Origin of the sequence: Faunimonas pinastri (assembly GCF_900110915.1) — a bacterium.
Classification (GTDB): domain Bacteria; phylum Pseudomonadota; class Alphaproteobacteria; order Rhizobiales; family Afifellaceae; genus Faunimonas; species Faunimonas pinastri.
This window is the reverse complement of sequence record NZ_FOFG01000014.1, coordinates 52,166-107,153: the sequence shown is the minus strand read 5'-3', so window position 1 is coordinate 107,153 and position 54,988 is coordinate 52,166. Positions and strand designations below refer to the sequence as shown.

Sequence of the window (54,988 nt, the reverse complement as noted above, 5' to 3'; positions counted from 1 at the left end):
TACAGCATGGGGGCCGGGCTCGTGAGTCTCGCTAGTCTTTTTCAGCCGCCTTTCACCCCGGTTCCGTCGCCCATTCTCGGTTCAAAGGGCAGCAGCAAGGGCGCAAGCAGCGGTTCGACGTCGGAAGCCTCCAACACGCTGCGCTCCAAGACGACCGCCAGCATGGTCGAGCTTCTGGGCGAAGGCGAAATCGTGGGTCTCGTGAACGGCGCCAAGTCGATCTTCTTCGATCAGACGCCAGTCGAGAACGAGGATGGCGACCTCAACTTCAAGGGTGTGACCTGGGAACAGCGTACCGGGCTGCCTGACCAGGAGTACGTCAATGGCACGACGCAGGTGGAGACGCCTGTGGACGTGGGCACGCGGGTCTATGAGGCCCAGGGCCCGATCCTGCGCACCATCAACGAGCAGAACGCCGACTCCGTCCGCGTCATTACCCAGATCCCGGCGCTGGTGAAGACTGACGACGACGGCAACATCACCACGACGAGTCTCGAGTATTACATCGACGTCCGCCCCATAAATGGCGATTGGTCCGAAGCCGCACACGTCCTCATCTACCATCAGAAATGCACGTCGCCCTTCTATCAGGCGCATGTGATCAACCTGCCTCGCGGCGGTTGTCCCTGGGACATCCGCGTGCGCCGTATCACGCCCGACGCGGATAAGGACACGCTCCAGAACGAGCTCTATTTCGACAGCTATGTCGTCCTGACAAAGGGTCGGTTCACCTACCCGAACACGGCCTTCGTCTACATCGATGTCGATTCCGAGCAGTTCGGCAGCAACCTTCCTGCGCGCTCCTTCCATGTGAAGGGGCTGAAGATCGCGGTGCCGTCGAACTACGATCCGGATACGCGAGCCTATACCGGCGTCTGGGATGGCACCTTCCGCAAGCGGTACACGAACAACCCCGCCTGGATCTTCTACGATCTCATCACCAACGATCGCTATGGCCTTGGCGAGTTCATCGACGCCGCCAAGATCGACAAGTGGGGTCTTTACCAGATCGCGCAGTATTGCGACGAGCAGGTGCCGTCGGGCTACAACAGCTCCAGCGGCGAGGCGATGTACGAGCCCCGCTTCGTCTACAATGGTGTGATCAACACGCGGGACGAGGCGTACACCGTCCTGCAGAATATCGTCTCCGCGTTCCGCGGCATGGCCTACTGGTCGCTCGGTCAGGTCTTCGCCGTTGCGGACATGCCTTCTGATCCGGTGCAGCTCGTCTCGCCGGCGAACGTCATCAACGGCCAGTTCGAGTATAGCGGCACCGCCATGAAGGCGCGGCACTCGGTTGCCGTTGTCGCCTGGAACGATCCTGAGGACTTCTACAGGCAGACACTCGAGCCCGTCATCAACGACGCGATGCTCCAGCGCTTCGGTTGGCGTGAGACGCAGGTCACTGCCTACGGCTGCACGTCCCGCGGACAGGCTCACCGCTTTGGTAAGTGGATCCTCGATGTCGAGCAGCACGAGACCGAGACGGTCGAATATACGGCCTCCTGGGATCATGCGCGACTGAAGCCCGGCAACATCATTGCGGTCGCCGATCCGCGCAAGGCGCAGGTTCGTGCCGGCGGCCGCATCGTGGGTACGGAGGGAACGGCTCGCAAGACCATTGTCCTGGATAGCGACAGCTTTACCCCGGCCTCCGGTCAGACCTACCAGCTCATGCTCACCCTGCCGAGCGGCGACGTCGAGGCGCGCAACATCACGGGCTTCGACGGCAACAAGGTGACCGTGAACCCGGCTTTCGCTGAGCTCCCGCGGCCGAATGCAATGTACGTGATCAGCGGCACCGATGTGCATCCGCGCGAATACCGTGTGCTGTCGGTCGCCGAAGACGAAAAGCACACGTTCAAGATCACCGCGCTCTTCCACGATCCGACGAAGTACGCGCGTGTGGAGTACGGCCTTAATCTGCCGGACGTCACCTACACACGGCCGAAGACGACGATCAAGCCGCCGACGAACCTGACCATCGTCGAGAACCAGTATTACAACAACGGCACGCCGCGCTCGCGCATCACGCTGTCCTGGACCCCGACGCCGGATTTCGCCTCGGTCAGCTACAATGTTCGCGCCACCACGCCTGGCGGAGCTGTCGATTACGGTTCGACGAAGGATACGTCGATCGACATCGATGACGTGGTCGATGGCGACTACGTCTTCTACGTCTCCGCGACCAGCGTTGCCGGCATCGTTTCCAAGGAGGCGTCGCTCAGCTACACCGCACACGGCTGGGCGGGAACCGACAACCCTTGGGTGACGAACCTGGCGATCAAGAACTCTGCCGGAGCAGGTGTCTTCTCCGGCCGCGACGTGACGTTCACCTGGACCAATAACTTCCCGAAGAACACGGGCGCCAACAACCCCTTCTTCAAGAACAACGTCGTGACGGTGAAGGACACGCTGACAGGCGATATCCTGCGCACCGAGACCATCACGACGGACAACTACACCTACAGCCTGGATTCCAATCTCAAGGACAACGAGGTCTATGCGCGGGGCGCCAGCCGCAAGCTGACGTTCTCCGTCACGATCTGGGACGTGATGGATCGCAGCTCCGAGACGGAGAGCATCGACGCTTACAACCCGCCGCCGAGCGCGATGGTGCCGACGGTCCAGGCTCGTAACGGGGCGGCGTTCATTAGCTGGAGCGCTCCGGCCTCGGAAACGGACTTCGCCGGCACGATGGTCTGGTGGTCGCTTCAGAAGGATATCGACCCGCTCAACACGGCGCCCTATTACGACGGCAGCAACACCGCGATCACGATCCCGACTTCCGACAACGTGCCCTACTGGGTGCGGATCGCCGGCTATGACGTCTTCAGCAAGAACGTCGCCGAGCTGACGGTCTCGGCTCCGCTGCAGGTCATTGTCTTGAACCTTTCGTCGGACGCTTCGCCTCCGACCGCGCCCACGAACCTCAAGGTCGTGGATACAGGTTACGGACTGCTGGACCTTACCTGGACGAACCCTCCCGATCCGGATCTGGAGAACGTCGAGCTCTGGTACAACACGACCAACGACATCGGCACTGCCATGTACTCCGGCGCCTTCTTCGGCGAGGAAGGTATCGTCAGCGGGCTCAAGTCCAAGACCAAATACTACGTCTGGGCCCGTGCAATCGACGTGACGGGCAACTACAGCGACTTCACCGCATCGGTGAATGGCACCACCGATAAGCTCGTTGCTGACGATTATGCCGATGGCTCAATCAAGGGCGTGAAGATCACCGACGAGTCGATCACTGCGCCGAAGCTGGCCGCCGTCTCCGTGACCGGTGACAAGATTAAGTCCGGCGCGATCACTTCCGACAAGATCGCTGCAGGCGCAGTCGTCGCAAACAGTATTTCGGCAAATGCAGTCACGTCCGACAAGATCAAGGCCGACACGATTACGGCAAACCATATCGTCTCCAATACTCTTCAGACCAAGAACATGCAGTACAACTCTGTCACCAGCGTTGCCGGCGTCAACGGCACCGGGCAGCAGACACTGCAGCATACCTTTGATGATAGCGGCCAGGGTGACGCTCTGCTTCAGGTAACGGCCGAGGTCTCCACCTTCAAGAACGGCACGAGCGGTGACAATTCCGCGCAGCTAACTGTGACCGTGAATGGCAACTGGTTCGCCAGTGGCTCCGTCGGCGGAAAAGCAGGAACCGGCTCGATCGAGGGCACGATTACTTACAGCGGCTACATTGTTCTGAATCGAAATATGTACAACCCACACCAGACCGTCACCGTTGTGGCAACTCTTTCTACGAGTGTTAACGACAACGTTCAGAATACAATCTCAATTGTTTTGATGGAGATGAAACGTTGAGCGAAGTAGAGGATTTCTCAGAAGATCAGTCGTCCTCGGAAGCCGTTTCGGATGATTACGCTAGCGCGCCTAGCAGCGAGCCTAATCCATTCGATATCGTTCCCTTCGTCATCTATTCTCTGACGACCGGGATCATTCGTTCCGCTGGTCGCATTCAGCGCGTTCATCTCCCGACACCGCCGGAGGGGTTTGGTCTGGTGAATTTACTGGTCACGCCCTTCGATGCCAGCATCATCGATCTGGCTTCATTGCAAGCCATTCCCTTTCCTCAGCCGACTTTGTCGAAAGCGACAGTCGCGGCTGACGGCGTGGATTATGCCCTTCTTCAGGGAGTTCTCCAGGGCGCTTCTATCGCCATCAACGATGCGGAATATCTGTCCGACGGCACTGATGTTGAGCTTGTGGCTGAAGAACCTTGCACATATGCGATCACGGTCGCCTATCCCGAGCTCAATAAGGTTTTCAGGTTCGAGGTGACTGCGGAATGAAGCTCGCCATGACGTTCGATCTGGCGGCCTATAAGGCCGAGAAGGTCACTGAGGTGAACACTCAGATCGGCAAGATTCGTTCGGTTTATCTGACCGTGATTCCGGGCCAGGAACTGACGTATCTCACCAAGTTGCAGGAAGCGACGACCGCGCTCGCCGATCCAAACGTCGAAGCTCACGCCGACAGCTACCCGCTAATTAGGGCAGAGGCTGAAGCCAAGAGACAGACGATCGCCGCTACGGCTCAGGTGACCAAGAATACGGCCGATCAGTGGACTCTGGTAAACTCCAAGCTGGAGAATCTGCGCTACACGCTCAAGGTCGCCATCGATGCTGCCAAGAAGAGAGCAGAGGTCGACGAGGCGGTACAGGTGGACTGGGCGGCAATTTCCGCCGGGCTCGGCGCGTGAACTATATTGCCGTGTGGTTCCACGGGCTCTATAATAAATCAGTATTTATTTATCTCTGATGCCCGAGTGACCGCGGCGTCCTTCTCTGACCTGGAGTGAGTGATGCCGAGTTCTCTCGAGACCAAAGATCCGACGCTTGCCGTCGTAATCGAGCGCCTGTCTCGCCTGTCCGACGATTTTGCCGAACACCGGCGCGAGACCAAGCAGGAGATGAGCCAGCACCGTAAGGAGTCCATGAAGGAGATCGAGGGGCTCCGCGAGGAGATTCAGTCGATTGGCAGTGGCATCGGTGCCGTCAACACCCTCGTCAACAAGGCGCGCGGCGGCTGGTTCGTGATCATCGCGGTCGGCGGTTTGCTCACCTGGGGTCTCGGGATCCTCGACAAGGTCTTCAAGGCATTTCCGTACACTCATTGATCAGTCAGGATTGATTTACCATGCAGACCGTTGACCAGATGATCGACGACATCATCAAGCGGGAAGGGGGCTACAACGAGGTCCGTGGTGACGCCGGCGGCGCCACCAACCTTGGTGTGTCGCTGCGCTATGCCAAGGGCAAGCCGGAGATGGACCTCGATCACGACGGCGACATCGACAAGCACGACATCATGCTGGTCACGCCGGAGATCGCCCACCGCCTCTACAAGCGCGATTTCTTTCAGGCTCCGGGCATCGACGGTTTTCCCGACGTGCTTCAGCCGCAGCTCTTCGACATCTCGGTGAATGCCGGCGGCGGCCGCTCGATCAAGTGCCTGCAGGAAGCGCTGAACGCCTGCGCCAAGGCCGGGCTCAAGGTCGATGGCTATTCCGGGCCGAAGACTGAAGCGGCCGCGGCGAATGCGGTTGCCCGTCTGGGCGCGAAGACCGTCGTCAACCAGATCGTCGCGGAGCGTATCGAATTCTATCAGAGCATCGTGGCGCACGACGCATCCCAGTCGAAGTTCCTGAAGGGCTGGACCAACCGCGCCAAGAGCTTCCTGCAGTGAGATCCCCGCAGGAGCTGGTCGAGACGCTCTACCTCGACAACTGGCCCAGGCGTCGCCGGCTCCTGTACCTGGCGCTCGCCTGGATCGCCGGCAACGCCGAGTATCTTCTGATCCTCGGTGCCGGCCCGCTCCAGGCGCAGGCGTTCATGACGCTGCTGGGCGCCGGCATCGCACTGCTCTTCGCCTACATCTTCGGCGCGGTTTGGGACGACAATAACAAGCGCGCCAGCCTGCCTCCCTCTCCTCCGAACGGACCTGGCCCATGCTGAGCGCGATCCTTGCGAAACTCCCCCTGAAAGCGTGCGCAATCGCGTTTGCAGCGCTGCTGGCGGTCGGGAGCATCGTCGGAGTCTATCTGTACGTCTCGCACCTGCAGAACGCCCTGGTGACGTCCCAGAGCGCTCTGGCGACGGAGAAGGACCAGCGCGCGATCGCTGAGAAGTCGCTCACCGATCTCAAGGCCGACAACGACGCCCAGGTGAAGAACCTGGAAGACCTCTCCAAGCACAACGAGGCGGCTGAAGCCGAATGGCAGTCCGTCGTCGTCGACACCCAGACCATCGACACGGGAACGGACACCCATGAAACGGCTGATCGCCTCAACGCTCTTTCTGCTCGGCTTAACCGGATGCTCGAAGATGCCAGCGCCGGAAACAACGGTGACGGTCAGGACTGAGCGCCTGAAGATCGTCCATCCGGCGCGCCCCGGCCCGGTGAAGCTCTACGACGAGAAGTGGCAGGGCTGCGAAAGCGGCAAGATGGTCTGCGTGACGCCGGACGACGCCCGGAAGTCCGTCGAGAACAAGATCGCCGTGGGCCGGTGGATGACCAAGATGAACGGTCTCGTCACCTACTACGAGAAGCAGACTGCAGACCCGGAGCCTCTGCCTGCAAAGAAGTAAATACGTAGTACGTATATAATATACTTAGAAGACGCGGCTTTGGGCATCTGCTCGCCAAGTCTTATAAGTCAACACTGACTTACCCTGAAGAGAAACACATGACAGTTATGGAAGAGACCCGCTGGGAGAACTTCGCCCGGATCTACAATGACGTGACGCGCTATCCCACCATCGGCGATGTTGCCGCGGCTCTCGACATCTCCCCGCGCACGGTCCGGAACCATGCTGTCATGGTCCGCCGGCTGCATGAAAGCGGCGAAGCGGTTCCTGCTCTCATCTCCCGCAAGGCAAAGGCCGCCACGGTCGCGCCGATCGGCGAGAAGTTCCGCACGATCGAGACACTCCCGGAGCCTTACGAGGAACCGGTTGAGGATCTCCTGAAGCGCGTAATCGACGGCAACGAACGCTTCGCCACCCACCATCACCAGAAGTCCTGCATCGACCTGAACGTGCAGTTCCCCGGGCCGTATGGCGTCGTGGGGCTTCCGGATCATCACCTCAACAACATCGGCACGCTGGTGCGTCGCGCCTTTGACGACGCCTATGTGATCAACCAGCACCCGCATCTCTTCGCTGTCGGTATCGGCGATTGGCTCGACAACTTCATCGTCGGCTTCCTGGAGCGCGAGCGTCGCAAGGACATCATGAGCCACTCCGACGCCTGGCGCCTGGCTGAGCACTACATCTCCGTCCTGGCTCCGAAGATGATCGCCGCGATCTCCGGCAATCACATGGATTGGACCACGAGCGCCGGCGGCGTCGACGTCCTCAAGAAGATGTTCGACGATTACGGTCTCGGCCCGATCTACGACACGGACCAGGTCCGCGTGCGCATGAACTCTCCGAACGGGGAATCCTTCACTCACATCGCTCGGCACAAGTATCGCGGCAACTCCCGCTTCAACTCCGTTCACGCGATCACCGTGTGGATCCTGGAGAACTGGCAGGGCGAGGATGTCGTCTGGGGCGGGCACATCCACGTCGCCGGACACACCTCGATCGAGAAGCAGTGGATGGGTCGCAGCCGCATCGTTCATGGCATCCAGCTCGGCGCCTACAAGACGATTGATGGCTATGCCAAGCGCGAAGCTTTCCGCGCCAACCAGCCGTTCCTGACGCCGATGACGATCCACGTTCCGGAGACCGGCGAGACCATGTTCTTCGAGGATATGTACCGGGGAATTCAGGTGCTGGACATGCTGCGTAAGCAGATGGGCTACGCCTAATCCGGTTTTCATCGCTCCTGCCGAGTGTTATCATAAGTCAATATTGACTTAACGACACTCAGCGAGGCCGATCGGTGTTTCGACTAAAGATCAAGACCCGCACGAATGCTGATTGGAGCCGGAGCTTCCGGCTCACGAATGCTGACGGCGATGCGACGCTGCTCGATGGTTCCACCATGGAGATGCAGCTTCGCAAGAACGCCTCCGATAAAGAGGTGGCACTCGATCTGACAAGCTCAAACGGGGGCATCACCATCGCCAAGGGCACGAACCAGTTCGTGCTCGCGATCGGCAAGGGGAAGCTGACGGCCGGAAAGTACGTGGGTGACCTCCTGCGCACCGTGAACGGATCCACGAGTGCCGTCGCCGAAGTCATCGTTGATGTTGCCCAGGGAGTTACGCGATGAGCGGCGTTGCTGTTCTTGAGTCCTTTTACGACGTCGAGCTCTCGGGCAACGGCGACACGATCCTGCAGAGTGAGGAACCGGGCTTCCAGATCATCATGGAAGACGGCGGGCCTCGCGGTGAGAAGGGTGACACCGGTAACACCGGCCCGGTTCCCTGGTCTGCAGCGAAGGCGTGGGCGGCGAGCACGAGCTACGTGATCGGCCCGCCCGCAAGCCTGGTTACGTTCGGCGGGTCGCTTTATGTGTGCGCGACTGCGCACAAGTCCGGTACTGCCTTTGACGCTTCCAAATGGACGCTGATGGCGTCTAAGGGGGACAAGGGCGACACGGGCGACATCACGCCTGAATTGCAGGGTCTGGCGGATAGTTCGACCAAAGCCGCTTCTGCCGCGCTTCTTTCCGAACAGCACGCCGCGGCGTCCGAAACAGCCGCGGCGAGTTCAAGCGACGCAGCCGCGAAATCCGCGTCCGCGGCGAATGACAACAAGGTTGCTTCGGCAGCGTCAGCCGACGCGGCTCGTGGCAGCAAAGAAGCTGCTGCCGACTCCGCCGCAGCGGCGGATGAACGTGCCGCTGCCGCAGCGACATCGGCTACCGACGCGCAGAAGAGCGCGGATGCCTCAGCGGAATCTGCAGATGCTGCGCACGGCAGTGAAGAGGCCGTGGCTGCGTCGGCGAAGGCGGCGCACGACAGCGAAGAGGCTGCAGCAGCATCTGCAGATTCCGCTCGCGGCAGCGCGGAGGCTTCGGCGTCGTCGGCGGGTGCGGCCAAGGATAGCGAGAACGCCTCGGCCGCGTCCGCGTCGGCCGCCCATGGCAGCGAAGACGCAGCCGCGAAGTCTGCGGTCGCGGCCAAGAACAGCGAAACTGCTGCTTCCACTTCGGCAACGGCAGCGCAGGGCAGTGCGGATGCTTCCGCGAACTCTGCGGCTAATTCCAAGGGGAGCGAAGACGCTTCAGCCGCCTCCGCTTCGGCTGCAGCCAGCAGCGAGAAGGGAGCCGCGTCTTCGGCCGCAGCGGCAAAGGGCAGTGAGAACGCTTCGGCCGCTTCCGCCGCAGCCGCTCAGACCAGTGAGGAAAATAGCGCGGCCCACGATGCGGCTGCCGAGAACGCGCGGGATGCTGCTAGGGCTTCGGCCGATGCCGCCGGTGTAAGTGCGGGAGCGGCCTCCGACTCCGCTGACGCGGCGCATGGCAGCGAGGAAGCCGCATCGGGATCCGCTGCGGCAGCGCATGACAGCGCCGACGCGGCATCGGGGTCTGCCACAGCCGCCAACGACAGCGCCCAGGCTGCAGCAGGATCGGCTGGCGCTGCCCATGACAGCGAGAAAGCTGCGGCCGCTAGTGCGACTGCGGCCTCCGGCTCTGCGTCTGCCGCTGCGACTTCCGCGGCGGAAGCTAAAGCCAGTGAGGAGAGCGGGGCTGGATATGCAGCCGCGGCCAAGAATTCGCAGGATGCCGCTAACGCTTCGGCCGAAGCCGCCGCACAGTCCGAGCAGAACGCGTCGGGATTTGCCGATCGCGCAGAGGCGGCCGCCAAGGAGGCTGAGACGATCGCCGACGGCGGCGTGCTCACCTTCGCAAATCGCGCCGGGCATGTCGTACCTGAGCAGGGTGATTACGACGAGTTCTATTATCCGCGCGATGATGTGGACCAGGCACTCGCCGGGAAGCTGAACAGCAACGCCTTTTCCGGAACTTCGGCTATCATCGGCGGCACGGGCACCGGCTATATTCGCCCTCGAGAGCTGGCTGCCGTGAAGAACGTCGCCAACGGCTATGCAGGTCTGGATGCCGATGGAAAGGTTCCGGCGGCGCAGCTTCCGGTGGCTCCTGTCACGAAAGTGGCGGGAAGAACCGGCGACATCATCCTGGTGGCCGAGGATATCGGGGATCTGCCCGACGTACTCGCCGCAAAGGCACCGCTTCAGGATCCGGATTTCAGTGGCGTAGCTAAAGGCGACACGCCCGTACCTGGCACCAGCTCCCGTCAGTTCGCCACAACCGAGTTTGTCGCGCTGGCGCTCGCTTCGGCCGTAGCCGGCATCATGGGTGGCATCGCGCCCGAGACGTTGGACACGATTAACGAGCTCGCAGCGAAGGTGCAGGATGAAGATTCCGCACTCGCCGCGCTGATCACCACTGTCGGGCAGAAGCTCGCAAAGGATCAGAACCTCGCTGATCTCACCGATGTTGCGACAGCTCTCACGAACCTGGGCGCGTCCAGCATCGGTAAAGCGTTGTTCGGGGCAGCCAGCCAGGCGGCGGCTCGCAGCGCGATCGGTGCGGCTGCCACAAGCGACATCCCGAGCACATCCGGGTTCATGAAGGGGTCGAACAACCTCAGCGAGCTGACCAGCGCCGCCTCAGCGCTAAGCAATCTCGGCATTTCGTCATTTATAAAAACGCTGCTGGATGACACGACGGCCGCCACAGCGAGGTCGACCTTGGGTGCGGCTGCAGACGCGGATATGCCGTCTGCGTCTCACAGCTCCAACCAGTATTATTTTACGATTGGAAGTCTGACCGCCTACTTCGTACATGTCGGCGGAACGACGGACAGCAACGGCAATGTCACCTTCACATTCCCGCGCACCTTCTCGCAGTGCATCCCCATCGTCGCGATGAACAACAGCTACATCTGGTCGTACAGCATCACCTCGTATAGCACGTCCAAGATGGTGGTGACCTTCTACAACTCCAATTCCTATACGCCCGTTCAGAATAGTTCAGTTGGCGTCAATTATCTTGTCATTGGGTATTGATCATGAAGATCTGGGCGATCAACGATGAAGATGGCGATCCGGCGTTCTACCCGGAGAGCTCGTTTCCGCTCGTCGCGGTGACCACGCCGGTTCTCGACGAGGATGGGAAACCCGTTCTGGATGAAAACGGCGAACCGAAGCAGGACACTTCACTTCACCGCAACCCCAAGATCCCGGCGGAAGCGTTCGAGGTAACCGAAGAGGACTGGGAGAATATCGTTTTTGACGCGAGCAACTACGAATGGGATGGTGGGGAAGCCGTGCCACGAGTTGTTGACCTGGTAGCGAACGCGCGAAACGCTAAGATAGCGCAGGTCATATCAATTCTGGATCAGTATCTTCGCGCAGGGGTGCAGGTTACTGGCGGTCTTCACGTTGCGCTTGACGATAGCAGCCGAGCCGATCTGACCGCCATGGGAACCACCGCGCTCGCCGCGTCGGGCGGCGGACTCCCGTGGCCTGACAGTTACGCCCAGGGGTGGATCTCCACGGAGAACATCCGCATCCCTTTGGAGACTCCGGAATCTGGCCTGCAGCTCGCCGCCTTTGTCGGCAATCAGTATGCGCTGCTTCGGCAGTATGCCCGCAATCTGAAGGACGAACTTGCGGCGGCAGAAACCCAGGAGAAGCTTGCCACGATCGACGTGACGACGGGATGGCCGTGATCGACAAGCGCCAAAAATGTCGATCGCAGGCTGATCGGCATCATCTTTGATAGATCAATACTGACTTATCATCTAAGCTACGGGTCATATTTCGGATCGGAGTATGACCCCAAATGGCCTCCAAGAATCGCGCCGCAAATCGTCAGGACCGGCGCCAGGGTAAGACGCGCAACAACGAGCCGCTGTTGCGCCTCGTCCAGGATGAGGCCCCCACTCGTCACGTTCGCCCGAGCAATCGCGAACTGAAGCCGCTCAACGCTTCCCAGGTCGCCTACGACACCGCGATCCAGACCGGCACCATTACCTTCGGCATCGGGCCTGCAGGAACCGGCAAGACCTGGTGGGCCGCCTCGCGTGCCGCGGAAGCTCTGAAGGCCCGCAAGATCGAGCGCATCATCGTCACTCGCCCGGCAGTCGAGGCCGGCGAGTCTCTTGGCTTTCTGCCCGGCGAACTGGACGAGAAATACGAGCCCTATTTCCGGCCCGTGCGCGACGCCCTGGAGGAAACTCTCGGTTCCGGAGCTCTGGAGTACCATCTGAAGGCCGGCACGATCGAGGCGTGGCCTCTGGCCTTCCTGCGCGGTGCCACGATCAAGAATGCCTGGCTGATTGCCGACGAAATGCAGAACGCATCCATCACCCAGATGAAGCTGCTGCTGACCCGTATTGGCGAGAACTCCAAGTTCATCATCAACGGCGATCCTTCCCAGTGCGATCTTCCGGATCGCAGCAAGTCCGGTCTGGAGGATGCGGTGCTCCGGCTCGGCCATGTCGGCAGCATCAAGACCGTGCGCTTTGGCGTGCAGGACATCGTTCGGCACGGCATCGTCCAGGACATCGTCAACGCCTATTCGGGAAACGCTGCTGACCCTGAGTCTGATCGCTATGTCTCTGACGACACAGACGGTCTGCACAGGGTCTTGAGATTTCATGGATGAGGAATGGGAGCAGCCGGAACTTAGTCGATCCGAACTGGATCTGATGGCGTTCCGGCTGATCAAGCCCGAGTGGATGGAGTTCGAGCGGTCCCTCTATGCATCGAAGTGGTTCGACTACCGCTACATGCATCCGCTCGAAGCCACCTTCGAGTATGTCAGGGAACTGGGGAGGGTCTATCGCGATGTCTTCGCGGAGACCCGTGACCGCGACGCCGCCGAGCACGTTCGCGTGGTCTCCGTGCGGGACTTCTTCGAGGGCGGCAAGGACAAGCGCAACAAGCTCATTGGCTGCTGGCGCGGTCGCTGGGCCGCTGACGCGATCGGAATGCCCTACGGCGTCTACCTGACGCTCGCCTACCGCTACACCCTTCGCTATTGGCGCCAGCGCTACCTGCCGCAGCCGCAGCAGCTCTATTCGGAGCGTGTCCTGGAGCAGGTCGTGGAGGAATGGGAGAAGCGACAGGCGTCGATCCTCTATCTCGGCCAGCACGAGGAATATCAGATCGACCTGTATCGCGAGACGCAGCCGCAGAACGATCACCACGAGTGGCTCTTCCGCCAGGCCGAACTGCGCGACAACCCGGCGCCCTTCTATGCTCGCTTCACTTACGGGGAACGCATCCTTCCGGAGAGCAAGCTCCGGGCTCGCGTCGACTCTGACATGTTCGAGCGGATCCAGTCATACGCCTGACGCAAGCCATTGATGTAGCGTCTATAATCAAAGTTAGCACGACACAGGACAGCAACATGAGAAACGAAACTCGTCGCCCGATCGAGATCGCTCGCAAGGGTGAGCGTCAGCCGTTCAAGCCGAAGCTCTGGTCGCACCAGCAGCAGCTCCGGGAGCTTCGCGGTCGCAAGATCGTCGTTCTCTTCCGCGACGGCACCCAGGTGACAGGCGAGCTCCTCGAAGCCGATCAGTACGCCTTGCTTCTTCGCATTCGGGAAGATAAGTCAGTATTGACTTTGACTCTCTTTAAGCACGACATCCAGGGCTACCGCCCGGCGGAGTAAACGATGGCACTCGCTCTCGTGAAAGATGAGGAGCTCGAGGAGAGCGTAGCCGACGACGAGACCTCTGCGTCCGTCACCGGCTACGACTTCGACGAGGACTTCCAGATCAAGATCGTGGCCCTGGCGCTGCGCGACGCGGGTTTTGCGCAGCGCACCGACGGCCTGATCCGTCCCGAATATTTTGAAAACGAGGCTGATGCGGCGATCACGAAGGTCGCCCTGGACTATTACGACACCTACAAGCGCACGCCGGATCGCAAGTCGATCGGCACGCTCCTGAAATCCGCCGTTCTCGATCGTCGCATTCGCAAGGACCTGGTCGACGACGTCAGGGAGCGCATCAAGACCGTTCTCGCAGCCGACATCAGCGATCGCGAGTTCGTGGCCGACAATGTCGCTCGCTTCGCTCGTCATCGGGCTTATGAGACGGCGATCCTCGAAGCTGCCGAGCTCCTGATCAAGGGCGACTACGACAAGATCGAGAAGATCGTCCAGAAGGCCCAGGATGTCGGGATTTCGGAGGAGGGCGAGGCATACGATTATTGGGCGGAGATTGAGAACCGCACCACTGAGCGCGTCGATCTCGCCGCCGGCCTGATCAAGCCCGATGGCATCTCCACCGGCATCGCCGACCTCGACAAGTACCTCTATCACCAGGGCTGGGGCCGCAAGGAGCTCTCGGTGCTCATGGGCGCCGCGAAAGCGGGCAAGTCCATGTCGCTGGGCGAGTTCGGCAAGAACGCATCGCTGCTCGGCTACAACGTCTATTACGCCAGTCTCGAAGTCAGCCGGAAGATCATCGCCGATCGCGTCGATGCGAACGTCGCCGACACCGCGATCCGCCTGCTCAAGGACTCACCGCATACCGTCAAAGGCAAGATCGACGCTGCGGGTAAGAAGGCCGGCAAGTTCTTCATCGAGGACTTCCCTTCCGGCACTCTCAAGGTTTCAGCGCTGCGCCGGCGGCTGGAGCAGTTCCGTCGCAAGGGCATCAGCTTCGATCTGATCATCGTGGATTACGCGGACATCATGGCCGCGGAGCGCTTCACGGGCGATCTGAAGGACGACATGCGCCAGATCTACATCGATCTCCGCGCAATTGCCTTTACCTACAACGCAGCCGTTCTGACCGCGACCCAGACCAATCGCGAAGGCGCCAAGGCAACGGTCGCGAAGATGACGGACGTGGCCGAGGACTTCAACAAGATCCGGACGGCCGACATCGTCATCTCCATCAACGCGGTGGAGGAGGAGCGCAAGTCCGGCGAGGCCAGGCTCTACTTCGCAGCGCACCGTAACGGCGAATCCAACTTCACCCTCCGCATCAAGCAGGACCGGGAGAAGATGAAGTTCCTCACCAAGGTTCTCGGAAAGGAATGACGATGCTCGACGCTCTCATGGCAACGTTGCTCGCCGCCATCATCGGCGGCAGCGCGATCGGCACTCTGCTCTGGGCCTATCTGCGCCGGCGCCGCGGTGACTATTTCCTCCGCAACCCGGACGACTGGGGCGTTAACTGATGTCGGAGCGGGGCGGCGACGCTCAGGAACTCTCCGACGAACTCGACCTGGAATATTGGTGCGAGCGAGAGGGGCTGGCGTACCGAAAGGGGCGCGGCTCCTCCGGTATGCAGCTCAACATGCGCGAGTGCCCGGAGTGCGGCGATCGTCGTTACCGGGTCTATCTCAACGCGGAGACCGGGCTCGGCAATTGCTTCGTCTGCAACGCCGGCTTCAACAAGCTCAAATTCGTGAACGCGAACCTGGGCCTGAGCTGGGCGGAGACCTTCAATCACGTCCGGGAGGTTCTGAAGGAGCAGGGCTGGAAGCCCAAACGAACGACGACCGCTGCGGTCGAGTTTGGCGAGGTGAAGCTGCCGGTTTCGTTCCCGCTACCCACGGGTGAGGGGCAGAACCTGCTTTATCTGGAGAAACGCGGCATCAGCGGCGATCTGGCGAAATTCTTCCATCTCCGCTTTTGCACGGACGGATGGTGGAACTTCCTGAAGGAGGATGGCTCCCAAGGCGGTCAGAAGTTCGTCAATCGCCTGATCATCCCGGTGTTCGATCTCGACGGCAAGCTGGTGACGTTTCAGGGCCGTGATGTGATCGGAGATCAGAGCGAGAAGTACCTGTTTCCCAAGGGGCTTCCTGGCACCGGGCGCTTCCTCTTCAACGGGCAGAATGCCTTGCGGGCAAAGCGCGTCGTGATGGGTGAGGGCGCCTTTGACGTCATGGCGATCAAGAAAGCCTTCGACGAGAAGATCGACCTTCGCGACGTCGTGCCGATCGGTTCCTTCGGCAAGCACCTATCCTTCGGTTCGGTCGACGGCAAGGATCAGCTCGGCTGCTTCCTGCAGCTCAAGCGTGCGGGTCTGGAAGAGGTCACGATCATGTGGGACGGCGAATGGCGTGCGCTCGTCTCCGCCCTGGACGCGGCCAAGCAGCTTCGCCGCATCGGACTGCGGGTGCGTATCGCGCTGCTGCCCTCGAACTGCGATCCGAACGAGGTCCTGCCCGAGGTGGTCCAGGACGCCTTCTACAAGGCGACAGTCTACAGCGCCACGCTCGACGTGAAGTGGCGTCTTCGCAATCACTACGCGGATCAAAAACAATCAGTCAGTTTTGACTGTTGATCCGTGTTCACGCTGCTATAAGAAAGTCAGCACACACTGACACACAAGAGACGCAAGCGATGTTTCCGGTAATCGTCAGCCGGGTGTCGTTGAGACACCGTCAGGGCACGAAGGACTATCACCTGCTCAGACTGACCGCGGCCGACGGCACCTCGGTGGTCGTGAACCGCTGGGGCAAGGCCGAGGCATGGGGCCAGACCAAGGTTGATCGTTACGCGAACAGCCTGGACGCCGAGCGCAACTACAACAGCAAGCTCCGGCAGAAGGAGAACGGCGGCTACGAGCGGGAGCTCACGAAGCTCAATACGACGGTTGTCGATCTCGATGCGCTCAAGGGGGCGCTCGGCGCTTGGTGGACCGTGATGGGCAAGACCCTGGTCGACATGCTCGGGGGCGGCATCAGCAAGGTCAGTGACGACGCATTCGCAGCAGAGCCCGAGCCCGAAGTCACGGTTGCCGATCGCGTGGCTGCGAACCCTGACTGGGGTCTGTTCTGATGGGTGGTATTGCGGGAATAGCGCCGTCGACACTGGAGCTGAGTGATTTCTGCTCGGTCATTCCGGGCGAGTTCATTCCGACAACAAGCGACGTGATCGCCTTCGGCCTGCGGATGGCCGAACTCGCCGCCGAAACCGAGATCGTGACCGCGCTGAAGGCGCCAGGTCAGCAGATCGCCAACCTGATCCAACGCCGCGTGGAGAAGCTTGAGGCCGCGGCCGCCAGTGCCGCGGAGCTCGATGCGATCGCCGACGCCCTTGAGGTCGTCACCTCTTCAGCCTGGGGAATGTTCTGATGGGAATTCAATACGCTCTCATGCGGCGCAAGTCGCTGTCGCCGGCGAACCTCTTTCACTTCGTCTGTCCGATCTTCAACGTGGAGACCCGGTTCGCCACCTGCGTCTCCTTGCGCGATCTGGTCTGGAAGGGCCGGCGCCCCGAGCAGCGAAAGGGCTGCCAGGCGTGCATGAGCGCCAGCAAATGCCCGATCAACAACATCATCCAGGACTTTGGCCGTCTGCCCGACGATCCGTATCATGCTGACGAGAAGCGCGTCGGCTCTCTGAAGGATCGTCACATCGAGCGGATCATGCCGGTCCTGGTCTCGCCCAAGCTCCTCGACGAATATGCCGTCACACCCAAGGAGCGCGAGCTGATCCTGGCAGCGAACGAAGCCGCCGGCGCCTGGGTGAGCGGCAAGCAGTCCAAGCGCTCGACCCGCAAAACGTCAGTCGAACTGGAGGATGTGCAGCGGGAGACGGCACCCGTTTCTCGTCGCAGTCGCAAGCCTCCGGCCGAGAGCGTCAAGGAACGCGCTCCGGAGCCCGCTGACGCCGTTCTTGCCGCCGAGAGCGGGGATATGTCCGCCGCCATCAACATGGCGATGACGACGTCCGCAGAGCCCGCTGCATCGGCGGCGACGTCGACCCCGAAGCCCAAGGCGCGCATGTCGCTCCTGGAGCGGGCCCGAGCGGCCGCCGGGAGAGCCGCATGAGGCCCGTGCTCGAACTTGAGCTTCGTCCGTTCCCAGGCTCCGAGCTTGGAGATGTCGCCGAGGAGATGCACCGGATCGCCAACCTCACCGGGCTGCATACCGTCGTCAGCTTCAACGGCGTCCGGCTGCGCGCAGTCCCCGGCAAGACGACACCGGAAATGACGGTCAAATCCTACATGGGAGAGAAGGATCACCACGCATGAATTCCTATGACGCCCTCGCGGTCCTCAATCAGATCGCTGACACCAACTCGCGGACGGAAAAGGAGGAGATCCTGGAACGTGTCATCGGTGATCCGATGATGAAGCAGGTTGTGAAGTATGCCTACGATCCCTTTGTCACCTTTGGCCTTACGCCGCCGAAGGTCGAGACCGAGGGTACGCTTCAATTCGATGCCGACAATCGCGTCGTCTGGGGCCTTCTCGACGCGCTGAAGGATCGCGCGATCACCGGCGGCTCGGCTCAGCAGCACGTTCTGGACACGCTTTTGGGCCTGGCGCCCGACGCGGCCGAGCTCCTCTGGCGCATCCTCTCCAAGGACCTGCGCTGCGGCATCACTGCCAAGACCGTGAACAAGGTTCTTCCCGGCACCATTCCCACCTTCGACGTGATGCTCGCGCACAAGTTCGAGGAGAAGCGCATCAAGGCATGGCCCGTTGCGGTCGAGCCCAAGTACGACGGCGTTCGCAATATCGCCCTGGCCCGCGACGGCGCGGCGCAGTTCTTCTCCAGGACTGGTAAGCCGTTTCCCGCGGTCGAGCACCTCGGCCCGCATGTGGTGGCGATGCTCGACAATGCTCGCGCGGCTCTCGGCACGATCGAGGACGAGGAGAAGCGGGCGCTCTACCGCGAGTGGCTCGGCGGTGACGAGGCACGCCTGGCGCTTGATAGCGAGGTGGTCTCCGGCTCCTTCAACAAGACCGTCGGCGACGTGCGCCGCAAGTCCGAATCGGCAACGGATGCGGAACTGATGGTGTTCGAGGCCCTGCCTTACGAGGCGTTCCTCAACAACGATCTGAACGAGATCCCCATCAACTACGCGGCGCGGCGCGCATTCCTCGACTGGGTGGTGAAGCAGGCTCCGAAGGGCGCCCCTATCCGGACGTCAAATCGCTATTTCGCCAATTCGCATTCCGAGATCATGCAGTTTTACGAGAACTTCCAGGCTGCAGGTCTCGAGGGTGCGATGGTGAAGCCGCTCGCCGGCGCCTATCACAAGAAGCGCTCGCACCAGTGGCTCAAGATCAAGGGCGAGGAAACGGAGGACCTTCGGATCGTCGGTGCTTTCGAGGGCTCGGGCAAGTACGAGGGCCAGCTCGGCGGCATCATCGTCGATCGGGAAGGGGTTCAGGTCCGTGTCGGCGGCGGCTTCTCCGATCAGCAGCGCATCGAGTTCTGGGACGCCTATAATCGCGGCGTGGAGAATGAGCTGATCGGGCGCCTGATCGAGGTCGAGTACCATGAAGTGACGCCCGACGGGTCGCTCCGTCATCCGCGGTTCGTTCGCTTCCGCGATGACAAGGACGATAGGCTGAAAGAGGCGGCATAAATCGCGATTTCGTGAATTCGCGGAGTGTTCAGTATTTACTTATCATCTGGCGCTTCGTAGAATAGGCACGACTTCAAAAGTCGTGTTTCCTCTTGTGTGGTGTGAGGAGCGGTCCCGAAAGGCGCCGCTCCTTTTTTTTTTAAGTCTTTCGGCTGTGTTGATCCGGCATTTCAAGGGCAACTACGATCGCGGCTTCAGGTAGAGCCCCCTGTCTCCAAAAAATGGGAGCTAGTATCCTTTCTGGAGGTCGCCATGTTTCGTGTTGTCGTCGCTCTCATAACAATCACTCTAAGCTCCACATCGCTCACCTATGCGACTGAATCACTCAACGAACCGGAGCCCAAGCGGTCAGAACCTCTGATCTTGGTTATCTCTGGTTTCGAGGTGTGTAGTCAGCAGTGCGAGATCGAGTACAGAGCGTGTACCGGCTTTCAAGAGCAGACAATATGCCGGCAGAAATGGAGTAACTGCTACGACGTATGCAAAGCTAACTATCATTGACGTCCTTGTCTCAACATGAGGCTATACTTCCATGGGCGCAACACTTTCACGTTCGGCTTTACTGCGGTTTTGCATAAGCGTCATACTTATCGTCAGCGTCACGAACGCTGTCCACTCACAAGCCTCTCCGAGATCTAAGATAATCGACTGCTGGCACGTTGGAGCGGTCAACACGCAGTTGATGCAAGCTTGTAGCGGGCTCTTTGTCGATACTCCGACTTTCGAGTCTTGCATCAACAACGGTCCCTGTTTCGGCTCTCCCACTGGGTCGGTGGTCCAGCCGATTGTAGGTTCATCAGGTGAGCCGTTCTGCGGTGCAATGGGCCTGTCTCCTTGCCCGATGCCGCGCGCGTGTGGCTTACCGGGCACGATCGCGTGCCCTCCACCGCCCGGATTCCCGTTTCCACCATTCCCGGTCGCACCAGCTTGCGGGACTCCACCTTTTCCTACCTGCCTGTCAGCATTGCCTTGTGGGCTTCCTGGAGCGCTAATCTGCGCACCGCCTCCGCCTTCCGATCCTGGCCCGATTTTCATCAACCCGAATGGCTTCGGCAGCATAACTCCCGCGGGATTATCCGTCTCTGTGCCGACCGAAGGCATGAATGGCGAGGGGCTGATCACCAACTCGGGGACGGCTCAGTCCGAGACGATGCTGGCAGCGCCTCCGATACCCAGCTTGGATGGTCTGCGGGAATGTCAGGAAGGTTCAAATACCGAGGATGAGTTTCAGTCCTGTGTTGTCGAGCGCGCGCTTCCGCGCTCATACCGAACCACGGAAAAGTGCCTTGAGGATAACGACGAGGATCGCGTCAGAGCTCTAGCTTGTTCCACCGGTGGGAAGCGATTCACCGAAATATACGACAAGGTGACCAATCTCAAAAAGTGCGTGGACAAGGCGCATAGCAACACCGACCGGGCAGTTTGCGTGGCTGACCCATTTATGAACGAGGATCAGCGGTACTACCTCGCATGTCTCACCCAAAACAAAGATAGTCTCTCGGCTGCTATGGTCTGCGCGATTGCCCGTAATGCTACTCCGGAGCAACAGATCGCTCTAGGTTGCGCGATCGACACCAAGATGGAGCCCCATGCGTATGTCGTCTGCACAGGCGGTAAGCTTCTTGAGCGCGAGCTTGGAAAGTGTCTCGAACATGGTATTGGCACAGACGACGGGTGCTTTGGTCCAAATAATGACTTTGTCAAACTACTGCACCAACGGGATGACATGATTAAACACGCTCTCGGGGAGAATAGCGTAGCTTATCAGGCTCTGAAGACGATAGAGGATCCTTTCGGGCTTCGAGGGAAAACCGTAGAGGCTCTCAACAATGGTCTTCACGATCTTCAACACGGTCCAGGTCCCGGAAACGATATCTACAAGGTTGAGAAGGCCGTAGGAGATATCTTCAAGCCGGTGACCCACTTTAAGCTCTTCTGATCAGCAGAGCCGACGTTTCCGAAGCGCGATGATCTCCGTCTGCAGGTCGACCCGGCCCTCGGCGACCATGCGCACCATGGCTCGGAAGTAGCCGCCAGGATTTCGGATCCGGTTCGTGCCCGCGGCCTGATCGTCTTCATAGAGCTGGAGCACGAGAGCAACGGCGCCGGCAGCTCGCACGGGTCCGATCGCCTCAACGGCCTCTCGCCAGGCGCTCGGATGTGCGCTCAGCATGGATCGAAGATGCTTTCCAGCGTCGATCAGGTCATTTTCGCTGCGGATCGGCCGCGGATACATCGAAAGGGCAGGGCAGGCATCCAATACGAGGCCGAGTGTGAGGGAAACGGGCCGTTCCGCTGAACCAACTCCCTCATCGACCTTTGTACAAGACTCACTAGGGGAGTCGTTGTTTGTTTCTTTGTGGCGGCAAGAATTGCCGCCATTGGCGGACTCATAATAGCGCTTCTCGGCAAGCCTTCGGATCTCTAACCACTCACCGACAAGCCGTTCGATTGGCCGCATGGAACCACGTCGCGGAGTACGCTCGCGAAGCTCATCCAGCGCTTCGATCAGATCAGCAGTGACGACACCCGGGAAATGCTCCGCGAGCGCGCTGAGCGCTTCCTCCGTCGCCCGGCGACAGATCGTAATCTGGTCGAACAAGCGCCCCTGGGCGTCACGCGCGAGCTTCTGGCGCTCGATCTCGGCAGTGAACTCTCCCCGGCGCGCATAGAGAGGCGTCAGGTCGAAGCCGAAGGCGTCCACGATCTCGCCGGCGCGATCGCGAATAGCGAAGCGCTTCCCATTCGCGGAGTCCTTCGAGGAGACGAGCTGCAGCTCCACAAGCTGGCTGACCGCATACCGCACGGTGCGTTCCGACAAGCCGGTGCGCGCGACCAGGTAATCATTCGACGGCCAGACCAGAAGCTTGCCCTCGAAGTCCTGTTCGCCCCAAGAGCCAACAAGCTCATGGAGGACCAGACGCAGCCCGGGCCGCAGCGAGAGAGCTTTCTCAGCTTCACGAGCGGTTTGCGCCAATTCCTTACGAGAGACGGTGCGCTCTTTCTCGAACGCGAGTTCTCTCCCGGCCAAAACGGCAGGCGTGAGCCGTCGGCCGCCCGATGGGACGGTCTGCATCAATTCCCCGTTTTCAGGCAAAGCGATGCCGTTCACCGCGAAGGTGTCACTTGACTTCTTCGGACTGGAGGGGCAGATTCGCGTTGCTGAAGCGCGGTTGTCTGCCTTACCAGGCGGTGATCAACATCAAGGGCTTACGAGGCGCCAACCTCGTAGGCCCTTTTGCTTTTGCGGTTACGTGTTCAAAGTCTTCTCCTTGAAGAAGGCTTGCGCGGCGGCAGCGATGGCTTCGGATCGATTGCGGAACTGTCCAGACGCGACCAGCTCGTCGATTTCGGCGAGCGTATCCTGGCGCAACCACACATTAGCCTCGCGAAACCCTTCGGCCTTGCGCTGCTCTCTGTGCTGCGCCATGCGGCGCCGGTGGCTGCTCTGATCCACTGCTCGATCCATAAAACGCCTCGTTCACCACGGAAGCATCACAAGTGATGCGCGATTCGGGATGAGGTGGCGAGTCCCGTTATTCACAGGACAGGAGCAGGGTAGGGGATTGACGCCGGCGGGCCGGTGAAATCGTCGATGGCGGAGAAGCTAGCTCTTCTTGACGCCCACGCAGATCACCGTCACCGCATCTTTCAACTTGTTTTGGTCAAGGGTCAGGCCCGTCTGCGCGGGGATCGAGCATGAGAGTTTCGGCTGGCGCTCGATCGCGACCGTGGCCGCGATCGCCAGAAAGAGTATGGAAGCAAGAAGTGCCGCCATGGCGGGTCCTGCCTTTACGACGGCCTCCATTGCTGCAGGAATTGCTTTCACCAGGTCGACTGCAGTCTGCAACGCATCGGCTGCGAAGCCGTGCTGATCGGCTGTAGGCTGTGCCGCGGCGCTCGCGGCGGCACCAGCCGCACTGGTTGTGGCTGCGCCGGCGGCCGCTGCTGCCTTTTGTTGGATCCAGAGGGTCACCGCGCCCATCAAACAGAACGCGACGAAGCTGATCACCGACAACACCTCTGCCACCTGAATGATGCTTCTCATTATCTCTCTCCCGCTCTTCGAGAACGAAGAACGAGTTGAGAGGAGCATGGTCCGGGTGCGTCCCACCATGCTACTTCCGGTGGTGTCGAGATCGCCTATCGGACGGAGTGGCTGATCGCCTTCAGCCTGAGTTCGCGCAGTTCTTCCTCGGTGATCACGCCGCGACCTCTTAACGCCTCAAGATGGCGCAAATGCTCTTCGATATCGGCCCCGTCTAAGCTCGCCGGCGGTTCGGCCGACACCACAGGTTCGATCTGCCGAACGGGCGAAACGGGCTCAATACGAACGGTTCGTGGCTCACGGGCTCGCTGATCGGTATAAATGACGCCTGGCGCACGCTCGACCGCCGTGAACGACCAAACCAGCGCGGCGATCCAACCGAGAACTGACCATCCCAGCAGCAAGTTGAGAACGAGGATGGCGACCCGGTTATGGTGCCCTCGTGAGAAGGCGATGATCGCGGGCAACAGATAGAGCGCAATCAGGATGACGATGAGCAGAAGGCCCGTAGAAACGTCGGGGTTCATTATGCGTCAGCTCGCTTCATGGTGTTGGCTTTCAGACGATCGAACTCCTGCTCGGAGATGACGCCGTTTCGCCGAAGCTGATCCAAACGCTCGATCTCTTCAATCAAGCTGTTGCTGGAGCTGGGTACGGCGGCGTTGTGAGAAGTGAATGTGGGTCTTCTCGGGTTGACAACAGGTACGCTTCTAGGGGCGCCAGCTTGAAGAAGACGAGAATGGACGTGAGGATCGGCAATGGGGTCGAGCGGATCGTCGCCAAATCGATTGGGCCCGTCTGTTCCCCTTCGGGCGAGGTCAGCGAGCAGCACCAGATTGGCGATCGGAACGATGAGACCGAGTGTCCGCCAGCCGCTCTGATCTCTATCATGAAAGCGGCGGATGGAGACGGTGATCGTCGGGATGATGTGGACCAGGATCACCAGGGTGTTTACCGGGGTAAGCTGATCGACATCGGTGTAGCCAAGGAGGTAATCGACCACACCGCTGAGGAAGGAGATTATCAGATAAAAGAGCGTGAAGTACCAAAACTCGGCCCGCGCCGATCGACCACGCCACTCGAAGTAGCGGCGCATCGCCTTCAAATACCAGTTCATTCTTACCCGCCGTCTTGTTTGTCGCTGGAGACACTACTTAGACGCAACGGAGCTACAAGCCTCTCAGGAGCTCGTGGTTGAACATTCCGCCGCTTGTGACTAATCTGCCCAAGCTTTCTGAATCTTGCCGCTGACGGGCCTCCCAGCGCCTTGGGGGTGCTCCAGCTCCATTCGCATAATATGCATTATGGAACCGAACGGCGCGTCCTGACCTATTGATCAGCCGAGCACCCGAACTCACCGTTTCGTTACGCCGGATGATCAATATGTTTTGACTTATCGCCTTCGTCTCGTCTAATTGACGAAATCCGGGAACCGAAATCAACAAGGACGATTAACGGCCCCACAAGAAAACACATCTACTGACTGACTTGCCACTACCTGTCCTGCTATGTAGTCGATCAACAATAAATCAAAAACGGACGACAACATCACAGAGGGCTAGAAACAGTGGAAACGACGATTTGGAGAAGTTAAATGCCGGCACGGCCGTTCGAGCATACTAGGCTTGCAAGCTACCTGAGCAAGCAGATCGACGCGATCCAGGGTATGAAGACCCAGCGTCAGATCGCCGACGAAGTCGGCTATGACAAGCCGAACATGATCTCCATGATCAAGCGCGGCGAAGCTCGAGTTCCGATGGACAAGATTCCGCTGCTGGCGAAGTCTCTGAACGTCGACCCCGCCTTTCTCTTCCGTCTCGCAATGGAACAGCATGGCTGGTCCATCGATGTGATCGGGACCGTCTTCGGCACCATCTGCTCCAAGAACGAGTCCAAGGTTCTCGCCAAGATCCGCGAGCTGACGGATAACCAGGACCCGTCGCTCACGCCGGACCTAGAGCAGAAGCTCGAAACGGTCTTCGGCTCGCCCACGACCTGACCTTTGAACTGCGGAGGCTGTTTCAACAGCCTTCGTAACTGAGCGCCCTTGCGAGGGCGCTTTTCTTGTGCCAGTTGTGTTCAGTAAATACTGACTTATCCATTCGATTCACAGACCGGTAATGTTCTCTTTCGTTCCCGTCTTGTTCTCATCTTGTTCTTGGGACACAGTGTCCGTATAGAACGCCTTAACGCGCAGACTCGGAGTACCCGTACCTATGCCCTGCTCTCGTATCCAGATCATCGACCTCACTCATGAGGAGGCTTACGAAGAAGCAGCGCGCCTCGAAGATCAGACCCGCGAAGACAAGACCGCGTCAACGGTTTTTCGCGGAAATCATCCTGAGTATGGAAACGTGATTATTGTCATTCCACCTCTGGGTGAAAGTCTCCTTATGAAGCCGCTCGCAGTCCTCAACGCTCAGTAGTAACTTTTTGCTTGTGAGTCAGCAGCGACTTACGAGAGGACATCACACCACATGAACAGAGACATTGCGACGCTGCGCGACGCCATCGTCAAGCTCACGCAGATGCTCACGGGCAAGGGGCTGCGCGTCACTCAGCAGGGCGCGCAGGCTTACGTCGAGAGCGATCCGGTGACCTTGAAGCCCGTTCGCGTCAACATTCCCTTTATTCCGGACACCGCGACCGAGGATTTGATTCTCGCGATCCAGGGCTTCATCGACCACGAAGTCGCGCACGTCCTCTTCACCGACTGGTCTGTCGTGAAGAAGGCTGCAAAGCACGGCAAGCAGATGGATCAGCTCCACAACATCGTGGAGGACACCTTCATCGAACGCGCGATCGGCGGCAAGTTCCCCGGCTCCGTCTTCAACGTGAAGCGCCTTCACGACTTTTTCATCGCCAACATCACGAAAACCGCTCTCAAGGACCCGAAGGTCAAGGGCGACCCAATGCGCGAGTTCCAGGTGCTGCTCGTGCCGATCTGCCGAGCCTGGTCCGGGCAGGAGAAGTTCCAGCACTTCCTCAAGAGCGAAGGTCACTGGGATCATTCGCTGGTCAAGGCGTTCGTGGAGAACGTGCCCGAGGAGGTGATCAAGCGCTTCCCCAAGATCAAGAACTCGGCCGAGGCACTGGATATCGCGGAAACGCTCCACGCTGTTCTCTACCCGCCGAAGCCCTCGGGTGCTGAAGACGAAGGGGAAGACGAGGGTGATCCTTCCGAGAGCATGTCGTCCGGCGGCAAGGGCTCGGGCAAGAAGAAGGGTTCGGGCGAGCAGAAGGGCAAGCCGTCCTCCAGCAAGAGCAAGCCGTCCGATGATGACGCCGGCGGTGAGGAAGAGGGTAAGAGCAAGGCCCCTGCCCCCAAGAAGCCGAAACCCGCGGCCGAGGATGACGAAACCAAGGAGAAGAGCGGCGCCGACGACGAAAAGTCAGGCAGGGGTGACAAGTCCGAGGAAGACGAGTCCACGGACGCCGACGAAGGCGACGAGGACGATGGTGCCGGCTCCGACGAGAAGGACGGCGACGGCGCTGACGAAAACGAAGAGGACGAGGAAGGTGATCTGCGCACCGGCGACGGTGAGCAGGAAGACGGCGACGAGAACAGCGGCGGCAAGGGTGACTCCTCGGGTGACGACGAAGACGGCGACGACGGAGAGGTTGGCGCCGAGGGTGATGGCGATGCCGACGAGGGCGGAAAGGCCGAGCGTGGACGCGATACGGAAGCGGAAGCCTCCCCGCGTGGCTCGCCCTTCATGGATAACTCGCCGGATCTCACTGATGCGGACTTTGATGGCGCCCTGGAGAAGCGCATCACCGACGCCACCACCCGCGAAACGCGCAACGCCGAGTACGTCCTGTTCACGAAGGACTTCGATCGGATCGAGCGCCACGAGGTGTCCGCGTCCTTCAAGGACGAGCAGCTCACCAAGCTGGATGACGAAACCCGGCACATGATCGGGGTCATGCAGAAGGACATCGAGCGGATGATGGCGTCGCGCAGTCAGGTCCTCAGAGTGCCGGGCTTCCGCTCCGGTCGTCTTCATTCCGCCAGCCTTCACCGCATCAGCGCCGGCGACGACCGGGTGTTTCGCCGCACCCAGGAGAACAACTCCAAAGACACCGCCGTCTCCCTGCTGATCGACAATTCGGGCTCGATGGGCGGAGCTCCGATGCGTGTCGCGATGTCTGCGGGCTATGCCTTGTCGCAGACATTGGAGCGCGTCGGTATCGCTCACGAGTGCATCGGCTTCACAACGATGTGGGCGACCAAGCCGGCAGGTTGGTCTGCGGAAGTTATTCGGAATGAGGCGCGTCGGATCGGCACGAAATTCGCACGAACCGAGCCGATCCTGATGCCGATCTACAAGGGCTTCGAGGAGCGTCTTACCCCGGCGGTCAAGAGACGCTTTGCGGACGCGGCTATGAACCAGCGCTTCCTCGCCAATAACGTCGACGGCGAAGCTGTAGAGACGGCGTCGCTGCGGCTCATGCCCAGGCGTGAACATCGCAAGGTGCTGTTGGTGCTGAGCGACGGCTACCCCGCGGCTGATGGCGATCGGAAAGCTCTGTACTCACACCTGCACGCCAGTGTGGCGGGCGCAACCAAAGCCGGAATCGAGGTCATCGGTATCGGCATCATGAACGACGCGGTGAAGACCTTCTACCCCAAGCACATGGTGCTTCACGACCTGGAGAGCCTGCCGGGGACCGTCATGGGTGAGCTCAAGCGTATCCTCACGGCATGAGCTGCCACTTTCCGCGCAAGAGCGCGAAAGCAGGCGAAAAACGTCGACGCGGGACTTAAATGGTAAGTCATTACTTACTTGTCTTCCGCGTCGAAATCGATAAAGTCAAAGCATCACAGCACACACACGAGGTGAGAATTCATGACGACGGAAACGATCGACGACGGCAAGATCACCTGCCAGATCGACGGCGCCCGGGTCCATTCCGTGCAGCTTCACATCAAGGCGCAGCATCCGGAATGGACGCTGGAGCGATACAAGCAGGAGTTTCCGCACGCGCCGCTCCTCTCCGACATGGCGAAGGCGCAGATCGAGAAGCGCACCAAGGAACGCGAAGGCGAAAAGATCCCCGTCTCGCAGAAGCTGGAGACCGGTGCTGCGGCTTCGCGAGATCGCTCTATCGCGAAAAAGCCTCTTCACGAAATTTTCGAGCTCGGCAAGGCAGCCGCTGCTCTGAACGCCCGCGGCGAGCCGATCCCGATCTCAATTTTCAGCGGTCTCGATCCGGAGGCCGCGGCGATCGTGCCGGATATCGACAAGTCCTACGTGTTCAACATCGACCTCACGAAGACGGTGATCATCGGCCTGGAGCTCAATCTCCCGACGTATCTCTGGGGAATGCACGGCAGCGGCAAGACCACTGTGTTCGAGCAGGTCTGCGCCCGCACCGGGCGGCCTTTCATGCGTGTCCAACACACCGTCAATACGGAAGAGGCGCACATCGTCGGCCAGTACGTCGTGAAGAATGGCGCGACCGAGTTCCAGCCCGGCCCGCTGACGCTCGCGATGCTCAACGGGCACGTCTACGCCGCTGACGAGTACGACTTCGCCATGCCCTCCGTGCTGTCCGTCTACCAGCCGGTGCTTGAGGGCAAGCCGCTGGTCATCAAGGAAGCTCCGCCGGAGTTCCGCGTTATCCGCCCGCATCCCGACTTCCGCTTTGTCGCGACCGGCAATACCAACGGCGGCGGCGACGAGACGGGCCTCTATCAGGGCGTCCAGATCCAGAACGCCGCAAACTACAGCCGCTTTGCGATCGTGGAGGAAGTCCTCTACATGGAGAAGAAGGTCGAGGTCGCGGTGATCGTCGGCAAGACCGGCATCGACAAGCGCGACGCCGAGAAGATCGTGGACTTCGCGAAGGAGATCCGCGACGCCTTCCGCGCAAACCGTATCGGCTCCACCGTCTCGCCCCGCGAGCTGATCGCGGCGGCCCGCCTGGGTCTCGTGCGCGGCTCTGACTGGCGCGGCGGTCTCCGGCTTGGCTACACGAACCGTCTCTCGCGCACCGACAAGGAAGTCGTGGAGCAGTTCGCGCAGCGGATCTTCGGCTGATGCAGCCGGAGATCACCTATGAGAGCAGTCAGCCGCTGATCCGCGGCTTCGCCCGCAAGGTCCTGCAGCGTGTTCATGCTGCAGGAGCCCGCGGAGTGGAGTTCGAGGACATCGTTCAGGAGCTCTCGATCGCCTGGTGCCTCGCGCGCGATGCTTGGAAGGCGGAGTACAACGTCCCCTTTGGCGCCTTCCTCACGCGCGGCATGAAGAACCACATCAATCGCTTCCTCGCTGACGCGATCGGTGACTCTCACATGACCGCGATCTCCCTCGACAAGAACCTGGGCGAGGATGGCGAAGGAGCCAGTCTGCATTCCGTCTTCCCGGATGCAGCGCCGTTGCCGGAGCAAAGCGCCATCGAGCGAGATAGCCTGGCTCGGGTCCTCAGGCGGCTTTCGCCACGGGCTCGCCAATTCGTCGAGCTCCTGGAAAACCCGCCACCGGAGCTCTTCGCTGAGATCCAGGCGATCAAGGCCAAGTCCGAATATGCCCGTTCGCGCGGCATCAACACCTATGCCCCCAACCAACTCACGGCGGGGCTGATCTTCGACCTCATGGGCGCCAACCGCGTGGAGCGCCAAGCAATCTATCACGAGGTCCGATCCATCACGGGAGTCGTCAGTCAATAATGACTTGTGGCAAGGAAAGGCCGCTGGGCGCGCCGGGCTGCTACGGCTCGGCCCTGACCTTCAAGGCTGAAGCGGCGGAATGCAAAACGTGCGTCTTCGCGGCCAATTGCGGGCCGCTGAGCGCCGCCAACATGGCCTATGTCCGCGCCAAGCTCGGCATCGTGGAGCGCAAGACCAAGACCGCAATGCGCGCGGAACGGCCCAAGAAGCTCGACCCCGCGCCGGCGATCCAACTGACGAGCAACCTGCCGAAGAAGGTAGAGGAGCTGCTCGCTCGCTTCGAGCGCGCCGGCATCAAGGTGACGGAACGTCTGTCGGCCGGCGAGAACCCGTTTGAGAAGACCCCCGTCTTCATGCGGGTCGCCTGTCACCTGCTGCTCCGTCTGCCCTCGGGCTTTGACCGCAACATGCTGCGCCAGGCTCTCCAGTCCAAGCTCGGCTGGAGCTCCGCGACCGCGGCCTCTCACGCAATTCAAGCCTGTCAGGCTCTCGTCGCGCTAGGCGCGGCGGAGGAGATGAACGGGCGCCTGACACTCAAGAGGGGATGATGCATTCCATTCTGGCGGCGCGGACGAATTTCTCGATCGGCGAATCCATTCTGACGGTCGAGAAGCTGGTCGACGGTGCCAAGGCCCTGGGTGCCAAGGCCGTTGCGATCACCGACACCATGTCCGTGACCGGGCTGATCGACTTCACCAACAAGGCCAAGGCGGCGGAAATCAAGCCGATCATCGGTTGCCGCCTGCGCCTGGTCAACGATCCCTCCTGGCGCAAGACCAAGGAGGACAAGAAGGCCCCGCCGGAGTTCTATCTGACCTGGTACGTGCTGTCGGAGAAGGGGCTTCACGCTCTCTTCCGGCTGCTCACCCTCGCCAACTCCGAGGAGCGCTTCTACAACAACCCGAAGCTGAGCTTCGCTGACTTGTTCGCAGCGCTTGAAGACGTCACGTCGGATGACGTCGCAATCGCGTCTAGCGACGCTTACAGCGTGCTCCATCATGCTGACGCGCTCGACATACTGCGCAAGTGCGTTGACGCTCTGAGCGCTCGCAACGTGTTCTTGACGCTGACGCCGATCAACGCGCCGTATTGGGACACGCTGAACAAGCGCGCGATCGCCGCGGCGGAGGCGCTCGGCTGCGAGTTTCTGACCACGCGCCCCGCCTCCTATCTGAAGGAGGGCGCCGACGCGGCCGAGATCATGAACGCGGTCACCCGCAACGTGAAGATCACGGACGGCTGGCACAATTCACCCTTCTCCCGCGATCTTCATCCGCTCTCGATGTCGGAACTCGCCGGTGAGTGCAAGGGCGCGATCACCCGGCTGAAAGCCCGCGGCGTGACCGACCCAGGCGCCTGCTTCACCCAGGGTCTCAAGAACACGGCCCGGCTTGCCGACATGGTGACCTATTCCTGGGCCAAGGCGCCGGTCTCACTGCCCACGATGGCGCCGAACGAGTTCCTGGCGGTGGTGAATGAGTGCAAGGGGGGCTGGGCCAAGCGGTTCGGTTCGTCGGTCTTCGGCCACAAACCCACGGCTGAGGAGCTGAGGGACGTCTATCGGCCCCGCCTCGCCTACGAGCTGGAGGTTCTCAAGAAGCTCTCCTTCTCCGGCTACTTCCTGCTGGTGCAGGACGTGGTGCAGTTCGCCAAATCCAACGGCATTCTGGTTGGTCCAGGGCGCGGCTCCGTCGGCGGCTCGCTCGTGGCTTATCTGATGGGGATCACCGACTGCGACCCGATCCGCTTCGGTCTGCTGTTCGAGCGCTTCATCAACCCTGATCGTATCGACCTTCCCGACGCCGACCTCGACTTCATGTCCGAGCGCCGGCATGAGGTCGTGGAATACCTGGTCGAGAAGTACGGCAGCAAGCGCGTCGCCGGCGTCGCCAACTTCATCGCGCTTGGGCCGGCAGCGGCCATCCGCGACGTCTCGCGCGTCTGCGGGCTCAGCGAGAACGATTATCGCTGCTCCAAGTTGGCACCCAAGGAACACGGGCAGTCCGTGAAGCTGAAGGATTCCGCCGATCAGGTCGCCGAGATCGGCCAGTTCCGGGATCGAAACCCGGAGATCTGGGACATCTGCCTCAGCGTCGAGGGTGTCACGCGCACTCTTGGTCAGCACGCCGCCGGCATCGTCGTGGGTGGCTGCGATCTGGTGGAGCGCGCCGTCATCGAGCGGCGCAAGGGTGAAAGCGTGGTCTGCTGGGACAAGCGCGTCGTGGAGGATCAGGGCTTGGTCAAGATGGACATCCTGGGTCTCAGCACCCTGGACCTCATCAATCTGACCCTGAAATACATCCGCGAGCGTCACGGCAAGCGGGTCGACCTCATGCGCATCCCGCTTGATGACGAAGCGGTGCTGGACAACTTCGCGAAGGGCATCACGACCGGCATTTTCCAGTTCGAGTCCGGCGGAATGCGGCGCCTGCTGCGTGAGCTCGGCAAGGACGGCACCATCACCTTCGACGACATCACGGCCGCGACCGCACTCTATCGTCCGGGCCCGATGGATTCCGGGATGATGGACTCCTACTACCTGCGCAAGCAGGGCCTGGAGACGGTCGAATTCGACCATCCCAGTATAACCGACGCGCTGAAGGACACCTACGGCGTCATGGTCTACCAGGAAGAGGTCATGCAGGTGGCTCGCGATCTCGCCGGCTACTCGATGGCTGAAGCCGACAAGCTGCGCAAGATCATGGGCAAGAAGCTGCCCGAGGAGATGGCGAAGCAGAAGGACAAGTTCGTCGAAGGCTGCAAGGCGACGCACGGGCTGGGAGAGAGCCAGGCGGGCGACATTTTCGAGAAGATTTCCGCTTTCGCGGGCTACGGCTTCAACAAGAGCCACTCGGTCGAGTACACGCTGATCTCCTATCAGTCGATGTGGCTGAAGACGAACTACCCCGTCGAGTTCTTCGCTGCGGCGCTGTCTCTGATGAACGAGGAGAAGCTCCCCGGTCTCCTGAAGGACGCGGAGCGGCTCGGCATCGAAATCGTGCTCCCGGACCTCAACTTGTCGACCGAGCAGTTCGAGATCCTGACCGACACCAAGCTCTGCATCCCCTTCACGCGCATCAAGGGTCTCTCGGAAAACGCAGCAAAGGCGATCGTGGAGGCGCGCAAGAGCGTCGGCGGCAAGTTCGCGTCGCTGGAGGAGTTCACCGCGGCCGTGAACAAGCGCCTGGTCCATAAGGGCAAGATGGAGGTGATGGACAAGGTGGGCGTCTTCGCGCGCATTGTGCCAGGCTCTCTGTCCGCTCGCGACCCGAGCCGCATCAAGGATCAGATCGAGTTCATTCCAGGGCTGATCGACGCCGTCGTGCCTGTCCACCGCGACATGCACACGGACAGACCCACCAAGGTGAAGATCGCGGAGCTCATGGCAGAATACCGGAGCGCGCATGGACCAGCAGCGCCGTCGCCCGGGGAAACCGACGGGATGCCGGTGAAGATCACTTTCGGCAAACAGGCGAAGTTCGTGGCGATCACCGACGCGCCCACCAACGGCGAGGAGCGTCTTGGCGTCATGGCGTTCGCAGAAAGCTTCGGCTACACGGCGGAAGCCCTGTCGGAGGCGGGTCTCGCCCGTGCCGATGGCTATTGGACCGCGCTGATCAAGCGGCCGAAGGAAGGCAAGCAGGTCTCGCCCGAGGAGATCGCGACCTACGCGCCCTATCTGCAGCGCGAGCTGGATCTCCTGAAGCCTCCGGTGATCGTCCTGCTCGGCTCCACCGTCGTTCGCCAGTTCTTCCCTGACTTCAAGGGCAAGGCGTCGGATGCGGCGGGCAAGATCGTCTACAGCGAGCAGTTCGACGCCAACGTCGTCATCGGCTTCAACCCTGGCGAAATCTACCACGATCGCGACAAACAGCTCGCCCTGAACGAGGTCTTCGCCAAGGTCGCGGATCTCATCGCCTAAGCGAAGAATCTGCTGCGACCCGTGTCGCATTCGCTATGATCAATAAATACTGATTTAACACCGGACGGAACGAGGAACGCATGTCGGAAAGTGAGCCCACCAAGTTCAAGGTGCGCAACTACATCGACGCCGGGCAGCTCAAGGCGGACATGAGCTATTCGCTCGCGGATCTCTCCAGCGCCATGATGAACCAGGGCGCGCTCCTGGTTCACTACGGGATCCTCGCGTCGAAGGCTTCGCGCCAGGTCGACTCCCTCAAGATGCTCTTGGAGAACGCCGAGGCGCAGGTTTACCGCGCGCTCCGCGACGCCGCGCTCAAGACCGGTGAGAAGATCACGGAAGCCGCGCTGGAGAAGAAGGTCGCGGTTCATTCCCAGGTCGTCTCGCTCAAGCGCTGCCTGAACGAAGCCAAGCAGATCGAGGCGATTGCCAAGATCGCAGTCGAAGGCTTTCGGCATCGCCGCGACATGCTGATCCAGCAGGGCCTGATCTCCCGCGAGGAGATGAAGGGCGAGATCTCCATCAGCCGGCGTAACGAGGCGGAGAACGCCCTCGAAGCCGTGAAGGAACGCACCCTCAAGCGGATCACCGGCGAGAACGCCACGCACTGAATTCCGGCTGCTCAACAAGCCGGCGCAAACCCCGAAGGACATGGGCATGGGTATCAAGAGCATTTTTGCGAAGATCTTCGGCGCGGCCGAGGAAGCTGAGGAGTTCGTGGAGCGCTCCGTCGCTCACATTGTCGCTCCGCTCGGCAACATCATCGAGGAGCTGAAGGAGCACGCCGAGGACAAGCTGAGCCTCGCCGACTTCCACCAGGAACGCTCCGTCGCTCACAAGGTAGCGGCTCGGGAAGCAACGACCGAGGCGGCGCAGGCCCAGGCAGCGGCCCAGAACATCCAGAAGCTGATCGCGGTTCCGGTCGAGACGCCCGCGGCCGACAACGACAGCGCGCCGGCGACGGCTTCCAGCGCCGCCTGATCTTCACTCGTGCGGATCAACCCGCACGAGGCTTTTCTTCAACACCCAGAGGACCTGTATGAAACCCAAGGCAATTCTGCTCGCCGGCGCCGCTCTCTTCGTCGGTATTTTGGCCTTCTCCAGCGCCAGCTCAATCGACGCCGGCGAACGCGGCGTGATCCTGCGCAACGGTGCCATCGTCGGTGAAGCGCAGCCCGGCCTTCATTTCAACGTGCCGATCATCGAGAGCATCGCCCGGCTTCCGGTGCAGATGCAGGTCGTGACCATCGATCAGATGGAAGCCTACAGTTCCGATCAGCAGCCGGCGAACATCCGCGTGTCGGTGAACTACCACCTGGATCCCGGCAAGGTGCAGGCGATCTACGCGGAGTTCCGCAACGCTGAGAACGTCGAGAGCCGTCTCATTCAGCCGCGCATCCAGCAGCAGTTCAAGAACGTGTTCGGCCGCTTCACCGCGCAGCAGGCCATCCAGGACCGGGCCAAGCTGAACCAGCAGGTGTTCGACGCGATCGCGAAGTCGGTCGACGGCCCGGTCGTGGTCGAGGGCGTGCAGATCGAGGAGATCACGTTCAGCCCGCAGTACGTCGCCTCGATCGAGCAGCGGATGCAGGCGCAGATCGAAGTCGAGAAGCTCCAGCAGAACGCCCAGCGCGAGAAGGTCCAGGCCCAGATCACCGTCACGCAGGCCCAGGCCAAGGCAGACTCGGTGCGCGCCGCGGCCGACGCTGACGCCTATGCCACGCAGAAGCGCGGCGAAGCCGAAGCGGCCGCCATCAAGGCTCGCGGCGATGCCCTGCGCGACAACCCCAACCTCGTAGCTCTGACCCAGGCGGAACGCTGGGACGGCAAGCTCCCCTCCACGATGGTTCCCGGAGGCTCCACCCCGATGATCAGCATCGGGAAGTAAGCCGGCACCAACGAAAGATCGACATCCGCGCGACTTTCCACTGCATAGCCTCAGCGAAAACGCTATAAACAGCTATGCAATTCGCTAAATCGCTAAAGGGCGATAGGCAAGTCTCGCAGCATCAAAGCACGAAGTACGAAAGGCATTTTATGGCTCTCTCTCCCGCTCTCGCCGCGCTCGTCAAAGGCGCGAAGAACAAGTATTCCCGGAACAACAGCCGTTCCGTGAAGCTGAAGGAAGGCAAGACCACCGTCCGCATCCTTCAGCCCAAGCCCGACGAGAAGTTCTGGGCTGATCTCGGCGTCCACTGGATCAAGATGGAGAAGAACGGCAAGCCCGTCGCCGTCGTCGGCTGCCGCGACGTCGTCAACGACGAGCCCTGCCCCATCTGCCAGGCGATCGAGAAGGCCGCTCATGCAGCGACCGACGACGACTCCCTCGCCATCATCAAGGAATGGAAGGCCAAGAAGAGCGTCCTCGTGAACGCGCTCATCCGTTCCGGCTCCGACGCTTCGGAAGATCCGGTGGTCCTGGAAATGACGCCGACGACCTTCGGCACCATCCTCTCGATGGCTGAGCAGTACGGCGACGAAACCAACATCTTCGACGCCAAGACCGGCATCGATTTCGTCATCGAGCGCAAGGGCAAGGGCCTGGACACCGAGTACACGGTCATGCCGTCGCTCAAGCCCAATCCGGTTCCGGCGAGCGCCCTGGAGAAGTGCGTCGACCTCGACGAGTTCATCGAGAAGGAATTCTTCCGCGGTGACGAGACGAAGGCCCTGAACGCGATCACCCAGATGACCGGCATTTCGGTGCCCGCGATCGGCCGCTCGACCTCTGCCCTGCTCACGTCGGCGGCGGCTTCGGTTGCCGAGGAGGTCGAGGAGACCCCGGAAGTCGTCGCGACGCCGGCGACCGCCAAGGCCACCGTCACGAAGCCGAAGCCTGCTCCGGTCGAGGAAGCCAAGCCCGCCTCCAAGGGTGACGACTTCGGCGCCGTGATCGACGAGGAGGACATGGACTCCATCCTCAGCGAGCTCGAAGGGCTCTAATCGGGCTTCGAGACCCGCATCCCCTCCCCGCCTCTGCGGGTCTCGATCTTGCGGCGGCGCTCTCCTGTATCTCGTGGGCGCCGCCGTTTTCATGTCTCGCTCGAGGAATTCATGACCAACGGCTATCTGCTGATCGACGGCAACAACATCGGCTTCGCTGCAGCAGCGACCAAGAAGCTGACCGTCGGCGAAATGGAGGTCCAGGCGGTCTTCGGCTTCATGCGCGCCATCCGCATGGCTGTCGCCCGCTACCCTCTTCTCAAACCCGTGGTGCTCTGGGACGGCGTGTCCTGGCGCAAGCACTTCTACGAGGAATACAAGGCTGGGCGAGACGCTCCGGCCGACACGCCAGCCGCGAAGGCACAGCTTGCCCTGCGAAAGGGCTACAAGGTGCAGCGGCCGCTCATTCTGAAGGGCCTCAAGCATCTTGGCGTCAGCCAGCTCGCGGCCATGAACCTCGAGGCCGACGATCTCGCCGCCATCCTGGCTCGCCGCTATGCAGCGCAGGGCAAGAAGGTTCTGATGCTCTCCGGCGACAAGGACTGGATCCAGCTTATCCAGCCTAATGTGAGCTGGTTCGATCCGCAGCGCGGCGAGCTCCTCACCCTGAATACGCTGGAGAAGAAGCTCGGCTACGATCCGGCGAAGAAGCGGATTGTCGTCTGTAACGGCAAGGACGAGATCGACGGCTGGATGGGCGTCCCCTCCCCTCGCGCCTGGTTGGAGATTAAGGCTCTGATGGGCGATGCGTCCGACGAGATTCCCGGCGTCGGTGGTATCGGCGAGAAGGGCGCAATCGAGCTCCTGCGCACCTACGGTTCGGTCGTCTCCTTCCGCAACCAGGTCCTCGATCGCACGATCGATGCTGCCAAGCTGCCCAAGAAGCTGCGCGACTTCGCCGAGCAGGAGGAGAAGCACTTCATCTTCACCCGCAACATGACCCTGATGGATCTAAATTCGCCCGACATTCCCGCGCCCGCCCGTCTCAAGCTCACTGCCGGGAGCCTGGAACGCGACGACTTCGCCAGCTTTTGCTCCGAGCTGTCTTTCAAGTCAATTTTGACTGATATCGACGGCTGGTGTGAACCCTTCGCGAGGGCGGCATGAACGAGCGGCGTATTGATCCCGCGCGCCGGCGGCCGAGCGTCGAAGACGCCGTGACGGACGTCAACACGCACATGAATGTCGCCTTGAGCGCCATCGAGGCGGATCTGGAGAACATGACCGCGGAGAAGCTGACGAAGATCGGCACCTACCTCCATTCCCAGGTCGACAACCTTCTGCGCAACGCCAAGCTGCTGATGGACAAGCACCCTGGCGCGGCCACCCGGTTCTCTTTCGATATGGATTTGCCGGCGACCCCTCCTTCGCTGGCCCCCTCTCCTGCGCGACCCGCCGCGACCGCGGGTCCTCAGCCTCGTCTCGTCGGCACCGGGAAGCCCAAACCTCGGGTCCTGGAAGATGATGACGAGGTCGCTTTCATTGATACCGAATAACTTAGCCTAGGACATTCACACATGGCTTCAGCAGCAGATATCGCCAAATCCCTTGCCGGCGTGATCGGCGCCAACGACGACGAGGCGACCGTCAAGCACTTCCTGGACACCGGCTTTCCGCCCCTGAACTACGCCCTCTCCTATGACTGGGACGGCGGCTTTCCCGTCGGTCGCCAGGTCGAGATCGCGGGTCCTTCGACCTCGGGCAAGACGGCGATCGCCACCCGTGCGATGATCGCGGCGCAGAAGCTCGGCGGCGTCGCCGGTTTCTGTGACCATGAGCGTTCCTTCTCCAGCTTCCTTGCCGAGCGCATGGGCCTGGACGTCACCCCCGGTCGCTTCATCTACAAGAAGCCGCGCACGTTCGAGGAAAGCCTGTCGACCTGCGTGAAGGCGGCTGAGCTCATCCGTGGCAAGAAGCTGATCGACCCTGAGGCGCCGATCGTGTGGGTCTTCGACTCTCTCGCCTCGATGGTCCCTATGTCGGCCTTGATCGACGTGAAGACCAAGAAGGATAAGGAGATGACGGATCGGAACATGAACGACAACACGGCGCTCGCTCGCGCCACGTCGGCGCATCTTCCGGCCTTTAATCTTTACCTGGAAGAGCTCGGCGTCCTCGGCATCTTCACCAACCAGATCCGCATGAAGATCGGCGTGATGTATGGCGATCCGCGCAAGACGCCCGGCGGTGAAGCGCCCTACTTCTACGACAGCCAGAAGCTGATGCTGGGCTCGGCGTCGAAGATCAAGAAGGGTACTGGCGAGAACGCTGAGATCGTCGGCGTGGAAGTATCGGCCGTCGTCGCCAAAAACAAGATCGTCCGCCCGTTCCTGACCGCGAGCTGGCGGTTCGTGTTTGACGAGTCCGGCTTCGGCAAGTTCGACGTCGAGCGCTCGATGGTGGAATTCCTGATCAAGGAAAAGCTCCTCAAGGATGTCGGTCAGGGTCGCGTCGACTGGGGCGGCAAGTCCATTCATCGTGAGGCGCTCGCTCGCGAGATCGAGAAGAACAACGCGATGAACGAGCTGAAGGCTCTCCTGCCCAAGGCTTACGAGCCGGAAATTGTTGGCTCTGCCGAGCTCAGCGGCGAGACGGAAGCTGAGGAAACGCCGGAAGCAGCATAACCCGCCGAACCTCCCTTTCGCTAAATCGCGCTATCCCTTATTCGTTATTCGTCACTGATTTGGGTCGCGCGATGAAGGTTATTTCCATCTGGCAGCCCTGGGCGTCTCTGATCGTCCAGGGCCACAAATTTATCGAAACACGCGGATGGCCCGCGCCCAAGTCGCTGATCGGACAGACGATCGGCATCGCCGCGACCAAGCAGATCAAGCACGAGCAGCGCGCTGCCATGAGCGATCCGGATTTCGCCCGTTTCTATCGCGAGACCGAAATGCCGGACCTGGACAGCCTACCCCACGGCTGCGTTCTCGGCACCGTGCTGCTCCACTCATCTGATCCGATAACGGACGAGGATCTGGAGGATCTGACCGACGAGGAGCTTGCCTTCGGCTGGTACACGCCCGGGCGCTATGCCTGGCGCCTGCGTCAGCCCAAGCCCTTCGCGCGGCCGATCCCGGCAATGGGCAAGCAGGGCGTCTGGGACTGGAGTCACCCTGATGGCGAAGCGCAAGCCGAAAATCCCCTGCACACCCTTCCGAAGAGGACGGTCACGGGGCGGCATCTATACGTTGTCTGACGGGAAGCGCTGCTTCCTCGCCTATCGCAAAACCTCCGACATTCAGCGGGCCGGCGAGCGGGATATCTCCTCGGCGGTTCGCAAAGGCACCGCGGCCTGGGCCATTGACGACGACACCCTGCTCACGATCCGCGCTCAGGGCATCCGCTACGTGGGCGTGCTCTGCAAGGACACCGGCGACAAGTGGCTGACGGTCATCGATCGGTTCTATGAGCACGCCACGGTCAATCGCTGGGGCCGATGCCTTCCACTCTCGCATTTCCGCATGATCGCAGGCTCCATTCGCCTCTGAGACTTTCCCATCGCAAGCCTCTCGCGCGTCGCTATAGATAAGTAAGTGTTGATTGACGACACGACACACGCACACAGAACGGGAAGCGCAATGAACGCACAGAGCAAAATCAGCGGTGAATTTTCCTTCGAGCTGCCGCAGCTCGAATTGCTGGCCGAGGTGCTCGGCAGCTTTGCGCAGGCGGCCGATGATCTCCAGCTCCATAAATTCGAGAACGTGGACAATGAAGTGGTGCTGCCGCTTGGCCGCACATTGGTCCTGATCGACCAGGCCCGTGCGAACCTCGCCAATCTCGAGAAGATCGCCAACTCCGCCAAGCATCGTCGTCTCGTGTTCGACATCCTGAAGGCCCGTGCTTTCGACATCTACAACGCCAGTGTCGAGCAGGACGAAGGCGAGCAGGCAGCCGGCGACGAACCTAAGGTCGATGCGGCCCAGGCGTCGAGCGACACCGCTGACACTTGCGGCGAAGGCTGCACCTGCGGCGAGCCGGTCAGTGTGAGCGACAAGACCCAGGAACTGGCAGCAACCTTCGCAGCAGCCGGCGTACCCGCCGAGGTCACGGCGGATATGGCCGCAAAGGTCATCAAGCGCTTCCCGGACGCGGGCGAAATCAAGGTCATCAACGTCGGCGTCCTCTGATCTGACAACAACGGCGCGGCCTTCGGGTCGCGCCCCTTCTCTTCGAGGTAAGCGATGGACCAGCCCTACGGTCTCATGTCCGATCAGCACTGCCACGACTGGAGCGCGTTCTCCACGGTCGATGCTGATGGGGTCAATTCCCGCCTGCGCATCATCCTGAACGAGATGGAGCGAGCCGCGGCCGAGGTTAAGGCCGCCGGCGGCAACCTGCTCGTCTTCGGCGGCGATCTCTTCCACCAACGCGGGTCGCTGAACCCCGAGGTATTCAATCCGACCCACCAGTGCCTCAAGCGCATCCTGGCTTCGGGTGTGGAAATCGTCGCGATCCCCGGCAACCACGACAACAAGAGCAAGGATACCACCGAACTCGGCAACGCCATCCAAACGATCGGCGCCCTGCCGAACTTCGGGGTAGCGACCAAGACAACGCTCCTGCAGGACGTGTCGATCGCTCTCGTTCCCTGGCGCGCATCCCTCGATCAACTTCGGGTCGATCTGGCTGAGCTCCGTGACAGCGTCTCCGACGCCGACGAACTCGACGTGGTCATTCACGCCGGCATCGACGGTGTGCTGACGGGCGTTCCGGAACACGGGCTGACGGCCGACGAACTCGCCAAGTACGGCTTCAAGCGGATCTTCGCCGGACACTACCACAATCACAAGGTCATGGCCGGCGGGAAGGTCACCTCTATCGGCGCGGCCACGCACCAGACCTGGAGCGATGTGGGCACGAAAGCCGGCTTCCTCATCGTGCATCCCGATCGCATCGACTACCGCGCGAGCCACGCCCCGAACTTCGTGGACATCACCGGCGACACCGATCCGGATGATATCCCGCTGATCGTCGACGGCAACTACGCCCGGGTTCGCGGCATGAAGCTCGCGGATTCCGAGGTAAAGGAGCTTCGCGAGGAGCTGCAGACCCTGGGTGCCCGCGGCGTATCCATCCAGGTCGCTCGCGAGGTGGTTTCGGCTCGCGCAGCTTCTTCCGCACCATCCGCGATCTCGCTGGAAGCCTCCGTCGCCAAGTATGTCGATGATCTCGGCGCTGATGAAGCGGCGATCATCAAGTCGCAGTGCGCTGACATCCTCGCGGAAGTGCAGAGCATTACCGTCTAGATCCAAGATCAATCCGAGCAACAGCGATCTATACTTAAAAAGTAAAGACGCAAGAGGTTTTGCTATGTCCGATCTTTATACTGTCACCCTCAGCCGCAAGAAGATCATTACCTCTTGCCAGGGCAAGACGAAGACCACCCGCGAGGAGCTGATCGAGGAGAAGTACACCGGGCTGCCGCTGCTCACGGCACAACGCTATCGGGAACTCTTTCCGGACGCCAACGTGCAGATCGTCCGCGAGTACGCCGAAGACAGCCGTCGCAGCAGCGTTCGTCTCGCCAGCGAGAAGACCGAGCGCCGGCGCACCGAATATCCGGGCAACGCCCGCAAGCCCGCCTCGCAGCACGCAGCCGCCAGTAAGCCGAGCACCACTATCCGGCACGGCGACTATGCCGAGCTCGTCAACACCATGACCAGGGAAGCTTCGTGAATTTCCCCCAGCTCGAAATCGAGAACTTTCTGACGATCGGCCAGGCCAAGCTCAGCTTGGCCGATCGCGGCCTCGTTCTCTTCCAAGGTATCAACGAGGACGATTCCTCGGCCCATTCCAACGGCGCCGGCAAGTCCTCCATTGCCGACGCGCTGTGCTGGTGCCTGTACGGGACCACGGCGCGTGATGAAAGCGGCGATGCCGTCGTTAATCGCAAGGCGGGTAAGAACTGCCGCGTGGCGACAACGGCGGTCGACGGCGACGACGTCTACAAGATCGTTCGCCATCGCAAACACAAGCAGGGGAAGAATGCCCTGCACCTCTTCAAGCAGGACGCCACCGGCGACTGGACCGATCTCACCAAGGGCACCGACAAGCTGACCCAGGAAGAGGTGCTGAAGGTCATCGGCTCGTCCTTCGAGGTCTTCTGCGGCTCCGTCTATGCAGGTCAGGAGAAGATGCCCGACCTGCCCGGCATGACCGACAAGAAACTCAAGCTCCTGGTCGAGGAAGCCTCCGGCACTACGGTGCTCGAACAGGCATACGAGGTCGCCCGCAAGCGCCTCCTGCAGAAGGAGAGCGACAAGACCTACGCGGAGGCGAGCCTCAAGGCTGAGATCGTGGCTCAGACCTCGATCATCGCGCAGCAGGAGCAGGCCAACACCGATCACGCCGGCTTCGAGAAGCGCCGCCGCGATCGTCTGCGTTCTCTTGCCGAGGAAGCGCGGGAACTGGCACGCCAGGCTGGCGAGCTGGGATCCGAGATCACGGCCGCAGGCAAGAGCGGCGTCGAGACTGCCCTTAAGGAAGCGCAGGACAAGCTCGCCGGCGTGAAGGGCGAACAGGCGGAAGAACGCCGTCTCGCCGACGAACTTGCGAAGATCGAACGCGAGGTTGCTTCCGGCACTGCGGATCTTCGCTCGCTCAAGGTCGCTTTCGACCGCGCGAAGGTCGATCTTGACGGCATCAGCGAGCGCGTCGGTCAGCCCTGCGGCGAGTGCGGCAAGGCATATTGCGAGCACGACCTGGAAGAAGCGACGACGCGCGCCCGCGCCAAGCTCGCTGACGTCAAGAAGCAGTTTGCGACGACGCGCTCGCAGGTGGAAAGCGCTCAGAAACGCGCTCAGAGCGCGCGTGACGCGCTTTCGACGCATCGCGCTAGTCTGACTGATGTCAGCGAAGCGAGCGCACTTAGCGCGTCTCTGAACACGAAGATGAGCAACATCGCTGCCCTGGAACGTAAGCGCGAGAACCTGATCAATCAGGCGCGCGATCGGGCCAAGCAGGCGAAGGCTGTCAGGGCAGAGGACAACCCGTTCGCTGCCATCATCAATCGGCTCATGGATCAGGCCAAGGAGGTCACCTCCCGCATCGAAGGTGCGGAGAAGAAGGTGAAGGAGGCTGAAGCCGCTCTGGAAATCGCGAAGTCGGTCGCCAAGGTGTTCTCACCCGCCGGCGTGCGCGCCCACATTCTCGACGAGGTGACGCCGTTCCTGAACGACCAGACGGCGAAGTATCTGGGCGCCCTGTCCGACGGCAACATCCGGGCCACCTGGTCGACGCTGGTCAAGAACGCCAAGGGCGAGCTGCGGGAGAAGTTCTCCATCGAGGTCGAGAACGACTGCGGCGGGGAGACCTTCAAGTCAATCTCCGGCGGCGAGAAGCGAAAGGTGCGTATCGCGGCCGCGCTGGCGCTGCAGGACCTGGTTGCGCGGCGCGCTTCCAAGCCGATCGACCTCTTCATCGGCGACGAGATTGATGATGCCCTCGATCCGGCGGGCCTGGAGCGCCTCACGACGATTCTGCACGAGAAGGCGCGTGAGCGCGGCTCCGTGATGGTGATCTCGCACGCCGATCTCAAGGACTGGATCTCGCAGATCGTGACCGTGCGCAAGGCGGGCGGTCAGTCGACCATTGAGGAGACGGTGGCATGACCGAGAAAATGATCCCTGCGATCGATGATGCCTGGCGGGAATTCCGAAGCAGTCCAGGGATCGGCGAAGGTCACGAGTTTGCTTTTCGCTGCGGCTGGGCTGCTCGCGAGAACGCCATCACCGCCGCAGCGGAGAATGCACCGAAGGCTGAGCCGCTTTTTGTTGGCGAGGCAACCAACACCGCTGCTGTGTCGGAGGATGCACTCTGGCGACTGCTGGCGTCGGGTAAGGCAACTCCTGAAGATCAGCGGTATGCGGCGGGGTGGATCGCTAAGCTCACCACTCCACCCGCTGCAGACGCAGGGCTGCGGGCCGGCTGGCGCAGTATGCGCGATGCACCTCGGGACGGGACAGAGGTGCTACTTCTCCACCGAGCGCATGGAGTAATCGAAGGGAGGTTCTTCCCCGGCGAGTGGTCGGAAGAAACCCCGGTATCCCCTCGTGAGTACAGTGGAGCCACTTGGGTCCTCGGTGACGATATCGGACAGGAGGAAGTCGAAGAGTTCGGTCCCGATGCTCCGGAAGCTTTCGGTGACGGTGCCGTTATCGGCTGGCTTCCAAGGGATGCGCTCGCCGTCAAGCCCGAAGCCGCCGCAGACGAGAAGGAGCAGCCGCGATGATCGAGGTAAGCAGCAAAGCCTTTTTCGAGGCGATAGGCGGCCCGGAGAATATCCATCCTCGGAGCGAGCCTGATCACTCCGCTTGGGAGATTGTTGGAACGCGCGAAGTCATTGGTAGATCAGAACCGGGCTACAAATGTACGCCCGGCCCCAAACGCTATTGGCTTGTAGAGCGGTTTGCTTCTCGTGTGACTGAGGCCGCCGCAGACGAAAAGAGTGCGCAGGAATGAGTGTCAGCCTGACCACTCTCATCGATCAGGTCATCACGCTGAAGACCGGCGACGTGGAGTTCGGCCTCTTCTTTCTCCCAGGTGACAAACCGGGATCGTCTGAATGGCTCGCACTGATCGGGAATACCTGCCCGCATGTCTTGATTGGCGAAAGTCCTGCCGAATTTGAAGGGCGAGGTTCAACACCGGAAGATGCTGTCAGCAGCCTGCTTCGCGCCGTGCAGGAGGGTTGATCACTCTTGCCTGAGACTATCACCCGTGCAGCCATCGTTCATGCAGGCAAGCGATGGCATCTGCCACGGCCATGCCGGCACCATCACATCATCGCACGGATCGCCGAGCGCGCTCCGGAAACTCTGCCTGTTGGTGGGAATTCGCCACAAGGCTTCCTCACCAGCAACAACCGGTTCGTGGATCGCGTCGAAGGGCTGAAGATCGCCCAGGCTGCAGGACAGATCCGCGAGAAGCACGGCAGCCAAGATCTCCTCTTCTCGGAGGAGATGTGGTGACCCACAAATCCGAGATGCAGGACCTGATCCGCGAGTATGGGGGCAAAGGTTGGTTGGTCAGCCGGGCGAGCAAGCACTGGAAGCTGGTGCCGCCCGGCGGTGGCAAACCGGTCTTCGCCTCATGCACGCCGTCGGATCACCGATCGGTGCTGAATACCCGATCGCTTCTGCGCCGAATGAATGCGCAGCCGACACCGCTTCGCTATAATTGATTTTGTAAGTCAATACTGACTGGAAACGCAATGACGACAAGCACCACCGTCGACCCGATCGTCGAGGAGATCAATCAGGCGCTCGCAAAGCGCAGCGACAAGTTCGGCGCGAGCCTCAGCGGCCCGGTCACGGCCTCGATCCTGAAGGAAGGCGGCACCTACAAGAGCCAGAAGTTCGTCGGCGGCGAGGACTTCCTTCTGAAGGGTATTCGTCCCGGTAAGCGCGCCCAGTACATCATCGAGTTCGAGCCCTTCGACGCGCAGGGCTTTGTGCAGATGGAGCTCGGCGACAAGCAGGCGTTCGAGGTTTGCAAGGGCCTGGAGGATGTCTTGATCGAGATCCTCGGCCAGGATGCGAAGCTCGGCTGGTCGAAGGCGCGCTCGAAGTTCCTCAAGGAGCATAAGCAGGCCCGCGAAGACGCTCACCAGGTCGAAGAAGTCGGCAAGTACGAGCAGAACCGATCCTGGGGCATGTTCTGATGCAGCTCCACGACGAGCTTCGCGCAATCCTCGGGAAGACGGTGCCGCTTTACGGCGTCGACGGCATGAAGTTTCGTCTGCGAGATGCCACCTTCGAGCTGGTGCCGGATGGCAAGCACGCGCGTGCTATCCGCCCCGCCTTAGAGCAGAAGGGTGGTTTTGCCTCGAAGCCGGTGGCGATCGTTCGTCCAACATCCGCCTTCGGAACTGAGCTGCCTGACGGAACGCACTTTCAGGGTCTTCTGCTGGAAGACGTCTTTACCACGCACACCTGGGCGGTGTTCGGCGGCAAGTCGCGAAGCAAGCCAACGGGGCGTCTCTCTCGTAGGGTGAGTTCGCAAGTCCACTACGAAGTTCTCGACGTTCCGGCGATCTTCGACCTGCGCGACGAGGTCGGCACCATCACCTTTGAGGAGCTCGGCGGCCTCGTCCAATTCACGGCCGAGCACATGAGCCACTGGGACGTCATTCCTCAATCCGTTCTCGATCAGGCACTCGCCAAGGGCCGCGTGCAACGCAAGCGCATCGCGATCCGGGAGGAGAAGGAACGCAAGGCCAGGCAGGCCGAGAACCCGGACTGGGGGCTTTTTTGATGATCATCTGCCGCGAACTGATGGAGCTCTGCGCTCGAAAAGTCGAACTTGCCGGGATCGGGGATGACGTTTTCTGCGTCAACGGCAAGACGTTCGAGCTAGTCACCACGCTCCGTGTCAGTAGCACCGGTGTTCAGCGGAAGCGCCACAGCATCAAGGTGGCGAGACCGGGCGCCGAAGGTAGACTGACGCTTGTTCCGCCGATGACCGTGGTGCCGAAGGTGACCCACGAGTTCGGCGTCTTTCACGGTCTCCAGTTCTGCAACACTGGCGACGGCAGCGTCGTCTGGAAAATCGGCATCGACGGTCACAAGGCGCTCGCCGCTACCACCCGTGAAATTGCCGAAGAGCGCGCGCAGCAGGCTGCCCAGCAAGCCGCCGAACTGAAGCGGCGCAACCATTCCAACCCACTGTGGGGAATTTTCTGATGAACATGATCAAGGTTGTCGGATTCGATCCGGCACTCGCCAATATGGGGATCGCGCGCATGTCGCTCGATCTCGACACCTTCAATTTGACGGCTGAGAGCATCAAGTCCGCTCATACCGACAAGCGCGCCAACAAGGTCGTGCGGCAGAACTCGGATGATCTGCGTCGGGCCCGTGAGCTCTACGGCGAGCTCTATCTAGGAACGACCGGCTGCAAGTACGCCTTCGCAGAAATTCCCTCCGGCGGTCAGTCGGCCCGCGCGGTCTACGGCTTTGGCATCGCCGTGGGTCTGCTGGCCTCCTGCCCCATCCCGCTCATTCAGGTGCAGCCTTTCGAGACGAAGCTCGCGACCGTCGGCACCAAGACCGCCTCCAAGGAGGAGATGATCGAGTGGGCCGAGGAGACCTACCCTCACCTTCCCTGGCTCCGCTACACGAAAGCGACCAAGAACCACGCGAAGGGCGATCTGCACGAGGACAACGAGCATATGGCCGATGCTCTTGCTGTTGTTCACGCCGGCATCCGCACCGACGAGTTCAAGGCGGTGATGGCTCTTTATCGCGCCGCCGCCTGACCGATTTTTCCGACGTCAAGACTAGTAAGTAAATACTGACTTAACTAGGATAGGCACCCTTTCACTCTCCTCTCCGCAGGCAATCATGCTGTTTCAGGAACAGGTCGCACGGAAGCCCAACCTCTATCCGTGGACCCAGGAATTCATCGACAAGATTTGGGCCGGCTTCTGGACGCCCAACGAGTTCGACTTCAAGGCGGACTACGCCCAGTTCAAGACGGAGATGGTCGACGACGAGCGCCAGATCGTCGTTCGCACGTTGTCCGCCATCGGCCAGATCGAGATCGCCGTGAAGCGCTTCTGGGCGCAGCTCGGTGAGAACCTGCCGCATCCCTCCATGTCCGACCTGGGCTTCGCGATGGCGAATACCGAGGTCATTCACAACCAGGCTTACGAGAAGCTGCTCGACACGCTGCGCCTGGGCGATGTCTTCGAGGAGAACCTGAAGGAGCCGGTGGTCAAAGGGCGGGTCGACTATCTGCGGAAGTACCTGAAGGGCGTCTACGGCGACGATCGGCGCAAGCAGTACATCTACGCCATCACCCTCTTCACGCTCTTCGTGGAGAACGCCTCCCTTTTCAGCCAGTTCTACATCGTCCTCTGGTTCAACCGCTTCCGGAACGTGCTGAAGGATACGGCTCAGCAGGTCCAGTACACCCGCAACGAGGAGATGCTCCACGCGCAGATCGGCATCAAGCTGATCAACACCATGCGCGAGGAATACCCGGAGCTGTTCGACGCCGAGCTCGAGGCGCGCATCCTGGAAGAAACGCGGGTCGCCTTCAACGCTGAAGCCAAGATCATCGACTGGATCGTCGGCAACTTCGACCAGCCCAAGCTCAATGCGCACATCCTCAAGACGTACATCCAGGGCCGCCTGGACGACTCCCTCAAGAGCATCGGCTTTGCGCCGGTCTTCGGTGCCGAGATCGACCAGGAAGCCCTCGCGCAGACCCTGTGGATGGAAGAGGAAACTCTCGGCAACAACATGACAGACTTCTTCTTCAAGAAGCCCGTCGAATATTCAAAGAACCACAAGGTCTACAAGGAAGAAGAGCTGTTCTGATGGTCGCTTATTGGCTCAATGAAGACTCGCGCACATTCCTGAGCCGGGGTTACCTGGCTGAGGGACAGACTGCGGAAGGTCGTATTCGCGTCATCGCGGAAACGGCGGAGCGCATCCTGGACAAGCCAGGGTTCGCGGACAAGTTCGAGCGCTACATGCTCAACGGCTGGATCTCGCTGGCCTCGCCCGTCTGGTCCAACTTCGGCACCGATCGCGGTCTGCCGATCTCCTGCAACGGCTCCTATCTCGAGGACACGACCGAGAGCATCCTGCTCAAGACGGCCGAGATCGGGATGATGACGAAGCACGGCGCCGGCACCAGCGCCTACTTTGGCGCGCTGCGCGGCCGCGGCGCCCCGATCTCCGGCGGCGGCATTTCCAACGGCCCGGTTCACTTCATGGAGCTGGTGCAGACCCATACCAGCGTCATCAGTCAGGCGAACGTTCGTCGCGGCAACTGCGCCATCTACCTCGATATCGATCACCCCGACATCGACGAGTATCTGGAATGCCGCGAAGAGGGTCACCCGATCCAGCACGTCAGCCTGGGCGTCTGTATTTCGGACGCCTGGATGGAGGAGATGATCGCCGGCGACAAGGAGAAGCGGCGCGTCTGGCTGCGGGTCCTGCGTAAGCGCTTCGAGACCGGCTATCCGTACCTCTTCTTCACCGACACGGTGAACCAGAACGCGCCCCAGGTCTATCGCGACAAGGGCATCCGGATCCACGCCTCCAATCTCTGCACCGAGATCGCGCTGGCCTCCAACGAGCTTTGGAGCTTCGTCTGCTGCCTGCTTTCGCTGAACCTCCTCCACTACGACGAGTGGAAAGACAGCGATCTGGTCGAGACCGTCACCTACTTTCTCGACGCCGTCATGAGCGAGTACATCGAAAAGACGGCCGACGAGAAGCTGATGGCGGCAGCGCACCGCTTCGCCGTGGACCAGCGCGCGATCGGCATTGGCACGCTCGGCTGGCATTCCTACCTGCAGTCCAAGATGCTCGTCTTCGACAGCTTCGAGGCCAAGCTGCTCAACATCGAGATCCACAAGACCATCGATGAGCGCTCGCTGGCAGCGTCGAAGCAGATGGCACTCGAATATGGCGAGCCGCCGCTGCTGGAAGGCTATGGCCTGCGCAACACGACGCGGATGGCGATCGCGCCCACGACCTCGTCCTCGTTCATCCTGGGCCAGGTGTCGCCGTCGATCGAGCCGCTGAACTCCAACTATTTCACTAAGGATCTGGCGAAGGGCAAGTTCACCTACAAGAACCCCTACCTGCAGACGCTCCTGGCGGAATATGGCCGCGACGACGCGGAGACCTGGCGCTCCATTCTGGTCGCCGGCGGCTCGGTGCAGCACCTCGACTTCCTGACCGATCACGAGCGCAACGTCTTCAAGACGTTCGGCGAGATCGACCAGAGCGAGATCGTGGCCCAGGCTGCGCACCGTCAGAAGTTCATCGACCAGGCCCAGTCCATCAACCTGATGATCCATCCTGACACGCCCCTCAAGGACGTGAACGAGCTCATGATCGCCGGTTGGCGCATGGGCGTGAAGAGCTTCTACTATCAGCGGTCGACTAACCCCGCGCAGGAGTTCGTCCGCTCGCTTCTCTCCTGCGCTGCATGTGAGGCATGATGGCAAACTTTCGCGTCTACGGTTTCGAGACCTGCCCGTTCTGCAAGCGGGCCTTGAACATGCTCCTGCTCGACGGAGCGACCATCGACTACGTGAAGCTTCCGACCCTGGAAGAGCGCACGGCCTGGATGGATGAGCGTGGCTTCGTCGACGGCGATCGGACCTTCCCCAAGGTCTATCTGGTCGACAAGGAGCAGGAAGTGCTGATCGGCGGCTCTGACGCCCTGGAGCTCTACCTGCACACCCAGCGCGCGATTGACGAGCAGATCGCCGCCTGAATCCAGTCGCAAGCCGTCTTTGACTTGCTATAAATGATAAGTCAGCATTGACTACACACGCGAGGGGCCTTAGGGCTCCTCGCACACACGAGGAACATATGCGCAAGTTCATTCTCCTTGCCGCTCTCGCACTGGGTCTCAGCGCCTGCACCGATCCGGAGACGGCTCAGCGCGTGCTGCGCCAGCAGGGCTACAGCGACATCGTCATCACCGGTCATGAATGGTTCGGCTGCAGCAACAGCGACGACTACAGCACCGGCTTTCGCGCGAAATCACCCGCCGGCATCAACGTCGAAGGCGTCTTCTGCTCCTCGTACTGGGGCAAGGGCGGCACCATTCGCTTCTATTGATCGGTGACAGCATGAGCGACCACTTTTTCGCCGTCGAGTCCGCCCAGGCGCGCGTCGTCAAGGACAGCGTTTCGCCCCAGGGCATTCGACTTCCCACCGTGCAGGCCCGCTATCCGCGCATGGTTCACGCCGACGCCAAGACCCATCGCATTCTCACCGGCTTTGAGGGCGAGCTCTCGGAAATCGTCATGCAGGATATCAGCCTGCTCGCCGACGAGAAGCTTTCCCGCAACGGCCGCTCCTCGCGCGCCGTGCCCGTCGCCCGGCTCCTGGAAGAGGCACCCTACGTTCCTCACTTCATGAAGAACAAGCGGGGAATGCAGGCAACCGAGGAGCTCACGCCGGAGGAGATGGTCACTGCCGAGCGTCTCTGGATCGAACTCGCCGAAGCCACCAAGGACACCGTGCGCCAGCTCACGGAGCTTGGCGTTCACAAGCAGTGGGCCAATCGTCCGCTGGAGTGGTTCGGCTACATCGACGTGCTGATTACGGCGACCGACTGGGAGAACTTCTTCGCGCTTCGCGACCACGAGGCGGCCCAGCCCGAGGTGCAGCATCTCGCCCGCGCGGTGAAGGCGGCTCTCGATCATTCCGAGCAGACGCTTCTGCAGCCCGGCGAATGGCACCTGCCCTACGTGGACGACCAGGCTGAGATCGAGCAGTACGGCGGTCTTCGCGACCCCAGCGGCACCCTTCGCAAGCTGTCTGTCGCCCGCTGCGCGCGTCTGACCATCAAGCCGTTTGACGGTGACGGCTCGCTGGAGAAGGAGCTCGCTCGCTACGAGGGCCTCGTGGTCTCGCGTCCGGTTCACGCCTCTCCGGCCGAGCACCAGGCCACGCCTGATGTTGCGATCGTGGACACTCCGGGCTCCGACATCGTCTGGCAGCAGCCAGCTCTGCACGCCAACTTCACCGGTTACATCCAGAACCGGAAGACCCTCCCCTACGAGTTCGTGCCGGGATGAGCCGCCTGCTCATCTCCGACTGGGTCTGCGGCCTTCTGATCCTCTGGGGCGTCTACGAGATCATCCGCATCATCGTCTAGCCGCGCCCAACATCATCAATCAGTAATGACTGGAGACATTGCTTTGGCGGAAATGAGCTTCCCGGTCAGCGTCCTGGACTTTACGCAGTCCACGACGGTCGAGCCGGGCTTCTACTACACCTTCGCGGAGGAGGAGCTGCTGGAGGGCAATCCTGCCCCGCCGATGGTTGGTCCCTTCCCCACCAATGAAGCGGCAATCGAAGCCGCCAGCGCCTTTCTGGTCGAGACCTTCATCGCGAAGGCCGGCGAGTTCGGCCACGAAATCACGGACGACGACGTCACCGTGACGCACATCAAGGATGACAAGCATGAATAGCCGCAAGGACCAGTTCTACCTCGAGGACGTGAAGGTGAAGCGCCTGCGCTCCTCAGCCGCCATCCCCGCTTACCAGACCGACGGATCTGCCGGCATGGACGTGAAGGCGGACATCATGGAGCCCATCACCATCAATCCGGGCGAACGCTCCCTGATCGGCACCGGCTTGGCCTTCGCACTGCCGCCGCACCTGGCCCTCCTCGCCTGCCCGCGCTCCGGTCTCGCTCTCAAGGCTGGCATCACCATCGTGAACGCTCCGGGCATCATCGACAGCGACTACCGCGGCGAGGTTGGCATCATTCTCCAGAACACCGGCGACAAGCCCTTCGTCGTCGAGCCCGGCGATCGCATCGCCCAGATCATGTTCACCTACGTCGCCCGCGCTATTCTGCACGAAGTCGAGGATCTCGACGAGACGGCGCGCGGCGCAGGCGGCTTCGGATCGACGGGCGCCCGGTAATGTTCGGCTTGATCGGCGCACATCGCACCGGGAAGACGACTTTGGCGAAGAAGGTTGCCGAGGATCTCGGCATCCACTTCCACGAAACGTCCACAACCAAGGTGATGAAGGAGCTCGGCTACGACGCTGTAGCTGATCTCCCCATGGCTGAACGCATCACGGCGCAGGAGAAGCTCCTCGACCGGCACATCAAGGATCTGCAGAAGCTGCCCAGGCCCTGCATCACCGATCGCACGCCGCTCGACATGCTGGCCTACGCATTGGGCGAGCTGACCATGCACAACGCGGACTCGGAGCTCGCAAAGCGGTACGCCGCCTATGCCGATCGCTGCCTCGAAACGACCAGGCTCTATTACGACACCCTGGTTCTTCTGAGGCCGCTGCCGACATACGAGGAAGATCCGACGAAGCCGCCGGCGAACCGCGCCTATCAGACCCTTATCCAGCTCCTCATCGAAGGCGGAGTTGACCAGGTAGGGCGCGATATCGAGGGCACGAGTTGCCTGATCAACACTCTGGACCTCGGCGAGCGGACAGAGGCGTGCAAGCAGGTTCTCACGGATCGGATGCAGGAGATCGCCCGTGAGCACTCCGAAATTTGGCTTCACTAGTAAGTAAATACTTACCTACTGCATCCCGCGTCTGAGTTGCTAATGTAATTCAGACGCGATCACACACACGAGGAAGATCAATGCAAGTAAATGCGCTTGCGGAGAACAACAACTACGCGATTGTCGGAGGCGGTGCAGCCCGCAACTTTCAAATCGCTGCTTCCGCACATGCCTTCAAGATCCTGTCCGACGCGCTCTACCGCGACAAGAAGCTCGCCGTCGTGCGCGAGGTCGTCCGGAACGCGATCGATGCGCACATCATGGTGGGTCAACCGGACCTGCCGGTGAAGGTCACGCTGACGGAAACCGCGCTTACGATCCAGGATTTCGGCCCCGGCATCGCTGACGACCGGATCGAGGAGATCTACGCCACCTATTTCGGCTCCACCAAGACCGCTGACTCTACCCAAACCGGCGGCTTCGGCCTCGGGTCGAAGTCACCCTTTGCCTATACCGATCACTTCACGGTCGCGAGCTGCCATGAAGGCGTCAAGACCATCTACGCCATGCACATCGGCGACGAAAGCACGGGCGGCTTGCCCGCGGTGCGGCCGATGGTGTCCACGCCGACGGACGAGAGTGGTCTGACGGTCACGATCCCGCTGACAGTCGAGCGGCTGCTGGATCACCGCTTGGAGTTCGAGCGCATCATTAAAGCCGACGCAAGGAACAGTGGCATCAAGGTGGAGCTGAACGGCGAGCTGCTTAATCACTACGATTACGCGGAATTGCGGAAGCAAGGCTACGGCCTGGTTCCCAACCTTCAGGGCATTCACGTCCTTTATGGGAACGTCCTGTATCCGCTTCGTGACTCGACGGAGCTCAGGACGCTCCAGCGTCAAGCGGAGGCGCTCTGCATCGATTGGATGGGTCTGGTGGTCTGCGCTGAACCGGACACGATCTCGGTCACGCCCTCTCGCGAAGACCTGCAGATGGACGATCTCACAATCGCTACTCTCAAGAGAGTTCTGCGGAAGCTCGTGCATGAGGTTCAGGCGATCGGGAAGCGCGAGACGAACAGGGTCATCGAAGCGCGGCTCAAGAACGTCACTCGACTGAC

At 60.9% G+C, this 54,988-nt stretch carries 68 protein-coding genes (2 of these 68 cut by a window edge); 62 read left to right on the top strand and 6 right to left on the bottom strand.

From position 1 onward, the window contains the following. Positions 1-25, top strand: partial view of a tail assembly protein gene (locus BMY25_RS16765; RefSeq protein ID WP_092498677.1) — the 3' portion only. It extends 770 nt beyond the left edge of the window; only the last 25 of its 795 coding nucleotides appear in the window; its start codon lies beyond the left edge, outside the window; the stop codon is at positions 23-25. A 16-nt stretch (positions 26-41) separates the two neighbouring features. On the opposite strand, the gene BMY25_RS21330 is transcribed toward BMY25_RS16765, so the two are convergent. Next, entirely contained in the window at positions 42-164 is a 123-nt protein-coding gene (locus tag BMY25_RS21330) for a hypothetical protein (protein WP_255365513.1), read from the bottom strand. Here BMY25_RS21330 and gpJ point away from each other — a divergent pair. From gpJ to BMY25_RS16655, 24 genes are all read left to right on the top strand, one after another. Continuing rightward, positions 163-3,834, top strand: a complete 3,672-nt coding sequence (gpJ, locus tag BMY25_RS16760) for a TipJ family phage tail tip protein (RefSeq protein ID WP_177176911.1) — start codon at positions 163-165, stop codon at positions 3,832-3,834. The genes BMY25_RS21330 and gpJ overlap by 2 nt on opposite strands. Continuing rightward, complete coding sequence (locus BMY25_RS16755) at positions 3,831-4,322, top strand: hypothetical protein (RefSeq protein ID WP_092498673.1); 492 nt, start codon at positions 3,831-3,833, stop codon at positions 4,320-4,322. The genes gpJ and BMY25_RS16755 overlap by 4 nt, the downstream gene beginning before the upstream one ends. Continuing rightward, positions 4,319-4,732 (top strand): hypothetical protein, encoded by a 414-nt coding sequence (locus BMY25_RS16750; RefSeq protein WP_092498671.1) that lies wholly within the window; start codon positions 4,319-4,321, stop codon positions 4,730-4,732. Before BMY25_RS16755 ends, BMY25_RS16750 begins: the two co-directional genes overlap by 4 nt. A 102-nt stretch (positions 4,733-4,834) precedes the next feature. After that, positions 4,835-5,149: a hypothetical protein gene (locus BMY25_RS16745; RefSeq protein ID WP_092498669.1), complete on the top strand. Its 315-nt coding sequence runs from the start codon at positions 4,835-4,837 to the stop codon at positions 5,147-5,149. 20 nt (positions 5,150-5,169) lie between these two features. Further along, the gene (locus BMY25_RS16740) at positions 5,170-5,718 is read left to right on the top strand and encodes a glycoside hydrolase family 108 protein (protein ID WP_092498667.1); all 549 of its coding nucleotides are present in this window, start codon (positions 5,170-5,172) and stop codon (positions 5,716-5,718) included. Then, positions 5,715-5,987 carry a hypothetical protein gene (locus BMY25_RS16735; protein WP_092498665.1) on the top strand — a complete coding sequence of 91 codons (273 nt, stop codon included), beginning with the start codon at positions 5,715-5,717 and terminating at the stop codon, positions 5,985-5,987. Before BMY25_RS16740 ends, BMY25_RS16735 begins: the two co-directional genes overlap by 4 nt. Continuing rightward, entirely contained in the window at positions 5,981-6,394 is a 414-nt protein-coding gene (locus BMY25_RS16730; RefSeq protein WP_092498663.1) for a hypothetical protein, read from the top strand. Before BMY25_RS16735 ends, BMY25_RS16730 begins: the two co-directional genes overlap by 7 nt. Further along, positions 6,378-6,620 (top strand): hypothetical protein, encoded by a 243-nt coding sequence (locus BMY25_RS16725; protein WP_092498661.1) that lies wholly within the window; start codon positions 6,378-6,380, stop codon positions 6,618-6,620. Before BMY25_RS16730 ends, BMY25_RS16725 begins: the two co-directional genes overlap by 17 nt. Before the next feature lie 98 nt (positions 6,621-6,718). Further along, positions 6,719-7,846 carry a hypothetical protein gene (locus BMY25_RS16720; protein ID WP_143062032.1) on the top strand — a complete coding sequence of 376 codons (1,128 nt, stop codon included), beginning with the start codon at positions 6,719-6,721 and terminating at the stop codon, positions 7,844-7,846. Between the two features lie 74 nt (positions 7,847-7,920). After that, positions 7,921-8,253: a hypothetical protein gene (locus BMY25_RS16715; protein WP_092498657.1), complete on the top strand. Its 333-nt coding sequence runs from the start codon at positions 7,921-7,923 to the stop codon at positions 8,251-8,253. Continuing rightward, positions 8,250-11,018 carry a hypothetical protein gene (locus tag BMY25_RS16710; RefSeq protein ID WP_092498655.1) on the top strand — a complete coding sequence of 923 codons (2,769 nt, stop codon included), beginning with the start codon at positions 8,250-8,252 and terminating at the stop codon, positions 11,016-11,018. Before BMY25_RS16715 ends, BMY25_RS16710 begins: the two co-directional genes overlap by 4 nt. A gap of 2 nt (positions 11,019-11,020) precedes the next feature. Further along, a complete protein-coding gene (locus BMY25_RS16705; RefSeq protein WP_092498653.1) occupies positions 11,021-11,683 on the top strand; it encodes a DUF4376 domain-containing protein in 663 nt (220 codons plus the stop codon). A 113-nt stretch (positions 11,684-11,796) separates the two neighbouring features. Then, positions 11,797-12,621: a PhoH family protein gene (locus BMY25_RS16700; protein ID WP_092498651.1), complete on the top strand. Its 825-nt coding sequence runs from the start codon at positions 11,797-11,799 to the stop codon at positions 12,619-12,621. Further along, on the top strand, positions 12,614-13,312 hold the full coding sequence (locus BMY25_RS16695; RefSeq protein WP_092498649.1) for a hypothetical protein: 699 nt from the start codon (positions 12,614-12,616) through the stop codon (positions 13,310-13,312). Before BMY25_RS16700 ends, BMY25_RS16695 begins: the two co-directional genes overlap by 8 nt. Positions 13,313-13,368: 56 nt before the next feature. Beyond that, complete coding sequence (locus BMY25_RS16690) at positions 13,369-13,635, top strand: hypothetical protein (protein ID WP_092498647.1); 267 nt, start codon at positions 13,369-13,371, stop codon at positions 13,633-13,635. Between the two features lie 3 nt (positions 13,636-13,638). Further along, the gene (locus BMY25_RS16685) at positions 13,639-15,015 is read left to right on the top strand and encodes a DnaB-like helicase C-terminal domain-containing protein (RefSeq protein ID WP_092498645.1); all 1,377 of its coding nucleotides are present in this window, start codon (positions 13,639-13,641) and stop codon (positions 15,013-15,015) included. Next, entirely contained in the window at positions 15,012-15,155 is a 144-nt protein-coding gene (locus BMY25_RS20900; protein WP_177176910.1) for a hypothetical protein, read from the top strand. The genes BMY25_RS16685 and BMY25_RS20900 overlap by 4 nt, the downstream gene beginning before the upstream one ends. Next, positions 15,155-16,270, top strand: coding sequence for a hypothetical protein (locus BMY25_RS16680; protein ID WP_092498643.1), 1,116 nt, complete (start codon positions 15,155-15,157; stop codon positions 16,268-16,270). Before BMY25_RS20900 ends, BMY25_RS16680 begins: the two co-directional genes overlap by 1 nt. A gap of 59 nt (positions 16,271-16,329) precedes the next feature. Then, positions 16,330-16,767 carry a WGR domain-containing protein gene (locus BMY25_RS16675; protein ID WP_092498641.1) on the top strand — a complete coding sequence of 146 codons (438 nt, stop codon included), beginning with the start codon at positions 16,330-16,332 and terminating at the stop codon, positions 16,765-16,767. Further along, the gene (locus BMY25_RS16670; protein ID WP_092498639.1) at positions 16,767-17,063 is read left to right on the top strand and encodes a hypothetical protein; all 297 of its coding nucleotides are present in this window, start codon (positions 16,767-16,769) and stop codon (positions 17,061-17,063) included. The genes BMY25_RS16675 and BMY25_RS16670 overlap by 1 nt, the downstream gene beginning before the upstream one ends. Further along, positions 17,063-17,761, top strand: a complete 699-nt coding sequence (locus BMY25_RS16665; protein ID WP_143062031.1) for a hypothetical protein — start codon at positions 17,063-17,065, stop codon at positions 17,759-17,761. Before BMY25_RS16670 ends, BMY25_RS16665 begins: the two co-directional genes overlap by 1 nt. After that, positions 17,758-17,964, top strand: coding sequence for a hypothetical protein (locus BMY25_RS20535; protein WP_177176909.1), 207 nt, complete (start codon positions 17,758-17,760; stop codon positions 17,962-17,964). The genes BMY25_RS16665 and BMY25_RS20535 overlap by 4 nt, the downstream gene beginning before the upstream one ends. Next, complete coding sequence (locus BMY25_RS16660; protein WP_092498635.1) at positions 17,961-19,310, top strand: ATP-dependent DNA ligase; 1,350 nt, start codon at positions 17,961-17,963, stop codon at positions 19,308-19,310. Before BMY25_RS20535 ends, BMY25_RS16660 begins: the two co-directional genes overlap by 4 nt. 1,084 nt (positions 19,311-20,394) lie before the next feature. Beyond that, positions 20,395-21,249, top strand: a complete 855-nt coding sequence (locus tag BMY25_RS16655) for a hypothetical protein (RefSeq protein ID WP_143062029.1) — start codon at positions 20,395-20,397, stop codon at positions 21,247-21,249. Here BMY25_RS16655 and repC read toward each other — a convergent pair whose 3' ends face one another. The 5 genes from repC to BMY25_RS16630 form a co-directional block, all read right to left on the bottom strand. Further along, complete coding sequence (repC, locus tag BMY25_RS16650; RefSeq protein ID WP_238858388.1) at positions 21,250-22,422, bottom strand: plasmid replication protein RepC; 1,173 nt, start codon at positions 22,420-22,422, stop codon at positions 21,250-21,252. It lies immediately after the preceding gene. A gap of 138 nt (positions 22,423-22,560) precedes the next feature. Continuing rightward, entirely contained in the window at positions 22,561-22,767 is a 207-nt protein-coding gene (locus tag BMY25_RS16645; protein WP_177176908.1) for a ribbon-helix-helix domain-containing protein, read from the bottom strand. A 150-nt stretch (positions 22,768-22,917) separates the two neighbouring features. Next, on the bottom strand, positions 22,918-23,358 hold the full coding sequence (locus BMY25_RS16640; RefSeq protein ID WP_143062028.1) for a hypothetical protein: 441 nt from the start codon (positions 23,356-23,358) through the stop codon (positions 22,918-22,920). 95 nt (positions 23,359-23,453) lie between these two features. Then, positions 23,454-23,885 (bottom strand): superinfection immunity protein, encoded by a 432-nt coding sequence (locus tag BMY25_RS16635; protein ID WP_092498627.1) that lies wholly within the window; start codon positions 23,883-23,885, stop codon positions 23,454-23,456. Continuing rightward, complete coding sequence (locus tag BMY25_RS16630) at positions 23,885-24,475, bottom strand: DUF805 domain-containing protein (RefSeq protein WP_092498625.1); 591 nt, start codon at positions 24,473-24,475, stop codon at positions 23,885-23,887. The genes BMY25_RS16635 and BMY25_RS16630 overlap by 1 nt, the downstream gene beginning before the upstream one ends. A gap of 477 nt (positions 24,476-24,952) precedes the next feature. Between BMY25_RS16630 and BMY25_RS16625 the strand changes: the two genes are divergently transcribed. The 37 genes from BMY25_RS16625 to BMY25_RS16460 all read left to right on the top strand — a co-directional run. Beyond that, positions 24,953-25,357 (top strand): helix-turn-helix domain-containing protein, encoded by a 405-nt coding sequence (locus BMY25_RS16625; protein ID WP_092498623.1) that lies wholly within the window; start codon positions 24,953-24,955, stop codon positions 25,355-25,357. A 478-nt stretch (positions 25,358-25,835) separates the two neighbouring features. Beyond that, positions 25,836-28,067 carry a cobaltochelatase CobT-related protein gene (locus BMY25_RS16620; RefSeq protein WP_092498621.1) on the top strand — a complete coding sequence of 744 codons (2,232 nt, stop codon included), beginning with the start codon at positions 25,836-25,838 and terminating at the stop codon, positions 28,065-28,067. 141 nt (positions 28,068-28,208) lie between these two features. Beyond that, on the top strand, positions 28,209-29,402 hold the full coding sequence (locus BMY25_RS16615; RefSeq protein ID WP_092498619.1) for an AAA family ATPase: 1,194 nt from the start codon (positions 28,209-28,211) through the stop codon (positions 29,400-29,402). After that, on the top strand, positions 29,402-30,031 hold the full coding sequence (locus BMY25_RS16610; RefSeq protein ID WP_092498617.1) for a sigma factor: 630 nt from the start codon (positions 29,402-29,404) through the stop codon (positions 30,029-30,031). Before BMY25_RS16615 ends, BMY25_RS16610 begins: the two co-directional genes overlap by 1 nt. Continuing rightward, a complete protein-coding gene (locus BMY25_RS16605; protein WP_092498615.1) occupies positions 30,031-30,579 on the top strand; it encodes a hypothetical protein in 549 nt (182 codons plus the stop codon). The genes BMY25_RS16610 and BMY25_RS16605 overlap by 1 nt, the downstream gene beginning before the upstream one ends. Further along, positions 30,579-33,953, top strand: coding sequence for a DNA polymerase III subunit alpha (gene dnaE / locus BMY25_RS16600; protein ID WP_177176906.1), 3,375 nt, complete (start codon positions 30,579-30,581; stop codon positions 33,951-33,953). The genes BMY25_RS16605 and dnaE overlap by 1 nt, the downstream gene beginning before the upstream one ends. 80 nt (positions 33,954-34,033) lie before the next feature. Continuing rightward, positions 34,034-34,564, top strand: coding sequence for a hypothetical protein (locus BMY25_RS16595; RefSeq protein ID WP_092498611.1), 531 nt, complete (start codon positions 34,034-34,036; stop codon positions 34,562-34,564). A gap of 46 nt (positions 34,565-34,610) precedes the next feature. After that, the gene (locus tag BMY25_RS16590; protein WP_143062027.1) at positions 34,611-34,934 is read left to right on the top strand and encodes a hypothetical protein; all 324 of its coding nucleotides are present in this window, start codon (positions 34,611-34,613) and stop codon (positions 34,932-34,934) included. Between the two features lie 58 nt (positions 34,935-34,992). Then, entirely contained in the window at positions 34,993-35,841 is an 849-nt protein-coding gene (locus tag BMY25_RS16585; RefSeq protein ID WP_092498607.1) for a prohibitin family protein, read from the top strand. Positions 35,842-35,990: 149 nt separating this feature from the next. Continuing rightward, on the top strand, positions 35,991-36,896 hold the full coding sequence (locus tag BMY25_RS16580) for a hypothetical protein (protein ID WP_092498605.1): 906 nt from the start codon (positions 35,991-35,993) through the stop codon (positions 36,894-36,896). A gap of 111 nt (positions 36,897-37,007) precedes the next feature. Further along, complete coding sequence (locus BMY25_RS16575; protein ID WP_092498604.1) at positions 37,008-38,003, top strand: 5'-3' exonuclease H3TH domain-containing protein; 996 nt, start codon at positions 37,008-37,010, stop codon at positions 38,001-38,003. Further along, positions 38,000-38,392 (top strand): hypothetical protein, encoded by a 393-nt coding sequence (locus tag BMY25_RS16570; protein ID WP_092498602.1) that lies wholly within the window; start codon positions 38,000-38,002, stop codon positions 38,390-38,392. Before BMY25_RS16575 ends, BMY25_RS16570 begins: the two co-directional genes overlap by 4 nt. A gap of 21 nt (positions 38,393-38,413) precedes the next feature. Continuing rightward, positions 38,414-39,520 (top strand): RecA family protein, encoded by a 1,107-nt coding sequence (locus BMY25_RS16565; protein ID WP_092498600.1) that lies wholly within the window; start codon positions 38,414-38,416, stop codon positions 39,518-39,520. Between the two features lie 59 nt (positions 39,521-39,579). Then, positions 39,580-40,095, top strand: coding sequence for an ASCH domain-containing protein (locus tag BMY25_RS16560; protein WP_143062026.1), 516 nt, complete (start codon positions 39,580-39,582; stop codon positions 40,093-40,095). Next, a complete protein-coding gene (locus tag BMY25_RS16555; protein ID WP_092498596.1) occupies positions 40,088-40,387 on the top strand; it encodes a hypothetical protein in 300 nt (99 codons plus the stop codon). Before BMY25_RS16560 ends, BMY25_RS16555 begins: the two co-directional genes overlap by 8 nt. Before the next feature lie 90 nt (positions 40,388-40,477). Next, the gene (locus BMY25_RS16550) at positions 40,478-41,029 is read left to right on the top strand and encodes a hypothetical protein (RefSeq protein WP_092498594.1); all 552 of its coding nucleotides are present in this window, start codon (positions 40,478-40,480) and stop codon (positions 41,027-41,029) included. A 54-nt stretch (positions 41,030-41,083) separates the two neighbouring features. Further along, on the top strand, positions 41,084-42,148 hold the full coding sequence (locus tag BMY25_RS16545; protein ID WP_092498592.1) for a metallophosphoesterase family protein: 1,065 nt from the start codon (positions 41,084-41,086) through the stop codon (positions 42,146-42,148). A gap of 64 nt (positions 42,149-42,212) precedes the next feature. Then, on the top strand, positions 42,213-42,578 hold the full coding sequence (locus BMY25_RS16540) for a hypothetical protein (protein WP_092498590.1): 366 nt from the start codon (positions 42,213-42,215) through the stop codon (positions 42,576-42,578). Further along, positions 42,575-44,512, top strand: coding sequence for an AAA family ATPase (locus BMY25_RS16535; RefSeq protein ID WP_092498588.1), 1,938 nt, complete (start codon positions 42,575-42,577; stop codon positions 44,510-44,512). The genes BMY25_RS16540 and BMY25_RS16535 overlap by 4 nt, the downstream gene beginning before the upstream one ends. Continuing rightward, positions 44,509-45,132, top strand: a complete 624-nt coding sequence (locus tag BMY25_RS16530; protein WP_092498586.1) for a hypothetical protein — start codon at positions 44,509-44,511, stop codon at positions 45,130-45,132. The genes BMY25_RS16535 and BMY25_RS16530 overlap by 4 nt, the downstream gene beginning before the upstream one ends. Further along, positions 45,129-45,362: a hypothetical protein gene (locus BMY25_RS20530; protein ID WP_143062024.1), complete on the top strand. Its 234-nt coding sequence runs from the start codon at positions 45,129-45,131 to the stop codon at positions 45,360-45,362. The genes BMY25_RS16530 and BMY25_RS20530 overlap by 4 nt, the downstream gene beginning before the upstream one ends. Continuing rightward, a complete protein-coding gene (locus BMY25_RS20525; protein WP_143062023.1) occupies positions 45,359-45,595 on the top strand; it encodes a hypothetical protein in 237 nt (78 codons plus the stop codon). Before BMY25_RS20530 ends, BMY25_RS20525 begins: the two co-directional genes overlap by 4 nt. Positions 45,596-45,601: 6 nt before the next feature. Further along, the gene (locus BMY25_RS20520; protein ID WP_143062022.1) at positions 45,602-45,871 is read left to right on the top strand and encodes a Y16D family protein; all 270 of its coding nucleotides are present in this window, start codon (positions 45,602-45,604) and stop codon (positions 45,869-45,871) included. Next, positions 45,868-46,083 (top strand): hypothetical protein, encoded by a 216-nt coding sequence (locus BMY25_RS16525; RefSeq protein ID WP_143062021.1) that lies wholly within the window; start codon positions 45,868-45,870, stop codon positions 46,081-46,083. Before BMY25_RS20520 ends, BMY25_RS16525 begins: the two co-directional genes overlap by 4 nt. Before the next feature lie 30 nt (positions 46,084-46,113). Beyond that, complete coding sequence (locus BMY25_RS16520; protein WP_092498582.1) at positions 46,114-46,563, top strand: hypothetical protein; 450 nt, start codon at positions 46,114-46,116, stop codon at positions 46,561-46,563. Further along, positions 46,563-47,156, top strand: a complete 594-nt coding sequence (locus tag BMY25_RS16515) for a hypothetical protein (protein WP_092498580.1) — start codon at positions 46,563-46,565, stop codon at positions 47,154-47,156. The genes BMY25_RS16520 and BMY25_RS16515 overlap by 1 nt, the downstream gene beginning before the upstream one ends. Beyond that, positions 47,156-47,584 (top strand): hypothetical protein, encoded by a 429-nt coding sequence (locus BMY25_RS16510; protein WP_092498578.1) that lies wholly within the window; start codon positions 47,156-47,158, stop codon positions 47,582-47,584. The genes BMY25_RS16515 and BMY25_RS16510 overlap by 1 nt, the downstream gene beginning before the upstream one ends. Next, positions 47,584-48,159, top strand: a complete 576-nt coding sequence (locus BMY25_RS16505) for a hypothetical protein (protein WP_092498576.1) — start codon at positions 47,584-47,586, stop codon at positions 48,157-48,159. The genes BMY25_RS16510 and BMY25_RS16505 overlap by 1 nt, the downstream gene beginning before the upstream one ends. An 85-nt stretch (positions 48,160-48,244) precedes the next feature. Beyond that, complete coding sequence (locus tag BMY25_RS16500) at positions 48,245-49,225, top strand: ribonucleotide-diphosphate reductase subunit beta (protein WP_092498574.1); 981 nt, start codon at positions 48,245-48,247, stop codon at positions 49,223-49,225. Continuing rightward, the gene (locus BMY25_RS16495; RefSeq protein ID WP_092498572.1) at positions 49,225-50,868 is read left to right on the top strand and encodes a ribonucleoside-diphosphate reductase subunit alpha; all 1,644 of its coding nucleotides are present in this window, start codon (positions 49,225-49,227) and stop codon (positions 50,866-50,868) included. Before BMY25_RS16500 ends, BMY25_RS16495 begins: the two co-directional genes overlap by 1 nt. Further along, positions 50,865-51,146 (top strand): glutaredoxin domain-containing protein, encoded by a 282-nt coding sequence (locus BMY25_RS16490; protein ID WP_092498570.1) that lies wholly within the window; start codon positions 50,865-50,867, stop codon positions 51,144-51,146. Before BMY25_RS16495 ends, BMY25_RS16490 begins: the two co-directional genes overlap by 4 nt. Before the next feature lie 98 nt (positions 51,147-51,244). Then, positions 51,245-51,496, top strand: coding sequence for a hypothetical protein (locus BMY25_RS16485; RefSeq protein WP_092498568.1), 252 nt, complete (start codon positions 51,245-51,247; stop codon positions 51,494-51,496). Positions 51,497-51,507: 11 nt separating this feature from the next. After that, on the top strand, positions 51,508-52,461 hold the full coding sequence (locus BMY25_RS16480) for an FAD-dependent thymidylate synthase (protein ID WP_092498566.1): 954 nt from the start codon (positions 51,508-51,510) through the stop codon (positions 52,459-52,461). A gap of 123 nt (positions 52,462-52,584) precedes the next feature. Beyond that, positions 52,585-52,857 (top strand): hypothetical protein, encoded by a 273-nt coding sequence (locus BMY25_RS16475; RefSeq protein ID WP_177176905.1) that lies wholly within the window; start codon positions 52,585-52,587, stop codon positions 52,855-52,857. Continuing rightward, a complete protein-coding gene (gene dut / locus BMY25_RS16470) occupies positions 52,850-53,317 on the top strand; it encodes a dUTP diphosphatase (RefSeq protein ID WP_092498562.1) in 468 nt (155 codons plus the stop codon). The genes BMY25_RS16475 and dut overlap by 8 nt, the downstream gene beginning before the upstream one ends. Further along, positions 53,317-53,928: an AAA family ATPase gene (locus BMY25_RS16465; RefSeq protein ID WP_092498560.1), complete on the top strand. Its 612-nt coding sequence runs from the start codon at positions 53,317-53,319 to the stop codon at positions 53,926-53,928. Before dut ends, BMY25_RS16465 begins: the two co-directional genes overlap by 1 nt. Before the next feature lie 80 nt (positions 53,929-54,008). Beyond that, positions 54,009-54,988, top strand: partial view of an ATP-binding protein gene (locus BMY25_RS16460; RefSeq protein WP_092498558.1) — the 5' end (the start) only. It continues 1,381 nt past the right edge of the window; the window shows 980 of its 2,361 coding nt (coding positions 1-980); the start codon lies at positions 54,009-54,011; its stop codon lies beyond the right edge, outside the window.

Excerpts from the sequence above, each read along its gene's own strand:
- BMY25_RS20530 (WP_143062024.1), top strand. The coding sequence starts at position 45,129 with ATGATCGAGGTAAGCAGCAAAGCCTTTTTCGAGGCGATAGGCGGCCCG.
- BMY25_RS16480 (WP_092498566.1), top strand. The coding sequence starts at position 51,508 with ATGAGCGACCACTTTTTCGCCGTCGAGTCCGCCCAGGCGCGCGTCGTC.
- BMY25_RS16530 (WP_092498586.1), top strand. The coding sequence starts at position 44,509 with ATGACCGAGAAAATGATCCCTGCGATCGATGATGCCTGGCGGGAATTC.
- BMY25_RS16590 (WP_143062027.1), top strand. The coding sequence starts at position 34,611 with ATGGGTATCAAGAGCATTTTTGCGAAGATCTTCGGCGCGGCCGAGGAA.
- BMY25_RS16685 (WP_092498645.1), top strand. The coding sequence starts at position 13,639 with ATGGCACTCGCTCTCGTGAAAGATGAGGAGCTCGAGGAGAGCGTAGCC.
- BMY25_RS16695 (WP_092498649.1), top strand. The coding sequence starts at position 12,614 with ATGGATGAGGAATGGGAGCAGCCGGAACTTAGTCGATCCGAACTGGAT.
- dut (WP_092498562.1), top strand. The coding sequence starts at position 52,850 with ATGAATAGCCGCAAGGACCAGTTCTACCTCGAGGACGTGAAGGTGAAG.
- BMY25_RS16490 (WP_092498570.1), top strand. The coding sequence starts at position 50,865 with ATGATGGCAAACTTTCGCGTCTACGGTTTCGAGACCTGCCCGTTCTGC.
- BMY25_RS20525 (WP_143062023.1), top strand. The coding sequence starts at position 45,359 with ATGAGTGTCAGCCTGACCACTCTCATCGATCAGGTCATCACGCTGAAG.
- BMY25_RS16485 (WP_092498568.1), top strand. The coding sequence starts at position 51,245 with ATGCGCAAGTTCATTCTCCTTGCCGCTCTCGCACTGGGTCTCAGCGCC.
- BMY25_RS16465 (WP_092498560.1), top strand. The coding sequence starts at position 53,317 with ATGTTCGGCTTGATCGGCGCACATCGCACCGGGAAGACGACTTTGGCG.
- BMY25_RS16610 (WP_092498617.1), top strand. The coding sequence starts at position 29,402 with ATGCAGCCGGAGATCACCTATGAGAGCAGTCAGCCGCTGATCCGCGGC.
- BMY25_RS16665 (WP_143062031.1), top strand. The coding sequence starts at position 17,063 with ATGGGAATTCAATACGCTCTCATGCGGCGCAAGTCGCTGTCGCCGGCG.
- BMY25_RS20535 (WP_177176909.1), top strand. The coding sequence starts at position 17,758 with ATGAGGCCCGTGCTCGAACTTGAGCTTCGTCCGTTCCCAGGCTCCGAG.
- BMY25_RS16605 (WP_092498615.1), top strand. The coding sequence starts at position 30,031 with ATGACTTGTGGCAAGGAAAGGCCGCTGGGCGCGCCGGGCTGCTACGGC.
- BMY25_RS16640 (WP_143062028.1), bottom strand. The coding sequence starts at position 23,358 with ATGAGAAGCATCATTCAGGTGGCAGAGGTGTTGTCGGTGATCAGCTTC.
- BMY25_RS16580 (WP_092498605.1), top strand. The coding sequence starts at position 35,991 with ATGGCTCTCTCTCCCGCTCTCGCCGCGCTCGTCAAAGGCGCGAAGAAC.
- BMY25_RS16620 (WP_092498621.1), top strand. The coding sequence starts at position 25,836 with ATGAACAGAGACATTGCGACGCTGCGCGACGCCATCGTCAAGCTCACG.
- BMY25_RS16515 (WP_092498580.1), top strand. The coding sequence starts at position 46,563 with ATGCAGCTCCACGACGAGCTTCGCGCAATCCTCGGGAAGACGGTGCCG.
- BMY25_RS16745 (WP_092498669.1), top strand. The coding sequence starts at position 4,835 with ATGCCGAGTTCTCTCGAGACCAAAGATCCGACGCTTGCCGTCGTAATC.
- BMY25_RS16720 (WP_143062032.1), top strand. The coding sequence starts at position 6,719 with ATGACAGTTATGGAAGAGACCCGCTGGGAGAACTTCGCCCGGATCTAC.
- BMY25_RS16670 (WP_092498639.1), top strand. The coding sequence starts at position 16,767 with ATGGGTGGTATTGCGGGAATAGCGCCGTCGACACTGGAGCTGAGTGAT.
- BMY25_RS16710 (WP_092498655.1), top strand. The coding sequence starts at position 8,250 with ATGAGCGGCGTTGCTGTTCTTGAGTCCTTTTACGACGTCGAGCTCTCG.
- BMY25_RS16700 (WP_092498651.1), top strand. The coding sequence starts at position 11,797 with ATGGCCTCCAAGAATCGCGCCGCAAATCGTCAGGACCGGCGCCAGGGT.
- BMY25_RS16570 (WP_092498602.1), top strand. The coding sequence starts at position 38,000 with ATGAACGAGCGGCGTATTGATCCCGCGCGCCGGCGGCCGAGCGTCGAA.
- gpJ (WP_177176911.1), top strand. The coding sequence starts at position 163 with ATGGTCGAGCTTCTGGGCGAAGGCGAAATCGTGGGTCTCGTGAACGGC.
- BMY25_RS16730 (WP_092498663.1), top strand. The coding sequence starts at position 5,981 with ATGCTGAGCGCGATCCTTGCGAAACTCCCCCTGAAAGCGTGCGCAATC.
- BMY25_RS16510 (WP_092498578.1), top strand. The coding sequence starts at position 47,156 with ATGATCATCTGCCGCGAACTGATGGAGCTCTGCGCTCGAAAAGTCGAA.
- dnaE (WP_177176906.1), top strand. The coding sequence starts at position 30,579 with ATGCATTCCATTCTGGCGGCGCGGACGAATTTCTCGATCGGCGAATCC.
- BMY25_RS16625 (WP_092498623.1), top strand. The coding sequence starts at position 24,953 with ATGCCGGCACGGCCGTTCGAGCATACTAGGCTTGCAAGCTACCTGAGC.
- BMY25_RS16690 (WP_092498647.1), top strand. The coding sequence starts at position 13,369 with ATGAGAAACGAAACTCGTCGCCCGATCGAGATCGCTCGCAAGGGTGAG.
- BMY25_RS20900 (WP_177176910.1), top strand. The coding sequence starts at position 15,012 with ATGACGATGCTCGACGCTCTCATGGCAACGTTGCTCGCCGCCATCATC.
- BMY25_RS16660 (WP_092498635.1), top strand. The coding sequence starts at position 17,961 with ATGAATTCCTATGACGCCCTCGCGGTCCTCAATCAGATCGCTGACACC.
- BMY25_RS16540 (WP_092498590.1), top strand. The coding sequence starts at position 42,213 with ATGTCCGATCTTTATACTGTCACCCTCAGCCGCAAGAAGATCATTACC.
- BMY25_RS16675 (WP_092498641.1), top strand. The coding sequence starts at position 16,330 with ATGTTTCCGGTAATCGTCAGCCGGGTGTCGTTGAGACACCGTCAGGGC.
- BMY25_RS16550 (WP_092498594.1), top strand. The coding sequence starts at position 40,478 with ATGAACGCACAGAGCAAAATCAGCGGTGAATTTTCCTTCGAGCTGCCG.
- BMY25_RS21330 (WP_255365513.1), bottom strand. The coding sequence starts at position 164 with ATGCTGGCGGTCGTCTTGGAGCGCAGCGTGTTGGAGGCTTCCGACGTC.
- BMY25_RS16500 (WP_092498574.1), top strand. The coding sequence starts at position 48,245 with ATGCTGTTTCAGGAACAGGTCGCACGGAAGCCCAACCTCTATCCGTGG.
- BMY25_RS16740 (WP_092498667.1), top strand. The coding sequence starts at position 5,170 with ATGCAGACCGTTGACCAGATGATCGACGACATCATCAAGCGGGAAGGG.
- BMY25_RS16505 (WP_092498576.1), top strand. The coding sequence starts at position 47,584 with ATGAACATGATCAAGGTTGTCGGATTCGATCCGGCACTCGCCAATATG.
- BMY25_RS16615 (WP_092498619.1), top strand. The coding sequence starts at position 28,209 with ATGACGACGGAAACGATCGACGACGGCAAGATCACCTGCCAGATCGAC.
- BMY25_RS16520 (WP_092498582.1), top strand. The coding sequence starts at position 46,114 with ATGACGACAAGCACCACCGTCGACCCGATCGTCGAGGAGATCAATCAG.
- BMY25_RS16545 (WP_092498592.1), top strand. The coding sequence starts at position 41,084 with ATGGACCAGCCCTACGGTCTCATGTCCGATCAGCACTGCCACGACTGG.
- BMY25_RS16630 (WP_092498625.1), bottom strand. The coding sequence starts at position 24,475 with ATGAACTGGTATTTGAAGGCGATGCGCCGCTACTTCGAGTGGCGTGGT.
- BMY25_RS16585 (WP_092498607.1), top strand. The coding sequence starts at position 34,993 with ATGAAACCCAAGGCAATTCTGCTCGCCGGCGCCGCTCTCTTCGTCGGT.
- BMY25_RS16635 (WP_092498627.1), bottom strand. The coding sequence starts at position 23,885 with ATGAACCCCGACGTTTCTACGGGCCTTCTGCTCATCGTCATCCTGATT.
- BMY25_RS16565 (WP_092498600.1), top strand. The coding sequence starts at position 38,414 with ATGGCTTCAGCAGCAGATATCGCCAAATCCCTTGCCGGCGTGATCGGC.
- BMY25_RS16680 (WP_092498643.1), top strand. The coding sequence starts at position 15,155 with ATGTCGGAGCGGGGCGGCGACGCTCAGGAACTCTCCGACGAACTCGAC.
- BMY25_RS16575 (WP_092498604.1), top strand. The coding sequence starts at position 37,008 with ATGACCAACGGCTATCTGCTGATCGACGGCAACAACATCGGCTTCGCT.
- BMY25_RS16750 (WP_092498671.1), top strand. The coding sequence starts at position 4,319 with ATGAAGCTCGCCATGACGTTCGATCTGGCGGCCTATAAGGCCGAGAAG.
- BMY25_RS16495 (WP_092498572.1), top strand. The coding sequence starts at position 49,225 with ATGGTCGCTTATTGGCTCAATGAAGACTCGCGCACATTCCTGAGCCGG.
- BMY25_RS16595 (WP_092498611.1), top strand. The coding sequence starts at position 34,034 with ATGTCGGAAAGTGAGCCCACCAAGTTCAAGGTGCGCAACTACATCGAC.
- BMY25_RS16705 (WP_092498653.1), top strand. The coding sequence starts at position 11,021 with ATGAAGATCTGGGCGATCAACGATGAAGATGGCGATCCGGCGTTCTAC.